Raw genomic sequence first — 57,671 nt, 5'->3', positions numbered from 1 at the left:
GCCCATCCCACCTGCATCCAAATACGTATCGAGTTGGAAGTTCTCAGGTGTTTGTGCCGCACTCTCAAGGATCTCCACGCTGGCAAATCGATGCAAGGCAAAGGTGCGGATGATGGCTTCTGGGTCGTCGGTACGGGTGGCCACTAAGTATATAATGACGCCGCGCTGGATAATCGCAATGGGATTTAGGGTGTATTCACTGGCCTGTGATTTGTTGCTGCGTGTGTAGCAGGCCTTTATCTGTAATTGATAAAATAAAGCATGGTAAATATTGTCTTTGCTGTCTAAGTCAATGTGCGGCGCAATCAATGGCTGAGTGGCAGGTTCGATACGCACTCGATCTATCCACGAATGGGTCACCTTACTGTTTTTAAGCTGTCGCCGTGCTAAATCAAACCAAGGGAACAATTCATCTAAAATAACGGGGGGCAAAAGTTGGGTGAGATTGGCCTCAACCATATTAAAAGCGACTGCTTGCGACAGATTCATATGCGGTAAGCTTTGTAAGGGCGCGTCATCGCACCAGCGCCACCCTTGGGGATTGGCGTTGTTTTTTTCGATAGGGAAGCGTTTGGCCAGCGCATTTAAGTCACGCTGTACTGTGCGTAAACTGATGTCAAAACCTGCCATGATAAGCTGCTCAAATACGTGTGTCGTGCCAACCCAGCGATTACGCTGTAGTTGGGACAGCACTTGCCATTGCCGTGCCGTCGTTGCTGCGCCATGTCGATCATCGCTGGCACTTTCTGAGGCACTACTGTCTGTCGCAGCTGGCGTATTAGCCTGCTCGTTAGGGTCCGTCTGAACGTGCAGGGAGTTGGCGTCAGTAAGAGGTACAGTCATTAAGAGATAGCCTTTATGAAGTCACAGTCAGTTTTTACCCGTTTTTGGTGGGCCATTCACAGTTTATCATCGCAGAAAAGCAGCGCAGCGTCTAGGGACGTTCGTCTGTAATCACGTATCCTCATAGACTGCTTTTATTTTATAGTGGATTGACTATCATACAAGGATTTATTTGACCTCATTGTTATCGATGTTTTGTTCGTCATCGTGCTCCCCATTACTGGTTACTTCGCTGTTATTTTTCTCATCCTGACGTTTATCTTTTCTGCTTTTGTCCTCTTTTTTTTGACGTTTGGCTTTCTGCTTCTTTTTAACTTTGTTTTTTGACTTTTTATCGTCAATATCATCTTCTCCGTTCTGATTTTCATCCCACAACATCAAACGGCTTAACACTTTGCCAAACAACGTGTCTTTGCGATAGCGACCTTTTTTGTTCATCGTGTCGATAGGCAGGCCGGTCATCAATGATAAGGCTTCACTTAGCGTATGGACGCCATAAATGTGAAAGCTGCCAGCGTTAACGGCGTCTATAATGTCGTCACGCAGCATGAGTTGTTTGACATTGGCCATCGGTATGACCACCCCTTGCTGGCCCGTCAGTTCTTGCTCGCGGCAGGCATCAAAAAACCCTGCAATTTTAGCATTGATACCGCCCACGGCTTGTACTTCACCCAGCTGGTTCATGGAGCCTGTGATGGCAAAAGATTGGTCAATAGGTACGTTTGCTAAGGCGGACAATAACGCACAGCCTTCGCTGACAGTGGCGCTATCGCCATCTATATGCGCGTAGCTTTGTTCAAAAGCAAGCGAGGCGCTAAAGTTTAAGGCATGGTGTTGACTAAATAACGCACGCAAATAGCTGGTCATAATCAGCATGCCCTTGGCGTGTAAACTGCCGCCCAAATCTACATCGCGCTCAATATCGAGTATCTCTCCGGCGCCGATATTTGGTTGAATAACAGCGGTCAGACGTGCTGGCATACCAAACTCACTATCAGCATAACTGACCACCGTGAGCGCGTTCACTTGTCCGACCGCACGGCCTTGAGTTTGGATCAGCTGTTGGCCATTTTTAAGCTCATCCCAATACAAGTCACGCAAGTATCCTGAGCGCTCATCCATATCATTGATGGCTTGCGTGACGTGTTCAGCAGTCACAATACTCTCATCGTTTAAACGCGCATGACGGTTGGATTCATGCAGGAGTTTAATCAATAAATCGCTGTGTAGGCTCAAGCGGTCTTGTTCTTCCGCTTGTAAGCTTAAATGCTCAAGCAAAGTGGCTTGCGCGTGACGATCAAATGGGTAAAGGTTGGCATAGTCTATGATGTCAGCCATTTTGGCGACCAGTGCCAATTCGTGCTCGCTGGTACGTATCACATCATCATGAAAGTCAGCGCGAACTTTGAAGACGGCATCAAACTCAGGCTCAAGCTCAAGCAGCTCATAATATAAATCCGCTTCGCCTAACAAAATAACCTTAATATCAAGGTCGATTGGCGCAGGCGATAACGATAAGCTGCCTGTTAAGGTCAGCATTTGCTCAAGGCTTGACAGCTTAATTTTGCGTGATTGTAAGGCACGCTTGAGCCCTTGCCATGCATAAGGGTGCTCGAGTAAGTGGCTGGCCTCTAACAATAGGTAGCCACCATTGGCACGATGTAGCGCGCCGGCTCGAATCATACTAACATCCGTCGTCACTGTGCCTAATTGCGTGATTTGCTCAACATGTCCCAATAAGTTTAAGTGTGTTGGCAAGTCTTCAAAGATGACAGGGGCGCCACTATCAGGCGGGTGACTGACAATGACATTGACCGCATAGCGGCTTGGCGTTGTGGCGAGCACTGCCGTCACAAACTCTTCATCATCGCCGTTGACGATACGCTCTACGTGAGTGACCATATCGGCAAACACCGCTTTGAGGTAGTCAATGACAAGTGGATGAGCGGAAAACTGCTCATAAACAGGCGCAAATAAAGGCTGTAATGCACGCCTTGCAATACTACGATGCAGCGCTTCTATGGCGTCATTGGCTTCGTCTTCTAGCTGTTCTAAAGCGATGGTCAGCTGACTTAGCCGTTTTTGCATGTGGTTTTTTTGTGCAAAGTTACTCAGTTCAGCTTCATATTCTCTATTACCGTAGTCAGTAGGACGGTCATTTGTACTAGGGCGACCCTCCTTATTACGGCCACTTGTTTCTGATTCACTGATATGGCTGTCAGAGGCTTTAGGGCTATGACCATCATGATCGTTGTTCTCTGTTGGTAGTTGGCTCGGATGGACAAACATCGCTTTATTATCAAAGGAGCGAAACGTCAACGCTAGGTCATATTGCTTGCCTTCAGCATTGAGCGCTTCATAAGCATGACTCTCTTGCTCGTGCGTGTTGTTTTTAATGGCTTCGATTTTGCTTTGGTACTGATCACTACGAAAGCGTTGACTTAAGCGTTTTTTTGCTTGTTGCCATAAACTGTTGATTTGCTGTTGCAGTAGTGCGGCTTGACCAGCAGGCAAGCGCAAAGCCAAGGGCGTACGGGGATCGGTGAAGTTATGCACATAGACCCAATCATCAGGGGTCGGTGCGTCGGCGGCAATGCGATTGAGTAAGCGGCTGATAATAGTACGCTTACCTAAGCCATTTTCACCAGCGGCAAACACGTGATAGCCACTGGCTTTGATGTCCAAAGCAGTCTGCAAGGCTTTGATTGCACGCTGTTGCCCAAAACCAACGTCTAAATCAGGCGCTGTGCGTGTGTCTGTTGGTAGCTCACTTGGCTCACTATAACGCTTTAGTTGTTCTGCGGTAATAAGGCAGCGTTGTTTAACGTCAGTAAAAACAGGGTGCGGCGTGTCTGATGCTTGCTGATTGTCTTTCAATGTAGAAATAGGTGTTGCCATATTATTAGTGTCTTTACGATTAGTGTATTTTAATACTTGAGATATAGGAGGGTGTGGCTGTCGGTCATAAGTGTTTGGTAGATCGTTTTAAAAGCGCCCTACGTTTACTGGGTTTTTATGAGGAACATTTGCCAGTTAATAAAAATAGCTTACAAGCTACCATAACGCTGTAGATAAGTATCATGAGTCAAGTATAGCGGTAAATAAACAGTAGTTTTGCAGCTATTAAACAAGATTAATGTGCTTCATGTCAGGGCAGATAGTATAAGATGTCTCACATTGACGCAATCTGCAACTATTCAATAGGCAGGCTGCATGATAAAATAGACGGTTCACATGTCAAAACTGGATAATACGTTGTATGTCAGCTTCTACTAAAACCTCTTCATCGTCTGCTAGTATGGGCAATATCCATATTGACCCGACGGGCTTTGTAAAGCTCGGCTCACAACTGCCAGCGCTCGCCAATACCTTGTCACAAGCAATAAACACGCTAAGTCTACCCTTAAGTGAGACGCAGCAGCGCATGCTATTATTGTACTTAGATCAGCTTTTGTTATGGAATAAAGCGTATAATCTGACCGCAATTACCGATCCAGAAGAAGCACTGATCAAACATGTGATTGATTGTTTAGCTATTATAACGCATTTGCCGTCAGGGTCACTGCTTGATATCGGTACTGGGGCAGGTTTGCCGGCGGTTATTATCGCGATTTGCCAGCCTGAGCGTCAGTGTACGGCACTTGATAGTAATCAGAAAAAAATCCGTTTTATTAAGCAAATCAGTAGCGAGCTGGGTTTAACTAATATGCAGCCTATTGCCTCACGTATTGAAGCACATGAGGCCAGCTACGATGTGGTCACGTCCAGAGCGTTTGCCAGCTTGATTGACTTTGTTGAAGTAGCGCAGCCACGGTTGGCGGACAAGGGTTATTTATGCGCCATGAAAGGTAAAGCGCCAAGCGACGAAGAGCTACAAGCACTTGAGGGTGATTGGTTGATAAAAACCATTAAATTGACCATACCACGCCTGCATGACAGTCGTCATTTAATTGAATTGTCGGCTAAAAATGTCTAAGCTATGAGCACCTTGTTGAGGTAGCAGTCATGCAACAGCAGTATGGTAGTGATGACAATTCAGTGCTAGGAATGACGATAGTTGACACAAAAAGAATAGAATAATAGTAACAGACCCTAATTAAATTGAGTGAGTGTATGGAAATCATAGCAATTGCGAATCAAAAAGGCGGCGTAGGCAAAACCACGACGGCAGTAAATTTGACCGCGAGCTTGGCTGCTAAGCACAAGAACGTACTGCTGATTGACTTAGACCCACAGGGCAATGCGACCAGTGGTACTGGTGTGGACAAAAACGAGCTGGGACTGACCATCGCTGATGTGCTACTTGATGGTGTGTCGCTGTCCGATGCGATTGTCAGTAGTCCTGCAGGGTTTGACGTGATCGGTGCCAATCGTGATTTGGCCGGCATGGATGTTACTTTGATGGGTAAGGCTGACAGTCACGAGTTGTTTAAAACAGCGATGGCTGATTTGGTCAATGACCAAGTAGCGACGCAAAAGCAGCCATACGATTATGTGATTATCGATTGTGCGCCAAGCTTGAACTTGCTGACGATTAATGCGTTGGTTGCGACTGATGGAGTGATTATTCCGATGCAGTGTGAATACTACGCCCTAGAGGGATTGGCAGATTTGTCGCAAACCATTGAGCGTTTGACAGAGCTTAATCCTAAGCTGTATATCCGCGGTGTGGTAAGAACGCTATTTGATGCGAGGAACACATTGGCTCGTGACGTGTCTGCTGAATTAGAAGCTCACTTTGGCGATATTATGTATAAAACTCACATTCCAAGAAATATTCGCTTGGCAGAAGCGCCTGCCCATGGCCTGCCTGTGATCGCGTATGAAAGATGGTCCAAAGGGGCGCGTGCTTATCAAAAATTAGCAGCAGAAGTGATAAAACAAAGCCGCTAATGATAGGGCGCATCAGTGAATATAATGGTGTGTAAGAGAAACTGACCAGTCAGCAGTGAACGCACCCAGTTAGGTAATAAAACAATTAATATTGTATCTTTAGTAAGCCGCATTAATCATTATTTGGCTTTTATTTTAGCGTTAGAGGATAGGTAATCATGGCGAAGAAGAGAGGGTTGGCTGCCAATCGAGGCTTGGATGCCTTGTTGGGGTCAATCAAAAAAGAAAAGCAAATTACCGCCTCTGCCTTGCAAGACGATATGGCTGCGCGTGACCATGCTTTGCCAGCTGACACGCCAACTAAACATGCGCCAGCTCATCCAGACCGTGCAAAACCTAGTGAGACGTTGATTGCCAAGCCAACGGCTCCTGACACGTCTGATACCAGTCATCGAAAAGCGCGTTTGCCGCGTACGACCAGTAAAGCCGCTGCCAACAAGTCGCGTGGTATTGGCTCGGATACGAGCGTAGAAGACCAAATCAGCTTGGTGCAAATCGATGTGACGCGTTTGCAAGCTGGCAAGTATCAACCGCGCCGTGATATGAGTGAAACGGCGCTTGCAGAGCTGGCGTCTTCTATTGAACAACATGGCGTGATGCAGCCTATTGTTATACGTCCATTGCTTGCGAATGAAGATAAAAGTGAAGCATTCGTGACTCATGAAATCATTGCGGGTGAACGTCGCTGGCGTGCAGCAAAGATGGCAGGAAAGTCCGTTATTCCAGCAATTGAGCGCGCCTTATCCGATGAGTTGGCGATTGCACTAGCGCTGATTGAAAATATCCAGCGTGAAGATCTATCAGTGATCGAACAGGCTGCCGCATTACAGCGCTTTCATACAGAGTTTGGTATGAGTCACGCTATGATCGCTGAGGTAGTTGGTAAAGCACGCACGACGGTATCGAATCTACTGCGTCTGAACCAGCTGCATGATACGGTAAAGGATCATTTGGCAAACAGCGCTCTAGATATGGGGCACGCGCGTACACTTTTAGCCCTATCATCTGACCAGCAGCCTATCATTGCCCAAAAAATCATTGATGGCGGTATGACGGTGCGCGAAGCTGAAAAGCTGGTTAAATCCATTTTGCAACCACCGCCTAAAACCAACCGCACCGAACAAGTACAATCTCGCGATGCTGAGCAGTTGACGCAACGTCTGACAGACGTGCTAGGGGCGCAGGTAAAACTGAAGCATAAAAAAGACGGTCAGGGTAGCGTTGAGATATTCTTCCATAGTCAAGATCAGCTGGCCGCTTTGATTAAGCACATAGAAGCGCAGGGTTGAGGCATTAAACCCGTTTGCAGTGACGGTTCCAATTTCAAGTGTTTTGGCAATGTCTGTTTTTATAAAAATATAAAAGAGAGTCAGTATGTGGGAGTTGGTGAAAGCGGGTGGTTGGCTCATGACGCCTATTGTGGTGTGCTCAATATTGGCGTTGGTTATCATTATCGAGCGTAGCCATACTTTACAGTTTAACAAAATTGTACCGAGCAGACTGCGCGAGCAGTTGATAACCCGCCTACGGGAAAATGGGGATATTGGCCGCACACAACTGATGAACGTGAAAGAAAAAACGGCGCTTGGTGACATTTTAGCGACTGGTTTGCTGTATCGTCAGTATGGATTAGAGTCGATGACGATGCATATGCAGAATCGTGCGAGCGTGCAAGTTCACCAATTAGAAAAAAACATCAATATGCTAGGCACCATCGGGGCCATTGCGCCGCTACTAGGTTTGCTGGGCACGGTATTGGGTATTATCTCTTCATTCTTAGCGATTACGGATGGGGCGATGCAAGATCCCACAATGCTTGCAGCTGGCGTGTCACAGGCGCTCATCACTACGGCCGCAGGGATGATTGTTGCTATCCCTGCGCTTGTTGCTTATCGTTACTTTCAGCGCCGCATTATCGATATTAATGCTCAATTTGAGACCCAAGCTGGGCTTATGATTCAAGAGCTGTACGACTATCAGTTGTTTGACAGCACGCATCTTTCTGGTTTTAATCAGGCTGATCATGGTACAGCGTTAGATGGGAGGGTGGGCTATGGGTCGTCAGTGAACCCCTCAGATCTAGACAAAGTGGCCACAGCCAATGCTTAACACAGCAATCATGTTAGTAAGCCTCGAGCCTAGGGTTATTAGGTAAATTAAAGAGAGTGATATGCGCTTTAGAAAACCGACGGTTGAACCACTTGAAATTAATTTGACCCCGATGATTGACTGCTTACTGTTTTTGATCGTGTTTTTGCTACTGGCAACCTCGTTTAATCACTTTAGTCGTTTAAACATCATTCTCCCTGAAGCTGAAGGTGTCGCACTGACCGAGCAAAAAAACAGCATCGAGGTGGCGGTACAAGAAGACGGCAGTTATTTGGTCAATGGCATCACCCTTGCCAGCAGCAATGAAGCTGAGTTAACCAGCATGCTACAGCAAGAAGCGGGTAATAACCGTGATATGCTGTTTGTTATTGCCGCGGATGCCAACGCCACGCACCAATCTGTCGTGCGGGTGATGGATGTCGCTGGTAAACTCGGGTTTTTAAACCTCAATATCAGTACGGTCGTGCCACTTGGCCAACCGTTGCCGCAATAATATATAGCAAATTTTTGCCACAAATAAACCCTATAAGACTGTGTGGTAAGCACAGCCTATTCATAATATAACTCCCAAACTGAGGCTTTTATGAGCCAAGCATATCAACCTGACTCTACAAAAACTTCTGCTAAAAAAGTGTCAGTCGCATCATCAGGCACACCCAAACATAAGACATTATTGCGGCTATTGAGCTATCTAAAACCGTACTGGTGGGCCCTGCTGCTAACCATTTTAGGCTTTGCTATTAATGCGGGAACAGAAATTTGGATTGCTAAGTTATTGCAGTACATTACTGATGCTATCAATCAGAATGATCAGAGCAAGCAAAATTTGTTTCCATTTATGATTATCGGACTGTTTTTTGTACGCGGTGTCGGTAGTTTTTTGGGTAATTATTATTCTGCTTTGGTGTCACGCAATCTGGTTTATGAGCTGCGTGTGGAAGTCTTTAATAAACTGCTGCGCTTGCCAAGCTCATTTTTTCTGGCCAATCCAGCTGGTACCATCTCGTCTAAATTGATATTTGATGTTGAGCAGGTAACGGCTGCTAGTACAGACTCAATGAAGACCTTATTACGTGATGGTTTGACAGTCGTGGCACTGATAGGTTTTTTGCTTTATAGCAATTGGCGCCTGACCTTAATTTTATTTGTCGTACTCCCTCCTATATTGTGGTTAATCCGTGTGGCCTCCAAGCGCTATCTTAGACTGTCTAAAGGCATACAAGAGACGATGGGCGACGTCAGTCACATCACTAATGAGGTTATCGGTGGCTATCAAGTGGTCAAAAACTATGGTGGGCAAGCCTACGAAGCCAAGCGTTTTGATAAAACCTCAAAAAAGAACTTGCGCCAGGGTATGAAGGTCGTCGTGACCAACAGCATCAATACGCCAGCCGTGCAGCTACTAATGGCAATAGCCATGTCGGTTGTGGTATGGCTCGCCTTGCGTCCAGCGGTGATAGACAACATCTCTGCCGGTGCCTTTATCTCCTATATCGCGGCTGCAGGCTTGCTCAGTAAGCCGGTGCGTTCGCTGACTGATGTCAACCAAAAACTGCAAAAAGGGCTTGCCGCTGGTGAATCAATATTTGCGTTATTAGATGAGCCAGAAGAACAAGATACAGGGGTGCTTAGCCCAGCTTTGACAGGTGAAATCAAACTGGATAATGTTAGCTTGGTTTATCCAGACTCTACTGTGGCCTTGCGTGACTTTACGTTAGACGTAAGAGCGGGTGAGACGGTAGCTTTGGTCGGGCGAAGTGGCGCGGGCAAATCGTCTTTGGTTAATCTGTTGACACGTACTTTATCGACCACGTCAGGTCACATTACGCTAGATGGTATACCGATTGAGGATATTACTCTCGAGTCTCTACGCGCGCAGATTGCGATGGTCAATCAGCAAGTGGTGCTGTTTAATACCACCGTATTTAACAATATCGCTTATGGTGGCTTAGCCAATAAGACACAAGCGGAAGTTGAGAGAGCCGCAAAAGATGCCTTTGCGCATGATTTTATTATGAAGATGCCAAACGGCTATCAAAGTCAAATCGGTGCAGAAGGGTTACAATTGTCTGGCGGACAGCGTCAGCGCTTATCGATTGCTCGTGCCTTATTAAAAGATGCGCCAATTTTGATCTTAGATGAAGCCACCAGCGCCCTTGATAATGAATCAGAATACTACATTCAGCAAGCGCTTGATAATGTTATGAAAGACCGTACAACGTTGGTCATTGCTCACCGTTTGACAACGATTGAGTCAGCCGATCGTATCGCTGTCTTAGATGGTGGGCAGATTGTTGAGCTCGGCACCCATGATGAGCTGATGCAGCAACAAGGCCACTATGCGCAAATGTATGAACGTGATTTTGAGTAAGTGTAGTAGATATTTTAGGACAACTTTGACGTTTACGCAGCGTTAAACCAGTAGGATAAATGGCCAACCCTAATGAGTATTGAGACGACAGTAACGCGTGCATGGCAACGTCAAGCCGCTTGGCTATGGCTGCTGCTACCTATTAGCTGGTTATATGGCCTCATTACGACGATTCGTCGTTATGCTTATAAGGTGGGGGTGTTATCCAGTTATCGTGCGCCCGTACCTGTTATGGTTATTGGCAATATTAGTGTAGGCGGTAGTGGCAAGACACCATTGATTATTGCTTTGGTAGACTACTTGCAAGATCAAGGCATTAAAGTTGGTGTTATTAGCCGCGGCTATGGCGGCGACACCAGCCAGATGCCAACGCTGGTTAGAGACACCAGTTTGCCCAATGTGGTAGGGGATGAGCCCTGTTTAATTGTCAACATGACAGGGGTGGCCATGGCGGTATGCCCCAATCGCGCGCAAGCGATTACCACCTTGTTAGAGGCTTATCCTGATTTGCAATTGATTATTGCCGATGATGGTTTACAGCACTATGCTCTGCAACGTGATATCGAATGGATTGTGGTAGATGCGGCACGGGGTTTTGGTAACAAACAGCTACTACCCACAGGGTTTTTACGTGAACCAATGTCACGGTTAGAAGGGGCAAGTGTCATTTACCATAAAAGCCTAGAGGCTGTAGCAGCTCAGACTCGTAAACGTCAAAAGGACAGTCGTCAGCCTCAAGTTAATGACCAGACAATGCATCTAAAAGCAGATGATATGCAGCTTTTATGGCAATCTGCATCATTTAATAATCCCATAAGTAGCAAACCGCCTAAAAAGGGTAGCAAGGTACATGCAGTGAGTGGTATCGGCTATCCGCAGCGCTTTTTTGATACCTTAAACTTACTTGGCTTTGAAGTTATCGGGCATCCTTATCCTGACCATTATGATTTTAGCTTGGCTGAGCTGTTACAGTATAGCGATTATCCAGTCGTTGTTACCACAAAAGACGCGGTAAAAATAAGAGCGCTTTTATTAAAATATACCGCCGAGCAAGCGCTAACGGATGAGTATATAGAACTGGTGAGTAGGTTATGGGTGTTACCCGTCACCGCCGTGCTCTCTGACAGCTGTTATGCTCGTTTGGAGCAGCAGCTAAAACAGGTAGGCATTCAAATCAAAAAAAAGTAAAGACACCAAAGCAAACAATGGATAATGCTGTAAACCATATAAAAATTGCCATAGGAATAACGCATGTTACCAGTCGACCTCACAACCGCTAAAACGCATATTGTCATTCCTGCGCGCTTTAAAAGCACACGGCTACCCGGTAAGCCATTATTGAGTATTCATGGCAAGCCCATGATTCTTTGGGTAGCTGAAAAGGCACAGGCAGCACATTTCGCGGATGATATGTGCATTGCCACGGATGATGAGCGCATTGCGCAAGTATGCACGGATGCTGGGTTTGAGGTGGTGATGACCAGTAGTGAGCACGTGTCAGGCACTGACCGTTTGGCCGAAGTCGCTGCTCTCAAAGGTTGGGCTGAGCATGATATTATCGTCAATATGCAGGGTGATGAACCACTGGTGCCGCCGTTATTATTGGAGCAAGTGAAGACGCTTTTGGTAGCAGACAGTGACAGCGTGATGGCCACTTTGTGTGAGCCTATCGACGACTATGAGACTTTTATGCGTCCATCAGTGGTCAAAGTGGTCAGTCAACATTCTGAGAGCAGACAACGTGCGTTGTACTTTAGCCGAGCACCCATTCCTTGCGAGCGTGATGTTGTATTGGCCAATGAGCGTGACAAACAACCACCAAAAAATGCTTATCGTCATTTAGGGTTGTATGCTTATCGCGTCAGTCTGTTGCAGCAGTTTGTGCATTGGCCACAAACACCGCTTGAGGTACTCGAAAGCCTAGAGCAACTACGGGTTTTAGAGAATGGTGGACATATCGCGATTGCCGCCGCTGCCTGCCAGTTACCAGCAGGTGTCGATACCCAAGAAGACTTGGATCGTTTAAATGCGATGAGCTTAGCCGATTTTCAAAACCCTGCTGAATCATAGCCATGAGTGATATGATGGAAAATAAAGGCGTAGTAGAGACCACAGACAGCATGTATTTTGCGCCGTTATTACCGTGGCAGCGAGAATTGTGGTCGCAATTGACGCAGCGGGTGCTGACGTCACAGCAGTCTTTGCCTCATGCGCTGCTCGCAGCAGGTATGCAGGGGATGGGCAAACGTGCGTTTGTATGGCGGTTCGTGGCTTGGTTACTGTGCCATGAGAGAGACCGCCATCCCACAGGTGCTTGTACAGAATGTGAGAGCTGTCAGTGGCTAAAATCAGGGACGCATCCAAGCTTGCAAGTGTTACCGATTGCTTGTATGCCAAATGGTGTGGACCATGCTGATAACACAGAAAAATTGAGTAGCAAAGCAACAGATAAAAAAAATGCCAAAGCAGTTAGCAGTAGCACACTTAAGATTAAAGTGGATGACATTCGTGCCTTGCAGCCTTTTATTTATCAAGGTGGGCAAGGGATGCGCATTTGTGTGTTAGATCATGCTGAGCAAATGACAGTTGCTGCGGCCAACGCGTTACTCAAAACGTTAGAGGAACCACAAGCACAGGTTCATTTGTTTTTAATGAGTGATGCGCCCGCCCAGTTATTGCCCACCATCAAAAGTCGTGTCCAGCAGCTGGCATTGCAAACAATTGAGTCTACGGTAGCCGTTGATTATGTGACACAAGCGCTAGGCCATACCATCAATCGTGAAGCGGTCAGTACGGCGGCAATTGAGCAGCTTATCCAACTTGCAAATGGTGCACCGCTCGCCGCGATAGCCATGGCGCAAGCACCATGGTATGACAAGCGTGCCCTGTGGCTGACCACGTGGCAGGCATTACGTAGTGGTAAGCGCAGTAGTGTGGCCGCAAGTGATTATTGGCAAAATCAGCTGGATGTCAAAGAATTTATCCAACTGTCTGAGATGATGCTGCTTGATTTGCGCCGTGTCTGTCTAGGGCTGAGCGCTCTACAAAATGATGTCAATCTAACAGCGATTTTAGACGTTTATCAACCTGCTGACAGTGGACTTGTAGCGTTTGCCAGTAGCTTACAAGAGGGCAAAACTGCGCTGCAACAAAATGTGCAAGAAAAATTTGTCTATGATAAGCTGATGCAAGAATTGGCATCCTTATAAAGAACTACATAAAGAACTACTATCGCGATTCATGATAGCTTGTTTGATGCGTCATAAAGGTGTTGGTCTATATACCATTAGTAACACATATCATATCCAATTAATGAAGGAAGCTGACTATGGCAATGCCAGGACGTGGCGGGATTTTAACCTGTCATATTGAAAATATCGACACGTTATACGCCAGCTATCTCTCCTTTGTAAACAATGGCGCCTTATTTGTGCCCTCGAACCAAGCTCAGCAATTAGGCAATGAAGTGTTTATCGCTGTTACTTTACCCAACTCTAGCGAACGTTTACCCATGAATGGCAAGGTGGTTTGGATAAGCTCTAAAACACAAGGCGGACGTCCAGCCGGTTTTGCGGTGCAGATTGGGACTGATGTGGCGGGTCAAAGAATTAAAAACGAAGTTGAAAGATTATTGGCGGGTAAAGTAGAGGGTGTGCAGTCCACTTATACCATGTAAGGTTTGTCTTATCTGTACCTATCTACAATGAAAACGACTGTATCAGGGCTAGGCTTTGTACAAATCATCGAAAAAAACCGCGTTATAAGCATATAAGGCGGTTTTTTTGTCGGCGAAATAAGCGTTGATAGAATGAGTACGGTTAATAACGGGGTGGTACATACATGTCGTCTGGTATAGGTTCGCGATAGTACTCGTCATCACGTTTGCGCTCAGGTAACTCCACCTCTTCCCGAGGCACTTCTTTGTAAGGGATTTGTTCTAGTAGGTGCGCAATACAGTTTAGCCTTGCGCGTTTTTTATTATTTCCTTCGACAACCCACCATGGGGCTTCAGGAATATGAGTCCGCTCAAACATGGTCTCTTTTGCCTTGGTGTAGTCCTCCCACCGTCGCCGAGATTGTAAATCCATCGCTGACAGCTTCCATTGTTTAAGGGGATCATGGATACGGCTCATAAAGCGCGAGTGCTGCTCATCATCGGTAATTGAAAACCAATACTTTACTAAGCGGATGCCTGAACGTACCAACATACGTTCAAATTCAGGAACCGACTGAAAAAACTCTTCATATTGCTCATCAGTACAAAAGCCCATGACGCGCTCGACACCCACACGGTTGTACCAACTACGATCAAACAGAACAATTTCTCCCGCTGCGGGCAAGTGTGCTACGTAACGCTGAAAATACCATTGTGATTGCTCGCGCTCAGTCGGTGCAGGTAGGGCGGCCACTCTACAAACGCGTGGGTTTAAACGCTGAGTGATACGTTTGATCGCACCACCTTTACCTGCAGAGTCCCGACCTTCAAATATCACGACGATACGCTCGCCGCGATCAACCACCCAATCCTGTAATTTGATAAGCTCTCGCTGTAGTCGCACCAATTCTTGGAAATACGTACGGCGATCCAACCTTTCTTGTTCGCTCATCTCGCGTCCGTCAAAACGAAAATCACGGATGTAATCATCTATTTCGTTTTCAAGCTCTTCATCATAAGTGTCAATGAGGTCTTCATGCATCTTACGACGTAGCTCGTCGTTAAAGACTTCTTTGTCCATACGTTCAATAAAGCTGTCTTGTTCAGGTGTGCTAAGCTCCTTACGCTCTTGCCGCGTTAGGGATTTTGGGTCAATGGCCGATGGGATATTACCCATAAAAAACTCCTAATAGTGTTGTTATGATTTTTATTGGTTATCCCCTTACTTTAGCATATCTCCTAGTGCGGCTATGAGTTGGCTACGTTTTATTATTGTGTTATTGAAGAGAGTTTGACTAAGTTGTTTTTTTGGGATGGAGTGAGCACACAAAAACACCCTTTAATCTATGGATTAAAGGGTGCCGTAAAATACCAAAGCTACTTGTTTGTTGACTACAGCAAATAAAGATCTATTTCTCTAATATGCAAGTCACCCCTTGACCACCAGCGGCACAGATAGAAATTAGGGCACGGCCAGAGCCTTTTTGATCCAGTAACTTAGCAGCAGTGGCTAAAATACGACCACCAGTCGCAGCGAATGGGTGGCCTGCCGCCAATGAGGAACCATTTACATTGAGTTTGCTGCGATCAATAGACCCAAGCGGTGCATCAAGCCCTAAACGCTCTTCACAGAATGTCTCGTCTTCCCAAGCCGCGAGTGTCGATAACACTTGTGAAGCAAAGGCTTCATGGATTTCATAAAAATCAAAATCTTGTAGCGTCAAACCAGCACGTTCAAGCATGCGCGGTACGGCATAGGCTGGTGCCATTAGTAGACCCTCTGTCGTTCCAGACTTACCAATAAAGTCAACGGCAGCGGTTTCTTGATGAACGATATAAGCCAGTGGCTTAAGACCGTGTTCTTTTGCCCACTCATCAGTGCCTAATAGGACACAAGAAGCGCCATCGGTTAGGGGGGTAGAGTTGGCAGCTGTCATCGTTGGATTGGCGTTCTTTTTGCCAAACACAGGTTTTAACTTACCTAACTTTTCCAACGTAGTATCTGGGCGTAAGTTATTGTCACGCGTCAGACCTTTGTATGGGGTGATTAAGTCATCAAAGAAACCTTCATCGTAGGCACGCGCAAGGTTTTGATGGCTGTTGAATGCAAGCTCATCTTGGGCTTCGCGGCTGATATTCCACTCAAGTGTGGTGATTGCTTGGTGTTCACCCATCGACAGTCCAGTACGTGGTTCACCGTTTTGCGGCGAATCTATCAAGTCTTTTGGGTTGAGGCCCATCAGTGCTTTTAAACGTTGTTTGTTGTTTTTTGCGGCACCTAATTTAATCAGTACTTTACGTAGACCATCGCCAATTGCGATAGGCGCATCAGAGGTGGTATCGACACCGCCGGTAATGGCTGAATCGATAAGTCCTAACGCAATTTTATTGGCAGAGGCAAACGTCGCTTGCAAACCAGTACCACACGCTTGCGAGATGTCATAAGTTGGCGTATGGGGATTAAGTGCTGTGTTTAGAGTGGCTTCACGAGTTAAATTGATATCACGGCTTAGCTTCATGACTGCACCTGCCACCACTTCACCCAATACTTCGTCTTGCAGGTTGTAGCGTTCAATCAGACCGTCTAAAGCGGCAGTCAGCATGTCTGTATTGCTGACATCAGCGTATGAGCCGTTTGAACGGGCAAATGGGATACGGTTACCACCTAAGATAGCCACCCGGTTTTGACCTGAGGCTGGCTTGGTTTTGCTGGCTTTTTTAGCCGTATTCGCTGATTTTTTGTTAGCTGTCTTTTCAGCTTTATCATCCTTTGCTTCTTTTTTGGTACTGGTTGACTGGTTATCCGTAGGTTTTACGTCAGCCGCTTTTGAGTTTGCAACCGTGTCAAAAACATTTGGCTCATTGGCGTCGGTAGTAGCTGAATCCGCAACCGAATCAGTCACTGAGTCTTTGGTATCTTCGTCATGAGCTTTTACAACCGTGCTTTCGACAACAGGGCTATCAGAGTGATTATTTTTATTACTCATAGTATTATCCTTAAAAAAATATGGGTAGAAGAAAAATGGGCGTTCAAATCAATAAAATAAAAAGTATGGGTTAAATCAGTGAAAACAAACAATGAGCAAATACTATCATTTATGCCGCCTTATAGATGTTTAAGATAAAGCGTTTTTTATATCCTTAATGTATGTCTTTGGCAAATTGTGTGTCACTTTTATAAGAGCAGTCACCACTTTGAGCGCACAAACACCATTTTGAGCGCACAAACACCATTTACATAGACCAATGAGTATCAAGTACTGGCATTGCATATTGGTGTTTTTAATAATATATTGTTATCGATAATTGCATTCCCCATAACTTATAGGTCTAATTTTAGCACAATCTGGTATTTTTTGACGCTAGAAAAGATTGCCAGCTTGTATACTAGCTTGTTTACAGATTGTTGTAGACATCGGCGGTTTTTGGACTTGTTTATGATGAAAGTGTATAGTTAAGATAAGTTTTAGACCCATTTATGAAATATCGATGATGATGTTGATGCGCCTATATAGCCTATCTAATAGGAGCACTGCTAGGAGCACTGCATTTTCTGTTTATTATTATTTAACCATTAGCTATAGGATTATATTATGTCAGACCGTTATGGTGATTTTGTTCAGTCTTCTATTGGCAAAAAGGTTGCCAAGAATCTAGGCTTACCTTTACCTGTGTCTCTTGATCGTTTTGAGAGTGGTGAGCGTTTGGTACGTGGGAGTGTGTTGGTTGGACGCGCTGATGGTGAGAATAAAAGTGTTAGCGAGTCAGTAGCGCGTATTTTGGCAGACGTCCATGCAGAAGTTTTCGTGAATAGTCGTGATGATATCAAAGACGCACTTGCAGATGCAGGCGTAGAAGCGAAAGCCAACACGGGTGGCGATGATAAATTCAAAGTTTTATTGTTTGATGCCAGTAATATTAGTAACGCCGATCAGCTCAAAGAAGTATATGAGTTCTTTCACAGCGTTGCTCGTCGCGTCGAAAAATCTGGTCGCGTGATCGTCATTGGCCGTCCGCCAGAACACATTACTGATATCGATACTGCTTTGGCGCAGCGTTCGCTTGAAGGTTTTGTAAAATCAGTGGGTAAAGAGTTTAAGCGTGGTGTTACCGCTCAGCTTATCTATGTTGAAGAAGGGGCTGAGCAAAACCTAGATTCGACTTTGCGCTTCTTTACGTCAGCACGTTCAGCGTATGTCTCAGGACAGGTAGTACGTATTAGCAAAGGCGAGTCAGTCGATGTGGATTGGACTCAACCACTAGGCGGCAAAACCATGCTGGTGACTGGTGCCAGTCGCGGTATCGGTGAAGCCATCGCCCGTGTATTGGCACGCGAAGGCGCTCATGTTATCTGCCTTGATGTACCGCAGCAACAAGCGGATCTGCAAAAAGTTGCTAGCGAAATCAGCGGCTCTATCTTAACCGTTGATATTACTAGTGATGACGCTGGCGCACAAATTGCAGACGCAGCGCAAAAGCGCGGTGGTTTGGACTCAGTCATTCACAATGCTGGCGTGACTCGTGATAAGACGTTGGCAAAAATGGACGAGAAAAAATGGGACATGGTTATCGATATCAACTTAAGCAGCATTGCTAAGTTAAACCGTTACTTGTTAGACAACGATATCCTAAAAGAAAACGCGCGTATCGTCTGTGTCTCATCAATCTCAGGTATTGCTGGTAACTTGGGTCAAACCAATTATGCGACTTCTAAAGCGGGTGTTATTGGTTTGGTTAATGCCACAGCAAAACAATTAGAAGACAACGCAAAAGGCATGACGATCAATGCCGTTGCCCCAGGATTCATCGAAACCCAAATGACCGAAGCCATTCCCTTTGCCATTCGTGAAGCAGGTCGTCGCATGAACTCAATGAGCCAAGGTGGTTTACCAGTAGATGTGGCTGAGACCATCGCATGGTTGGCATCGCCTGCGTCTGGCGGTTTGAATGGCAACACAGTACGCGTTTGTGGTCAAAGCTTGCTTGGTGCCTAGCCCTCACCGAACAGTAAGCGTAGACAGGGTTTAGGTATCTGGTAAATGTATGATATGTCATATTATTTCCAAATTACCTCACATATGCTTACGAAAAAATTGCTGATAAATTGTAATAAAGCTGCCCAAGGGTGGCTTTTTTATGATAAAAACACAAGGACTACAAGCTAAATGGCGCTTTGCCGTTGTAGCATTTTATGCGATTATTAGAATATAAGCTTATAACTCATTTAATGACAGGCTTTTATCAACGTATTCATAGCATCTTTAGGTGCCTCAAGAAAATTTGCTCAAGCCCCACTTAGGATTTATTTATGTCAGACAAACATTATGATGCGTTGCCAAAAGCGCATACTACCTACGCCAATATCGTAAAAAGTTTACTGCCTATCGGCAATAGTGGCAAAATTAGTAGAGAACAATTGCCGCAAGCGACTTATTATGTGGATGATCTGCACATCGATCAGGAAAATTTAAACGATTATCGTAAAATCTGCGGTTTTACGGATAACGGTAAAGTGCCTATTACCTATTTTTCGGTACTGTCCCAAACCCTGCAAATGAACATGATGGTCAAAGAGCCATTCCCGTTTGCCATGTTAGGTTTGGTGCATGTTGATAATAGTGTCACTCAGTATCGTCCTATCGGTGAGCGCGAAACGGTGGCCCTGTCAGTCACTTTTGATAATTTACGTGACCATGCCCAAGGACAACAGTTTGACTTTGTGACTACCGTCAAATCAGAGAATGAGGTGATTTGGGAGGGGACCTCAACTTATCTGTCACGCAGCAAAAAGCCTAGCAGTAGCAAAGACAAGAAAAGTGCCCCACGCCCCGTCACGGTTAAACCGCTGGTCAACGAGGAAGGGGTGCATAGTATCTTTGAGGTGCCAGAAGATATTGGCCGTCGTTATGCGTTTGTTTCAGGGGACTTTAATCTTATCCATTTACATCCACTATCAGCGCGTGCGTTTGGCTTTCCTAAGGCGATTGCTCACGGTATGTGGTCAAAGGCTAAGTGTCTTGCCATGATGGATGAGCTGCCTGACGCGTGTACAGTCGACGTCTCATTTAAGCTGCCAATCTTTTTGCCCGCTGAAGTCGAGCTGATCGCTGATCCGGTCGCACAGCTTGAAGACACAGAAGACACTTGTGTGTTTGGCTTGTATAGCTCAAAAAATGACAAGCCACATCTGGCAGGGGCTGTGACGCTACAGAGCGATAGTAAATAGCAGACGACAGTTTTTATCTTAACCGCCATCTTTAACGAACAAACTTATCATTATGACTTCACAAAAAAAAGTAACCAGCACATATCCATCTGATAGCACCGCGGTGGCTGATATAGCCGCTGCCAACGACAGCGCTAGCAACGAAGCCACTACTGACAATAGCTCTGCTGATAATGGTGTGGATCTCGCTACTGTTTTTGACGCTTATTTTCGTCCTGATGCAAACACCATAGTCTGCGGAGCGCTTGATGATGAAAAGGTGGCCAGCTTAGCGCAAGCTGGCGTTGAGCTGGTGATTAACTTGCAGCCTGATGATGAATTGAGCTTTGATGAGGCAGCCGCAGTTGAGCGTGCAGGTATGCACTATGAGCATCTGCCGATCAATGGCGCTGCCGACTTAAAACAGCTTAAAATACTGGCGTTTGATAATATATTACGCCAGTATCATGGCAAAAAAATAGCCATGCATTGTGGGTCAGGCAATAGAGTGGGTGCGGCAATTGCGCTGCGTGCAGGTTGGCTGCGTGGCCGTAAGATGGATACTGCTATGGAACGTGGGCGTAGTCATGGTTTGACGAAGCTTGAGCAAGAGGTCCATAATCGTTTGTTGGTGCCGCGCTAAGATAAGAATATGATAAAGTGTGATTAAGCAGCACTGAGTACCAAAGAGGCGACCAATAGGTGGCCTTTTTTGTGAGCACGCAATCTATGGGTATGGATCATACAAGTGTTTAACATTCAATGCTAAGGGGCGGTACGTATGACACTTATTTATTTGATAAATGGGTTGTTTGATAAAAATGATGCAGCCTGCCATGACTGATAACAATAAAGAAAACCATCAGGAAACTAATAAACAGATGACTATCAACTTACAACACCGTTTACAGCAATTATTCACAGAATTACAGCTTGATGATGCGCCGGCAGGTGGCGCGGTGGTTGTCTATCAGGCAAATAAGTGTATTGCTCAGGTGAGTGTGGGCATGGCGCGCCCAGACATGGAATGGCAACCTGACACCTTGGCGATTAATTTTTCCACCGGCAAAGGCGTGTTAGCCACACTGGTTCATGTGTTGGTATCAAAGAAAATGCTCGACTATGATGCTACTATCGCTAGCTATTGGCCAGCCTTTGCGGCGCGTGGCAAAGAGAAAGTCACCTTGCGTCGCGTTATGTCGCATCAGGCCAATTTATTTTCAATTCAGAGTATCGATGTGGACAGTGACGCGTTACTTGATTGGCGTTTGATGCTCAGTAAAGTTGCTGCGATGCCGATAGCAGCTCCTGACAACGCGACATTATATGACAGTGCTTATAGTGCGTTGGTCTATGGTTGGGTGTTAGGCGGCGTGATAGAAGCGGTCACTGAGTTGTCGTTAGCTGAGGCATTGAAGCACTATCTGACTGAGCCTTTGGGCATTGCAGACAGTTGTTATTTTGGCGTACCCAATAAAAAAGTGGCGCAAGTAGCCACACTGGTCAAAGACTTTGGGGTGTCAGATGAGGACGGATCGCAGCTGCGTAACAAGCGCCATAAACCTACCTTGAAAGTCGATTCGCAACGTACCTTACATACTTATGCAAATTTACCCAATGCGGCTTGTTGGCAGCAGCGTAGTGTCGATGCTAAAAAAGTAGAACCGTCTAATAATACGCAAGATACCCCGCCTGTATTAGACACGGCTAGTATTAATCGTTTGTATTTCAATACCAGTCAGCTTAACCTAAAAAATTATAAGGCGGCGCTCATACCTGCTGGTAAACAGCCTATTGATTATCACAGTCGTGAGACACTGCAGGCCATTATTCCCGCGGCCAATGGTGTCGCTTCCGCTCAGGCGTTGGCCGTCATCTATGCGATGTTAGCCAATGGCGGTACGTGGCAGGGGCGAGTGCTTATTGATAAAGCAACTTTTGAGCAGCTATCCACACCGCAAGTTACAGGTTTAGATGCAGTCATGCCAGCCCCCATGCAGTGGCGCTTGGGCTATCATCGGTTATTTAGTCTGTGTCAAAAAACCGATAACGAGGTAGGAGATACGCGCAAGCAAGGGTTTGGACATATGGGTTATAACGGCTCGGTGGCTTGGTGTGACCCTGCGCGGCAACTGTCATTTGCCTTTATCCATAACTTTGATGCCACCATGCTAAATGATGTCCGTCAGTTTGCCCTAACAGAAGCCGTACTTGATTTGGTAGATGAGGCGCTGGCAAAAAGCTAAAAAAATGGTTTGATACATCATTCAAGCAAGCGAATGTACAGCAAGCCTATTATTGGGTTAATCATTTTTGTTTGGCGTCATTTTAAGCAGCCTTGGGGCGCTAAGACCATGAATAAAAATTGAGGCCAAAATGACAATGGAGCAGACCACCCATAATTTGAGCGCGTCTTCCTCACCAAAAAAACCTTGATTGAGTGCGTAAGACAAATAGTATAGGGTACCAATCCCGCGAATACCTAGGGCTGAGATCGCATATTTTTCGGTATGCGGGAGTCTCAACCCTGTTAGCGCAATAAAACCGCCAAGAGGGCGTATCAATAACAAAAACGTAAAGCTGACGATATAGACTCGCCAGGTTAGCTCAACCCCAGATTGTAAGCCTTGTCCAAGGAACATGCCGAACGTGACCAGAACCAATGACATCAATAAGCCTTCTGATTGTTCAGCGAAATCATGCAGTTTTTGATGGTAAGAATGTTGACGTTCTGAGCGGCGAAAGACAAACGCTGCTACAAATACCGCGATAAAGCCATAACTATGGACAAATTCCGCTAGGCCGTAAGCCACCAATGTCAGGGCAATGACTACATAACCTTGGGAGATGGTTGTCTCTTTGCTGTATTTTGAAAATACCAGCTTGGCCATGATTTTTCCGACAAAAATCCCCACCAGTAAGCCTGCACCAATTTTCCATACTACATCATGGGTAAACCACGACCAAAGCAACTCGCTAGTAAAGTGATCGCCTTCACTAAAGGCTTCTGCTGTCTTTATCGCCAAGTAAACAAATGGAAAAGCCAACCCATCGTTCAATCCTGCTTCTGAGGTTAAAATAAAGCGCGGTGTGTCCTCGCCGCCTGTATTGGGAGGCCCGACTTGAATGCTGGATGCCAATACGGGATCAGTGGGTGCTAGGACAGCACCTAACAAGATGGCGGCGCCTAGACTTAGGCCAAACGCGTAATAACCCAATATTGCCATCGCAAAAATACCAATCGGCATGGTAATCAGCAAAAGGCGAGCGGTAGGCCGCCATAACTGCCAAGATAGTTCGGTATCAATCTTGATACCTGCACCCACTAATGAGACCAACACCACAATTTCAGTCAGTTTTTCAATCACCACACCGTTTTCAATGGGATTTAAAAAATCGAGTGTTATCCAAAAGTAGCCCACTATCGCCCCCAACGTGACTTGGAGCATGGGCAAGGAGACAGGGGTGCGCTTAAAGAGGATAGGAAATAGCGCCCCGAGCAAAAAAGCGATACCGCAGATCAATAAGAATAAATTGTAGTTTTCAATCATAGTTTTTATGCACGCTGCTATTTTGGTAAAAGACTATTCTGTGAGACGGAATATGAATGGATTCAATAACTATCTGTATGAAGGATAAAAAGAGCAGCTATCAACAAACCCTATCATGACGCCAGAAAAATTTTATTACCGCAAAAAATCGTTATCAAAACGACAGCTGTGTTGTTTTTTGGTGAAAAAAAGCCTGCATAGTGCAGGCTTAATAGGATGTTATAGAAGTATTTTATGAAATTATGATTGAAGCTAAGGCTTAACGTTCAACCTGACTGACGTCACGTACCGCGCCAGTATCGGCACTGGTGGTCATAGCCGCGTAGGCACGTAGGGCAGGCGTGACATGACGCTCACGACTGACAGGCTTCCATGCATCACGACCGCGCGCGTCCATTGCTTCTCGGCGAGCGGCCAGATCGGCATCGCTCACCAGCATATTGATGGTACGATTTGGGATGTCGATGTGAATGGTATCTCCTTCTTCAACCAAGCCAATCGCACCGCCTTCAGCCGCTTCAGGGCTGGCGTGACCAATGGATAACCCTGACGTACCGCCAGAGAAGCGCCCATCTGTGAGTAGGGCGCACTCTTTCCCCAAACCTTTTGATTTAAGGTAAGTCGTGGGATAAAGCATCTCTTGCATGCCAGGACCACCTTTCGGCCCTTCAAAGCGAATGATGACCACATCACCGGCCACGATCTTGTCGTCTAACACAGCAGCGACTGCGTCATCTTGTGATTCAAAGATGCGCGCACGACCAGTGAAGGTTAAGATACTTTCATCGACGCCTGCGGTTTTGACCACGCAGCCGCGCTCGGCGATATTCCCGTAAAGCACTGCCAAACCGCCATCTTCTGAATAGGCATGTTTAGCACTACGGATACAACCTGACTCACGATTGACATCGAGATTAGACCACTCTTTTGACTGCGAGAATGCTTGAGTCGTACGAACACCACCAGGCGCTGCAATATACAACGCTCGTGCTTCGGTATTGTCCGGATTCATGATATCCCATTTGTCGATGGCTTCTTTCATCGTGGCACTATGAATGGTTGGCAAGTCGGTAGTGAGTAGATCTGCCCGATCAAGCTCAGCGAGTAAAGCCATCACACCGCCTGCACGATGCACATCTTCCATATGGTACTTCTGCGAGGCGGGAGCAACTTTAGACAAGCAAGGCACACCGCGACTCAAACGGTCGATATCAGCCATTTTAAAATCAACTTCTGCTTCATTGGCCGCCGCCAGCAAATGCAAGATAGTATTGGTTGAGCCCCCCATGGCGATGTCTAAGCTCATGGCGTTTTCAAAAGCCGCTTTGGTAGCAATAGAACGTGGCAGCACAGAGTCGTCATTTTGTTCATAGCGACGTTTGGCCAATGAAACGATGGTGCGGCCTGCTTCTAAAAATAGCTCACGGCGCATGGCATGAGTCGCCAATAGTGAGCCGTTGCCTGGCAATGATAACCCCAGTGCTTCGGTCAAACAGTTCATTGAGTTGGCGGTAAACATACCCGAGCATGAGCCACAGGTTGGGCAGGCTGAGCTTTCAATAGCCAACACATCTTCATCACTGATGCTGTCATCAGCGGCATCCATCATCGCATCCACAAGATCAAGCTTACGAATGGCATTGCCTTTACTGTCAGTGGTGTGGACGTCGCTGCCGCCATCGTTGTTATGACTGTGGCCCACGGTACTGGCAATCACTTTACCTGCTTCCATCGGACCGCCCGAGACAAACACCACCGGAATATTTAGGCGCATTGCCGCCATTAGCATACCGGGGGTGATCTTGTCACAGTTGGAGATACACACTAGGGCATCGGCGCAGTGAGCATTGACCATATACTCCACTGAGTCCGCAATTAAGTCGCGGCTTGGTAGTGAATACAACATGCCGCTGTGGCCCATGGCAATACCATCATCGACTGCGATAGTATTAAACTCTTTTGCCACACCGCCAACCTTTTCAATCTCACGTGCGACCATCTGTCCAAGATCTTTGAGATGCACGTGACCCGGTACAAACTGGGTAAATGAGTTGGCAATAGCAATAATTGGTTTGCCAAAGTCGCCATCAGTCATGCCCGTTGCACGCCATAGAGCGCGGGCACCTGCCATATTACGACCGCCGGTAGAGGTTTTTGAGCGATAATCCATGTGATATTCCTTACAAATAGGCGAGGGTGGTGAAAATGTTCGTCCTCAGCTGTGGTACTGATAGTGTGCTTTTTATATAGGGCGAGGACTAGTGAATAATACTAGGTCTTTACCATACCATTAGATATGAGTAACTAAAAATAATTGGTGGATCGTCACGGCTTTTAACACAGTAAAAGACATGTAGGTAAGGTGCTAATCAAGGCGCTCTAATATCGCCTTATCAAACCATGGCAAGTCGACTTTGTCCGCTTCTAGCTTTGTTATGACGGCCAACGCATGGGTGGCCAACAGCAATTGATACTCGCCATTAGCGTCTATCGTCAATAACGACTCAGGTGATGGTGTTTGAGCGCTGCTATCTTGTTCGTCAATACTGATTAGTGTTTGTTTGTCGTTTTTATAGAGGACATCGATACGGCCAAAAAACTGCCAGTCTTTAAAAGCAGCGGCGATCGCATCAGCGGCCTCCTTAACATAAACCTGCTGTGTCTCTTTGCCTGTGTTCGTCCAATGTAGCCGTACCGCTAACTGCAATGCTTCACTAAACACCACTAACGAACCAATCACTTTTACATGCCATGGGCTACTTATCAGCCCTTCCTCAATACCGATCAGCTGTGCCGCATCGTTTGGTGTCATGGGAGTGTTAAAGGAAGCCAGCAATGCAGGGGTCAGCGGATGGGTTTGTTTCACGGCATCACTCAAGCTGTCATAATGATATAAAAAAGGTAGAGGCAAATCCTGCGTTACGGTTTTTTTGATGATTTTACAGTTGTGTATCTGCCAACTGATGGTTTTGTCTGTCAACGCTTCAGCTAAAATGATAGCGTTTGGGTCAATGGTTTGAGTATGCTCTTCGCTGGTAGCGTTAGGGTGTTCTGAGCCAATACCATTACTAGGCGGAGAGGTATTGGACACTGACGTTGGTGCCGTATCATTAAGCGTTGAGTAAGTGTCGTTGTTATCTGACGCGCGGGTCGAAAAAGTAGGCAAATCCATAGACATAGCGTTATTAAAATAGACTATTAATATAACATTTAAAGCGCCTGACTCGCCAATAAATTAGTGAGCGATAGCGGTGAGCCTAGACTTGTTAATTTATCGTACCAATGCTTGCCCGGCTTGTACTTAAACCCCATTTCGTCCAGTATATTATAGAGGATAGTTTCAATATACATGTATTATTCATTTCATAACCATTCAAAGGAACAAAAATGAGCCAAAACGAGCAACAAACCACTTATGATGACAACAATATTTTTGCCAAAATGCTAAATGGTGATATTCCTTATCATAAAGTCTATGAAGACGATAAAACCCTTGCTTTTATGGATATCATGCCGCAAGCAGAAGGTCATGTGCTGGTAATACCTAAACAAAAAGCCGTTGATTTAGCAGACCTTGAGCCTGACTATGCAGCGGCTGTTTTGATGACTTCTAAAAAGGTCATGCAGGCGCAGCGTCAAGTGTTTGAGCGTGAAGGTGTCATTCAAATGCAGTTAAATGGCGCGCAAGCTGGGCAAACTGTTTTTCACTATCATGTGCACCTGATACCCTCAAGTATCCATGAGCTAGGTCGCCATGCGGTGACCCAAGTAGAAAGCGCTAAACTTGCAGACATGGCAAAGCAACTTGCTGCTGCTATTACTGCTTAGTCCCTTTAACGGGGGCTATAGGCGTCGTTTTTGATTTCTTCTTAACGCTTAATTTTTAATGTGAGAAAGGGCAGCCTATGGGCTGTCTTTTTTATTTTTTGGTAACAGTCATGTAATGTTAGTTAAAGTAGTGTTACAAATACAAGGCTTATCTAGGGTTTTGGGAAAGTTTGTGATAAATATTATGACTACTTACCTAAACTTGCCCACATTTTTGCCTTTTTAAACAAATTTAATAAACAATAATTTTGTTTAAAAAGGCACAGTTATTTTTATTATCACTTTTTGAGGGAATCATTTTTTATGACTAAATTACCTCGCTCTACTATTTTGCTGCCAGTGTTTGTCCCAGCGGCCATTATTATGCTGCTGTTGGTGATTGGTACGGCCATCAATCCAGATGCTGCAGGCGCATTATTTAGCGACGTGCTCAATTTTACCACTGAAACATTTGGGTGGTTTTACATGTTGGCAGTGGCGCTCTTTTTATTGTTTATTATTGTATTAGCATTTTCACCTTATGGTGGAATTAAGCTGGGTCCTGATCATGCTGAGGCGGAGTATAAGTTTCTTGAGTGGTTTGCCATGCTATTTTCGGCCGGTTACGGGATTGCTTTATTGTTCTTTGGCGTGGCAGAGCCGGTCATGCATTTTGCGAGTCCACCCATCTCGGCACCAGAGACTATTGCGGCAGCAAAAGAGGCGATGCAAATTGCTTATTTTCATTGGGGTTTTCATATTTGGGCGATTTATGCGGTGGTAGGGTTGTCGTTGGCCTATTTCTCTTTTCGCCATGGTCTTCCTCTCTCCATGCGCTCGACGCTCTATCCGCTTATCGGTGATAAAATCCATGGCCCTATCGGTCATGCCGTTGATGTGTTTGCCATTGTAGGGACAATGTTTGGTATCGCAACCAGCCTAGGTCTCTCAGTATCGCAAATTAATGCAGGTTTAAACTATCTACTGCCAGATATGATCCCAGTCAGTACGGGGATTCAAGTGATTGCCATTGCGGTGATTACCGCTGCAGCATTGATATCAGTATTAGCGGGTATGGACAAAGGCGTAAAACGGTTATCTATTTTAAACATGGTGTTAGCGACAGCACTGATGTTATTTGTGTTTATCGTTGGCCCCACAGTCTTCATCCTCAATGCCTTTATGGAAAATACGGGCAGTTATTTAGGTAATATCGTTGAGCGTACCTTTAGTTTACAAGCCTATGAGCACAATGACTGGATTGGTAACTGGACGTTGTTTATCTTTGCGTGGACCATTGCTTGGGCCCCATTTGTCGGTTTGTTTATCGCTAAGATCAGTCGTGGGCGTACCATCCGTGAGTTTGTACTTGGTGTGATGTTGGTGCCAACCTTCTTTACTTTCTTTTGGTTTGCGGTGTTTGGTGACACTGCACTGAACATGATTATGGTCGATGGCTATAACTCACTCATTGGTGAAGTTCAAAACAACCAAGCAATCGCATTGTTTAAGTTACTAGAGAATTTGCCTTTTACCCAGATCGTATCTTCATTAACGGTTTTATTGATCATCACTTTTTTTGTGACGTCATCGGATTCAGGGTCATTGGTCATTGATGCGTTAGCAGCCGGTGGTCGTAGTGACACGCCTTGGTGGCAGCGAACATTTTGGGTGGTCACTGAAGGTGCAGTGGCTTCAGCGTTATTGCTGGCTGGTGGCTTAGAAGCCTTACAAACAGCGGCTATCGTTAGTGCTTTACCGTTTGCCATTATTATGTTGATTGCGATGTTTGGTATGTGGCGTGCGTTACGTATCGAAGGCCATCGCAACCAAAGCTTGGGCAATAACAACAAACTGCCGCCGCACCTGCTCAAATCTTCAGCGTGGCGTGATCGGATTGACTATATAACCGATCAACCTACACGTGACAAGGTATTAAGCTATATTAAACAGGTAGTCATGCCCTCAATGATAGAGGTGTCAGAGAAATTCGCTGAGACTGGTTGGAAGCCTTCGGTGAACTATGATGAGCTTAATAACCGTGCGATATTAGAGCTACAACGCGGCGATGATGTGGATTTCTGGTACGAAGTGCGCTTGTCTGAGCACGATGCGCCTGACTATTATACCGAAGACAAGGCAAGCGATTTGCCCCAAGAGCATCACCATCGTGCAGAGGTTTATCTGCGCCGTGGTGGACAAACTTATGATTTATACGGTTATCAGCCAGAGTCGGTCATTAATGACATTATTGATCAGTTCGAAAAATATCTACACTTTTTAAACGTCTCACCTGACAGTTTACCGTGGCGTATGCAAGAACATGATGAAGACATCACGTTGGAGCAGGGTAGTGTGTTTGATAAATGATGCATTCCATGATTAAAAATTAGTGCTTGTCGATGCAAGTTATTCGCGCGAATAGCTTGCAATATGTGTACGAACCCTTAGAATAACGGCTTGTTTTCATTGACTTACTTTCATTAACTGCAAGCCGTTTTCTATGCCTACCGATTCTTCAGTCTTATCTTCTTCTTCTTTGTCAGTATCTGAACATCCATTACTGCAGCCGTTAAATATCGGCGGTCTGACGATAGAAAATCGTCTTATGGTTGCGCCTATGGCAGGTGTGACAGACAATCCCTTTCGTCGATTGTGTAAGTCGTTTGGCGCAGGCCACGCGGTCAGCGAAATGATTATTGCCGATACGGCACTATATGCCCGCAAAAAGTCTCTCTATCGTGCCAATTTTGATAATGAGATCGCGCCTATTTCTGCGCAGATCGCAGGAGCGGAGCCAGACAAGCTGGCCGAAGCTGCCCGTTATCAGATTGATAATGGCGCGCAGATTATCGATATCAATATGGGCTGTCCTGCCAAAAAAGTCTGTCGTAAGCTGGCAGGATCTGCATTACTACAAGATGAAGATTTGGTCGCACGCTTGCTAGATGCCGCTGTCAATGCCGTGGATGTGCCCGTGACGTTAAAGACGCGGTTGGGGTTCGAGAATGGCCGAGAAAACATTTTGCGTGTGGCGCGCCGCGCTGAACAAGCAGGCATTGCTGCGATTGCCATTCATGGGCGCACACGTGAGGATATGTATACTGGCGAGGCGCGCTACGAGTTGATACGCGAGGTCAAAGAAAGCATCAGTATCCCAGTGATCGCCAATGGTGACATTGATAGTGCACAAAAAGCGCAGCGCGTCTACGAGTTGACAGGATGTGATGCGGTGATGATTGGACGTGCGGCGCAAGGACAGCCATGGATATTTCGTGATATCGAGCACTTCTTACGGACTGGTGAGAGCCATGCTGCTCCTAGTGTGGGTGAGATAAAAGACATTGTGCTGGCGCATCTGCAAGAGCTGTATGATTTTTATGGAGAGTACTCTGGCTGCCGGATCGCTCGTAAGCACATCGCTTGGTACACGACAGGCATTCCGAACTCTAATGCTTTTCGCCAAGCGATGTATGGTGAAGAGAGCACCGCTGGACAGTTTCGGGTGGTTGAGGACTTCTTACACGCGCATGAATAAAAATTACTCAGTGCTCACTCATTCAGAACACGCTAATTTTTTTCGACTGAATTGGGACCGGGTTTTTTAGTAGCAGATTGCTTGCTTTGCCACGGGAAGCGGCCTTCTAGTTCGACTTGTAGAGACAAGCTTAAAAAAGTGCGAATGAGAACGATAAAACCCAAGACAAGGATGCTGCGTAGTGTTGGTTCTGTCACGACAGTGGCCATGATGTCAGCAGCAATCAATACCTCTAACCCTAGTAAGATAGACTTGCCAACCGTTTGTCTTATCTCGACGTAGGTGTCATGACTGAAACCTGACGATGAACGTATGCCTCGATAAAAAGCAAAAAACAGTCCAACAAACATAATAAGCACGCCAATGACTTCGACTATTTTAGCAATTAAGTCAATATAGTGGGCCAGAGTTGGTATCAAAACGTATTCTCCTCATCAATACATCAATACATCAATAATAGGCAAAAAGCGTCATTCCACTAGAAACGCTATTGTAAAGCTATGAGCGTCTAAACATGAGCGTCTAAAATCGTCAAATTAACTGGCTGAGACCACTGTTTTATCCCCTTCATCGCATGCTTTTTTGCTATGCTATAACCGAACCTTCATAGGCATAGAACAAAAAAAAGGACTTTTTATGGCGAATCCCTCGAAAAAGACAATAACGAAAACAGTGCAAGATAAACATATTATCATCACAGGCGCCTCAAGTGGTATCGGTGAGCGTACCGCCTTTTTGCTCAGTGAATGCGGTGCTCATGTTATTTTATTGGCACGTACCGAAGACAAATTAAAAACCGTCAAAGAAAACATTGAAGCGCTTGGTGGTCGGGCCAGTTACTACCCATGTGATCTCACTGATATGGATGATATTGAAGAAACCAGTCAAAAAATTCTTGAGGATTTTGGGCACATCGATGTATTGGTCAATAACGCTGGGCGCTCAATTCGCCGCTCAGTGCATGAGTCGGTCAATCGGTTTCACGATTTTGAGCGCACCATGGAGGTTAACTACTTTGGTGCGGTCAAAATTATTCTTGGTTTTCTCCCAACGATGATTGGACGCCAAACCGGTCAAATCGTCAATATCTCCTCCATTGGCGTATTGGCAAACAGTCCACGTTTTGCGGCCTATGTCGCATCAAAATCCGCGCTAGACGCTTTTAGTCGTTGTTTGGCGGCTGAGGTCAAAGGGGATAATATTAAAGTGACCAATATCTTTATGCCATTGGTACGTACGCCGATGATTGCACCAACCAAGCTGTATCGTTACATGCCAGCCTTGATGCCTGATGAAGCGGCAATGATGGTCGCAAAAGCCATCGTCCATAAACCAAACAGTATCGCCAGTAATATGGGTAAATTTGCGTCGGCAACTTACTCATTGGTGCCAGCGTTTAACGTGGGTATACAGTCCATTGGCTATCGTATTTTTCCAAGTTCGACAGCAGCCCAAACGACGGATAGTAAACCAAACTTTGCGCAGCGCGCCTTTGCCAGAATTCTACCAGGTGAGCACCACTAGCATACAGTGAGCCAATATTTTTGCTGAGAGGGTAATAAAAAACAGATATGTCGGTATTTTTTTGTTATTACCTCTCTCACTACTTTATAAACTAGAGATGCTTTTTAAGCGCTATCCAACCTCTCGTTGAATCACTTAGCCAAATACCTGCCACAATATCCAGAACAGCCCTGCCATCACCACGGCAATAACGAGCAGTCGTTTTAACCAATAAGGTAGAAAGGGTTTTTTATAACCCAAATGATTGAGCTGGCTATCAACACCATCCTGTAAGCCTTTGAAACCTTGGCTCCCTTCAGTCGTCTTGACACGGTTTTTTATGAGTGGGCCGGAGGCGTCAGATTCTTGCTCTCTATCAAAACTGATAGCTTGATTAGGAATACCTTGTTTACTGGCGATAGTATTGAGTTTTTGTTGTTGTTTTACCTTTAATACCGTCTCATAAGCATCGATCCTATTCTTGGCTTCATCCATACTGATGTTTTGGTCTGTGGCCAATGTTTTGATGGCCATCACTAAGTTGTTTTTTTCGATCATCATGATGACCTCTTTTGGCAACTTGGTGTTGACCGCCTTTGTGCTAGGGTCGGGATTAAACATGTCTGTCCTTAATACGGCGTATTTTAAGAATGGGTAGTATGGCTCATTATAACCATTTTAAACCCGTCGTATTCAAGCAAAAAAATACCGCAATCACGATAGTGACTGCGGTATTTGAGGGGTACTTACCTTTATGAGCACAAGTACCAACCTTCGGTGGATTATAAATCTTTCCAACGTTGGATAGATTCTTTGATCACTTCTTTGGCCTCACTCACGTCACCCCAAGACTCAACCACAGTTGTGCCCGCTTTTTTCAGGTCTTTGTAGTGGCTGAAATGGAACTCTAACTGGTTGATAAGCTGTTTTGGTAGATCATCTAGGCTGTTGTAAGCATTGCCTGTATCGCGGTCGTCAGCAGGTACCACAACGATTTTGTCATCGACTTCGCCATCATCGACGAATTTCATCACACCAATGACCTTGGCTTTTAGGAAGATACCAGTGGGTAGAGGCTGTTCAGTTAAAATCAACGCGTCAAGCTCATCACCATCTTCGTCAAGCGTTTGCGGGATAAAACCGTAGTTACAAGGCTTAGCAAAAATCTGTGGATCAATACGATCAAGCTCAAATACGGCCAGTTCGCGATTCCATTCGATTTTATGGCTGCTGCCAGTTGGGATTTCGACTACCACGTTGATAACGCCGCCGTCTACGTCGCCTGCATCTAAAATTTTGTTAAAATCTGCCATAAAATACTCCAATTTTCTTTTGTTTTAGGTGTTTGAATAAGGGGTTAAGCTTGGGATGCTGCAAGGCTGTTGCTGCGTCCGATTTATGCTGAATGCGATTATAACAAGTTTGGGTTGAATTTTCTCATAATGCTTAAGTCTAAGCGTGCAAGATATTATGCAAAAAAAGACTCAAGACATTATTTTGGCGTTATCGCTCGCAACTCAATCAGTCCAGCATGACGTTTGGCGATATTATCGATGAGCTTTTGGGTGATTGTCTCATAGCTTAATGACTCGCTTATTGGCTGCACTGTTTGTGCCGCGGGCTCTTTTTGCATGGTCACAAAGTCTGATAGCCGTAACATTTGCATACCAGCATAACCGCAAGGGTTGATGGCATTAAATGCTGATAAGTCACAATTTAAATTAATCGCGATGCCATGATAGCTAAAGCCATGCTTGATCTTAAAACCTAGGGAAGCCATTTTGCCAAGCATAATCGTACTATCAAAGGATAGGTTGTTAGTGTCCGTATTGGCGTCATTATCTGCTGCAGAAGCATCAGCGTATAAGTAAACACCTGGTGCATCACGGCGTGCATGTGCGCTGATATTGTCCGTGTTGGGTAAAGACGAGCTACGCAAGCAGTCATTAATGACATCTTCAATGGCTTGCTCAGCGTGGGAGACCAAATTGCGGACACTCCACTTAAGACTGTCTAAATCAAACAACCAGTAAACCACCAATTGTCCGTGACCGTGCCATGTCACCTGACCACCGCGATCGGTCTTGATAATAGGCGTATTGGTACGTTGTAATATGTGCTCTTCTTTGCCGGCTTGCCCAAGGGTATAGACATTATTATGATCGACGATCCATAGTTCATCAGGGGTGCGCAGACCTTGTTGTTTTTTTAAATCAATACGCGCTAGGGTGCGCGAGAGCATCGCATCGAGAGTAGGAACATAATCGGCGGCTGACAGGGATTTGCTGATTAGCGTGTCATTAAGCGGTTGCGTGGCATTTTGCATGAGAGTTGTGTCTTATTCTTGTTGGGTTTAAGGGTCTTCATTACTGGTAAGCAGTGTAGCAGTTTTAAAGACAGTCACACAAAACTATCTCTTGCCCTTGTACAAATCTCTCAATACGAATAACGAAAAAAGTTAGAAATAGCACAAACTGGGCTGCATATCATCACCTTGAATAGACCCTTCACCCATACAAACGCGGCAGTCAACTTAATGTGCTGTTCATTGAACAGGCGATGCGCTACATTAAAGTATAATGAACGGAATCTGATGAATTTTGTGGTCAGGACAGGCTATTAAAGTAAGTGTTGGACTAAAAATTTAGCGTCTTTTATCCAGCGTCGCCTGTTCACACCAACGCATACAACAAGGAAGAAAAATGACAGATAATACCCAAGCCATCAATGAGCAAGCCTCAAGCGCTACTGATCTTGCGTCGCAACGTCTGCCTGACGCGCTTAGTACAGTAACAACAATCGATGAGATGAAAGCGCAGTTTTCCCGCCTACAAACATTGAGTCGTACGCAGCCAATAAATGACTGGGGCACTCGTGAGACCCAGCTGGACAACCTAGAGATCATGCTTAGCGATAACCAAGCCAGTTTTGCAAAAGCGATTAGCGAGGACTTCGGTTACCGTAGCGAATCAGAGACCCAATTTGCCGAGCTGTTTCCTAGCTTCACTGGAATCAGCCATGCCAAAAAACACGGCAAAAAGTGGATGAAAGCACAGCGTGTTTCTATTTCACCATTGTATATGCCAGCTCATAATGAAGTTCAGCCACAGCCGCTCGGTGTGGTCGGTATCATGGTGCCTTGGAACTACCCGCTGTTTTTGGCAATCGGCCCGATGATCGATGCGCTTACGGCGGGTAATCGAATCATGATCAAAATGAGTGAGGCCGCACCGCAATTTGCCCAGACGTTTGCCGATACGATTGCTCGTTATTTCTCACCAGATATGATCTGTGTGGTGCTGGGTGAGGTTGAGATTGCTGCGGCCTTTAGCGAGTTACCCTTTGACCATCTGCTTTACACAGGCTCCACTGCCGTGGGCAAAAAAGTCATGGCCGCCGCTGCTCCTAATTTAACGCCTGTGACACTTGAGCTTGGTGGTAAGTCACCAGTAATTGTACTAGATGATGCCAACTTAGAGTCAGTGGTCAATCGGGTGATGATGGGCAAAACATTAAACGCGGGTCAAACCTGTATCGCACCGGACTATGTATTGATTCAGCGGCATTATCATGAGCAATTTATCCAGCTGGCAAAAGAGTGGATGGCAAAGCACTATCCTAATATCGAAAATAACCCAGATTATTCACGCATTATCAACGCTGAGCAATTCAAGCGCGTCAAAGGCTATCTAGACGCGCTGTCAACGGATCAAATACATGCGTTGACCACGGCAGAGTCTCATATTGAAACGCGTCTGATGCCACCAGTCATAGTGAGTGAGCCTGCGCCTGATAGTGAGGTGATGCAAGAGGAGATTTTTGCCCCAATTTTACCACTCGTGCATTATGAGGTGCTTGATGACGCGATCCACTTCGTCAACTCACGTCCACGGCCATTGGCGCTATACGTTTTTGGCGATAACCACAGTGGGTTAGAAAAAATACGTCACAATACGGTCTCTGGTGGCCTGTGTATTAATGAGGTGATTATGCATGTTGCGCAGCATGATTTGCCGTTTGGTGGCGTCGGAGATTCTGGTACAGGTGCTTACCACGGCAAAGCTGGATTTGAGCGTCTAAGCCACATGAAACCTGTCTTTGTACAAGCCAAGCTAAATGGCATGAATCTGTTGTTGCCGCCTTATGGTGGGCTATTTAAAAAAGCCATGGCCCTGTTTTTGAAATAATCGTTTTAAAGTAAAACTTTTAAAATGCCCGTTTTAAAGTGGTTGGCCCAAATTAGTGGTCTGAACAGTGATAGCGCCTAGATAGCATCTACGCAAATGGGTGCTATTTTTTTTACTCAAGAAATCGATATTAACGGATGATAAGCGCTCACGGTGACTGTCTGTGCGTAGGGTAGTGTAAAAACCGTCCAGATAATTGATAAATAAGTGTTTGTGATCCCCCTTATAAATCGCTACACTTTATAAAAAGGCTAAACAACCGTAGAATGCTGTTTGAGTAATATACAAGGTTTACTCTGTAGGAATGTGAACTTACACAGAGTAGGAAGCGTATTACTAACAGTCTGTTTTTTGAACAACGTTTTTAATGTTGATACAGATAATAAATAGGACAGAGCATGCGCCAATGGATTGCGTTCAGTTTACTGTGTATGAGTGCGTTTTTACTGCCCATATCGGCATCCGCCGCTTGCGCGTCCCCCATCAAATTTGGGGCGCTAACGTGGGAGAGCGGTCAATTCATCTCTGGTGTGCTCAAGCATATCGCAGAGGACGGTTATGGCTGTACGATAGAGGAGGTGCCAGGAGCAGGGCCCGCGCTTGAGACAGCCTTGTCACAAAATGACATTCAGGTTATTGGTGAGCAGTGGGTTGGGCGCTCGCCAATCATGGAGCAGGCCATTGAAGACGACAAAGTAGCAGTCATTGGGGATACGCTCAAGGGCGGAGCGACTCAAGGTTGGTATGTCCCTAAATACGTCCTAGAAGAGAACCCTGGGCTACGCAGTTATCAAGATCTACCTAAATACGCGGATCTTTTTAAAGATCCAGAAGACCCTAGCAAGTCACGCTTTATGAACTGTCCCTCTGGTTGGACGTGCGAGATTTTTAATACTCGGTTGTTAAAAAACACAGGTCTGGACAGGGTATTTAATAACGTTCATCCTGGGACTGGTGCTGCGCTTGATGCCGAGATTGCCTCCGCTTTTGAGCAACACAAACCGCTATTGTTTTATTATTGGCAACCCACAGGATTGATGGCAAAGTATGATTTTGCCCCACTCAAGTTTCCCGATCATGATGACGCCTGTTGGCAAGATTTGTTACGGGCCGATGGCACCGCCAGCTGTGTCTCTGGGTTTCCTGTATCGCCTTTAGGTATTGCGGTATCTACGCCATTTATCGATAACAACCCTGAGTTGGTAGAGGCCTTCAAAAAAGTACAATTCACCTCTGATGAGCTCAATGGTGCTATCTTAGAGATGAGTGAAAATAAACGCAGCGGGGAGGAGCAAGCCTTAGTATTTTTGCGTGAACATCCAAACGTTTGGCAAGCGTGGCTGTCTGATGAAGCGGCGACCAACCTTGCTGATAAATTGGGTATTGGCTTAACTGGTGCCAACATCACTGCTGATACCGTGGCCTCTAGCGTTAATCAAACAGCGCTAACCTCTAAATTCCCGTCATGGTCACTTGAGACCCCGCTAAATAATACACTAGCAAGCACCGTGCAAAATTATGGTGAGGTGTTTCGTACTATCAGTACGTTCGCACTCACGTACTTATTGCTACCGATTGAGCGCCTATTAACGGTCATTCCTCCCTGGTTGATTATTGCGCTGGTCACGGTATTGGCGTGGTTTGGTGTACGCAAGATTTGGTTTGCGCTGGCATGCGGCGCAGGGCTGTTTTTAATTGGTGCATTTGGGCTTTGGGGTGCATTGATTGATACCTTAGCGCTGCTCATCGTCTCAGTATTGGTCACGGTGGTTATTGGTATACCGATTGGTATTGCTATGTCAGGTAGTAAGCTGCTTCGTCAGATTGTGACGCCTATATTGGATGTGATGCAGACCATGCCTAGCTTTGTGTATCTGATACCAGTGCTGATGCTATTTGGGATTGGTAAAGTGCCCGCATTGTTTGCCACCATTATATATGCTTTGCCGCCCCTCATTCGTCTGACAACCTTAGGTATCACGCAAGTGAATCACGAAATGGTGGAGGCAGGCCGCTCATTTGGCAGCACACATTTGCAGTTGCTCATCTGGATCAAACTGCCACAAGCGCTACCCAGTATCATGGCGGGTGTCAATCAAGCGGTGATGATGTCGCTCTCTATGGTGGTACTGGCCTCTATGATTGGCGCGCCCGGTCTGGGTGAAGATGTATTGCAGTCTATACAAACCCTCAATATTGGGCAGGGACTACAAGCAGGTACGGCTATTGTCATTGTAGCGATTATTATTGACCGTATTACTCAAGCGTTTGGGCAAGGCAAACGCGCACGGCAAAAAACCATCGATGCTGGTAGACATCCGATTGGATAGCAATTTGTCTAATCATTTGCTTCATCATGAAAGTCTGAACGACAGTCGAATGGACAATCGTGATAACGATGCCCATAACGTCAGGTAAATAGCGAGAACAACGATGAATCATATTCAGCTAGAGAACATCAGTAAAATCTATAATGCCAGTAGCTCGCAAGCACAGTCTGCGTTGACACTGTTGGCAGAAGGTATGGACAGCATCAAGGTCAAGGAACAAACGGGCTACTCAGTCGGTCTTTATGATATTAACCTCGCGGTTAAGGCAGGTGAGCTGCATTGTATTATGGGACTGTCAGGCTCTGGCAAATCGACATTGATACGTCACATTAATCGCTTGATTGATCCCACCAGTGGCAAGATATGGGTTGATACATCTATGAATGGGTCAAACTCTACCAATGACACACAGTCTATCATCAGTACGACCAGTGTGAACCAAGCGCCGATAGACACTACAAAGGTAGCAGATACTAAACTCCCATCCTCTGCTGTCAATGTATTAGAGTTTAACGACAAAGAGTTGCAACATTATCGCCAGCAGACGGTCAGTATGGTGTTTCAGCATTTTGGTCTCGTGCCACATATGACCGTCATACAAAACGTCGCTTACGGTTTGCGTGTGCGCAAAATGAGTGTAAAGGAGCGTCGTGAATTGGCCCGGCACTGGCTCAATGAGGTTGGTTTGTCAAACTTGGAGCGCAGCTATCCGGATGAGCTGTCAGGTGGGATGCAGCAGCGTGTCGGGTTGGCGCGTGCGCTGGCAACAGACAATCCAATTTTGCTGATGGATGAGGCGTTTTCTGCCCTTGATCCTCTCATTCGTGCTCAATTACAAGACCAACTGCTGGCACTGCAAGAGCGTCTGCAGAAAACCATTGTCTTTATTACCCACGACATTGACGAGGCAGTCAAAGTAGGCCAACGCATTAGTATCTTAAATGGGGGGCGTTTGGTGCAAACGGGCACGCCACAAGAATTACGTCACAATCCAGCTGATGATTATGTGGCACAATTTATGAGCGCTAAAAATTAATTCAGGCTATTTTGTGATGGGCGTACTGGCTCTAATATCTGAATAGGTTCATACTTACTGGTCATTGTTTGTGTCCAATATGGTGTCTTTTCTCCAATCTAGCTTCACATATGGGTGTGTCCCAGCATGAGCCAATGGCGTAGGGTTGCTCTATCTCGCTACTCTTACTGCGTTGTTAAAAAAGTGTAGCAACCCATTCATTACTATTAAAATAGACTCCATCTTAGATGTATACTGTTAAGGCAGCCTAATATAGACAAGGTGTTCTTTATAATAGCTTCAAGTTACAACAGCTTCAAAATATTGACAGACTTTTTAATGAACAAGCTAACTCATCATCAGGTTATAACCATTTATTTCCCCGCAGCTAAGATCTAGGTACTACCTCTGCTTTTCTTAACATATCCCTGTCTTTATTTTGTCTAACAGAGTAATAAGACCATAAGCGACTATGTCACCGCAGCTTATGATGATCGCGAGAATTCGTAAAAAGGACACACAATGCCACATAAAAAAATTCGTAAGAGTGATTACAAAAAAAGTGCCAGTGTACTCACAGCTAGCCCATCGCGTTGGTTCAAAAATGTCCGTGCCTTTGGTGTCACGACAGTACTGAGTGCGGGTATATTGGTTGCTTGTGGTCAAATGAGCAGCGCGGATAATGACGCGAGTAGTAGTACTAAAGTCGGTAAGCAAAACAGCGGGGTGACGAGCTCCCGTGACATGTTGCCGTCCGGTATGCTCCAGCAGATGCAAGCGTTGCCGCAATTGACGAAAGGCTTGGGTGACACAGGCGCAGCAGTGATAGACCCTAACAAGCCAACTTTGGTAAAGTTTTGGGCAAGCTGGTGTCCGCTGTGTTTGGGCACGCTGGAGGAAACAGAAGAATGGCGTACAGATCCTAAATTTGCTGATTTGAATGTTGTTACTGTGGTAAGCCCAGGTCATTTGAATGAAAAAGACGATAGCGAGTTTCGTCATTGGTATGCTGGCGTCCAAGCAGATTACCCACAGCTGCCTGTATTGTCGGACGCTTCGGGCGAATTGATTAATAAGCTTGGCGTGCAAGTTTATCCAAGCTGGGCAATACTTGATAAAAATGGCAATTTGGTACATTTAGTCAAAGGCAATATATCGACAGAGCAAGCCTATGCACTCGCAGAGAATGCCGATAACGGTTTTGCTGAGCTTAAAGCCGGCAGCGCCAAACCTACAAACGTGCAAGCATTAGATAACAACAATAAGATTGAGTCCATTGAGCAAAAAAATGGCGTTTACTACAATGATAAAGGTCGTGCGATTAACACGCGCTCAATCTATCTGGCGGGCGGTTGTTTTTGGGGCGTAGAAGCTTATATGGAGCGGGTCGATGGTGTCGTGGATGCCGTATCGGGCTATGCCAATGGCGATACCACCAATCCAAGCTATGAGCAGGTCATTCGCGGTTCGGGACACGCTGAAACCGTCAAGGTTACTTACGATGCAGATAAAATCGATCTTGATACAGTCTTAAAGTATTACTTTCGCGTGATTGATCCAACCAGCCTAAATAAGCAAGGCAACGATCGCGGCGTGCAGTACCGCTCTGGCGTCTATTACACCGATCAAGAAGACAAAGCTGTGATAGAGGCGGCCTTAAAGCGTGTACAAAGTCAATATGAACAAAAAATCGTGGTGGAAAACGAGCCGCTAGACAATTTTTACTTGGCTGAGATGTATCATCAAGATTATTTGGCAAAAAATCCAAATGGTTATTGCCACATTGACTTAAGTCTTGCGGATGATAAACCTGAAGGTACTGCGCGCGCTAAGCTTGCTCCTGTCTCCACAATCGCTGAAACATTAGATCCTAAACGTTATGCGGGTTTTGATAAAGGGGCGCTGAAGAATACACTGACCAAAGCTCAGTATAATATTACCCAAGATGCAGGTACTGAGCGTGCATTCAGTCACGAATATGATGATTTGTTTGCGCCTGGGATTTATGTCGATGTGGTGAGCGGAGAGCCACTCTTTTTATCAACCGATAAATACCAATCTGGTTGCGGTTGGCCAAGCTTTACTAAGCCGATTGACATGCAGGTGATTACGCAGCATGAAGATAAGGCCTTTAATATGGTGCGTACGGAGGTTCGCTCACGTGTCGCAGATTCGCATCTCGGTCATGTATTCCCTGATGGTCCCAAAGATCGTGGTGGCCTGCGTTACTGCATCAATGGCGGGGCTTTGCAGTTTATTCCAGTCGATGTAATGCCTCAGTCAGGCTATGCGCCATTAGTTAAATTGGTAAAATCGTAATGGTTCTAAAGTTTTCATATGATTGATTAAAAAGACGTTAAGAGGGCTCTTAGCGTCTTTTTTTATCATCAGTTTTTGGCGGTAATTTTTTAGAAAAAGCCATCAATCGTAGTAATTTTGCGGCAGGCAAGTAGCGAGCTGTGAAATAAACAACAAACTTCGTTATACTGAATGGTTATTGATGACTCATTATTAGTGAGTACTCTCATTTGCTTGTCCATATATGATGTCGCTTTGAGTATTGGGTGACGTTTATTTTTTATTTTTGCGTTTTTTTAAGGCCATAGTATGACCGTTACCCATGTTCCTATTATTACCTCCTTACTTGATAACGATTTGTACAAATTTACAATGTTACAAGCGATGCTGCACCAGTTTCCGCAGACGCATGGTGTCTATCGTTTCCGCTGCCGTAATAATAAAGAGGCGCTCTATCCGCTGGCTGATATCAAAGAGCCGCTTGAAAAACAACTAGACAGTTTATGCGAATTGCGTTTTTTAGAAGATGAGTTGGCGTATTTGCGTGGTTTGCGCTTTATGCGTTCAGACTTCGTTGACTACCTTGAGTTGTTTAAACTTAAGCGCCGTTTTATCACTGTCAGTACGGATAGTAAAGGCCGCTTATTTATCGATATTGAAGGCCCAATGATTCAAGCCATGTTCTTTGAGGTCTTTGTTTTGGCCATTGTCAATGAGCTCTACTTTAGTGCTCTATCAAATGAGAGTGTCATCGAAGAAGGACAGCGCAGACTGGATGAAAAAGTAGCTTTGTTGCATCACTATGCAGCCGAAAGAGCAAAAGAAGGACGGGATACGCCGCCGTTTATTGTCGCTGATTTTGGTACCCGTAGGCGCTTTAGTAAAGCGTGGCAAGCGCATGTGGTTGAGACCTTACACAACGCTGAACCAAAAATAGTGGGCGGCACGTCTAACGTTTATTTGGCAAAGCAGCTGGGGATGACGCCAATTGGCACCATGGCGCATGAGTTTATGCAAGCTTTCCAAGCGTTGGATGTGCGTTTACGTGATTCACAAAAAGCGGCGCTTGAAGCGTGGGTACACGAGTATCGCGGTGATTTAGGTATTGCGCTGACTGATGTCGTTGGGATGGATGCGTTCTTACGTGACTTTGATTTATATTTTGCCAAACTGTTTGATGGGCTGCGTCATGATAGCGGTGACCCCTATATTTGGGGCGATAAGGCGATTGCCCATTATGAAAAATTAAAGATAGATCCCAAGACAAAGGTACTGACCTTTAGTGATGGACTGAATCTTGAGAAAGCGTGGGAGTTGCATCAGTATTTTCGAGGCCGTATTAAAACCAGCTTTGGCATTGGTACCAATTTGACCAATGACATGGGTATCACGCCAATTAATATCGTGCTAAAACTGGTTGAATGCAATGGACAGCCTGTCGCTAAATTGTCTGACAGCCCAGGCAAGACCATGATCAATAATGACACGTATCTTGCCTATTTACGCCAAGTCTTTGAAGTGGATGAGCTGGAATAGATGGCTTAGCGGTCGCTATTTTCTACTTTGTTTTCTTCAGCGAAAGCGGCGTCTAATGCTTGTTGTACCGCATTAATGCGCGTCTCGCAAACGCGATAAGCAGCAATGGATTCTTCAACAGTGGTCATGAGATTGTCAATATCCGGCTCGTCTTGCTGCTGTAGTTCAGCCGCATTGGTTTTTAGAATATCATAAGCCGCCTTAAAGGTTTTTGGGGCGGCTTTTTTACGTTTGCGAGTAGGGGTGGTCATAGCGTGTCCTAATGTTCAAAATTATGGTTGAGTAAAAAATAAAGTAAATAGGGGTTAAATGTTTTGATCTAACAGTGTTATTAATAACATTTAATAGTAAATAACTTACGTGGCTTGGATATCTATGATCTGCGCCTTGGCCTTACCGTCTTTTAAGACAATATGTACCGTTTGCTGAGGGTGGAGCTGGGCGCTACTGGTGAGTATTTGTTTGTCTTTTTCATCCATAAGTATGGTATAGCCTTGCTTCAGCACACGAGAGGGTCGATGCAGCAGCACAATGTCACGCAGATGTACGCTGTCTCGCTGGGCTTGGATCAGCTGTTGCTGACTACTTTGTATAATCGTCTTTTTATAATTCTGGCTATCACTAGAAGCCATAGATAACTGTTGATAAGCCGAGGCCTGCATCTGTGTGTCCAGCTCATGGGTTAGTCTGGCAGCTTGCTTTACTTGACGTTGAGCACTTTGCTGAATACTGCGCCACGCATAGTCACTGTCTTTTTGTAGTGCGGTTAATTGGCCGGTTGTTTGCGACTGTACGCGGCTTAGTTGGCGCGCCGTTTGTTGCTCTGCCGTATTGAGTTGACGCTGGGCGGCTTGCTTAATTTGTGCTTGATACTGTAGCGTCTGAGCGATCAATTGTGCTAAATGGCTACTAATGGCGGCGATGACTTTTGACGGGGTATCAAAGCTGGTATGGGCGACTTCATCTAGGACAACTTTGTCACGTTCATGTCCAACCCCGACCCAGACAGGGATGGGCTGTTCGGCCACCAAAGCGGCAAGCTCATAGTCGTTTAGATAAGCCAAATCACCGACAGCACCACCACCGCGAATAATGACTAATAAATCTGGCAAACGCTGGTAGGTGTCTTGAAATTGCTGCTGAGCGCTGATGATGGCGTGTCGTATCTCAGCGGGTGCATGATTGCCTTGAAAAGTGGCATTATGGTAATGAAAATGACAAGCACCTGTGCGCGCTAAGCGATTCGCATCGGCTTGAAAATCTCCCAGTCCAGCGGCTTTTTCGGGTGCAATGACCAGCACATGCTCGATGTCAAAGGGAGCAGGTAGTTGCTGATTGAGGTTCAGTAGTCCTTCACCTGTCAAGCGGTCGACCATTTGCGCATATTGTCTTGCCAAATCCCCTAACGTGTAGCTGGGGTCAATATCTTCAATGGTCAGCGAAAAGCCATACTGAGCATGAAAACCTGCAGACACTTTTAGGAGTACCGTTAAGTCGCGGTCAAGTGGCATACCGGTTGCGCGCTCAAACTTCGCTAAAACGCGTGTGGCTTTAAAGCGCCAAAGGTTGCCACGGCAGCTGGCAACGACTTTCCCGTCGTCATCTTTTTCCGCTAACTCAAAGTAATAGTGGCCGCCTTTGCTAGACAGATTGCGAATCTCTGCCTTTACCCAGACGCGGTGATCAAAGGTTTGTTTGATGACCATCTCAACCGCTGACAAGTAATCACTAAGACGCAAGACAGTGTCTTCCAAATGGTCTTCTTGTTCCGCCAATTCAGCTTCCAAGGTGGCCAAGTCTTTGGCAGGCGCCAATACTTTAGCTTGGGTTGCATGTGAGAGATTGGGTTTGCGCATAGTAGTAGACCATGTGAGTAAAGCTGGGAGGTTGGTTGGGACATAAGCAGCCCTAGATGGGGTAGTTTACCTTAAAAGCACATGCACAAAAAGCGAAGCCAACAAGTTGCATGAGAATCCTTCCCACCGACTGGTTGGCGACATATAGTCAGTTAAAAATAAAATCGACTACTTGAAGCGTGCTGGTTTTCTAGTTTTTATACCATTCATTCATGTTACTGACAGCGAATTACTGACAGCGAAAACTAATGGTGTATTCGTAATCATCGCTACGTGATAAATCTGGTGAGCCAGTACCGAAAATTGAACCTACCACCGCGCCAACTTGACCAACCATACGGCCCGTGCGCTCATCTAAGATTCCGTTGTATTTGACCGTATCCTCGACGATAATCACTTGTTTACGGCCGCAGGTTTTTTGCGCGCTGTCTATGGCATTTTGTTGTGCTTTAACTTTGGTGTCTGCGATGCCAGTCGTTTCATACACAGAGTTAGCACGTTGGATGACTGGTGATGAAGGCGTACTTTGGCAAGCACTCAAGGCAAGTGCCGCCGCTAAAGTGGCTGTTAATGTGGCGGTTTTATTCATAGTATTCATAAGTGATTCCTAATTTTTGTCTATTGAACATAAAAATTGAATATCAAAGTTAAGTCGTTACTATATGCTACAAGTGCATCGCGTCAGTGAATATGGCGCTCAATCCTTTTATAAACCTAACCCATTCCTCTCTTCGGTGTCTAGGCGGTTATTGTGTTCTATCTTATCGCAACCTTACCCGTTCATCTGCCACATTGACACAGCAAATCACTTGAAATATAAACCATATCTAGGATAATTGACCTATTCATTCTTAATTAGTAAGTAACTTTATGCAATTGATTCCTGCTCCTGCTGGCGTGCTCGAAGTCGACGCGTTATGGCAACAAGACAACCCTAACGATCCGCAGACCGATACAGTGGCATTGCTTTGTCACCCCAATCCGTTGTTTGACGGTACGATGAATAATAAAGTGGTCACGACTATGTACCGTTTTGCCCGTGATAACGGTATGCATGTGGTGCGTTTTAACTTTCGCGGAGTGGGTCAGTCAACTGGTGAGCACGATTATGCTGAAGGTGAAGTCGTGGATGCAATGACCGTGCTACAATGGATTGCTGAACAAACCAATGCGCGTAAGCTATGGCTGGGTGGTTTCTCTTTTGGTGGTTACGTGACGGCACGCGTGGCTGAACAGGTGCTTGAGGCCTCTCATGTATGGGGATTGAGCGATTTTGAGATCTCTAAAATTGCGCTTATCGCCCCATCAGTCGAAAAAAACGACAGTCGTGATTTAAGCTTGCCCGCTGATAAAACCTTTGAGATTTATGGTAATGCGGATGAGGTCATTGACCCTGATAACATGCAGGAATTTGCTGAGCGATTGGGACTTGCGGTCAGCGTCGTGGATGGGGCAGGGCATTTTTTTCACGGTCGATTGTCAGAGCTGAAGGGTTTATTAGAAAAACACAGTTTTGATAGGCAGAGCTGAGGTTACGGATAAGGTTTTGTCCTGATAAGATAAGCCAATATCAGTCCATTATTTACCATTTATTTATCTAACGATGAGTCGTATTATGAGTTTATCTCCATTGCAACGTTACGAGCAAGCCGTCAGTACGGACGACTTTACTCGAGATGAGCAGCAGTTCAAGGCCATGAGCTATCTTGATGAGATTTATCATCAGCTCGTCAACCATGTGGAACAAAAAAAGGGTTTTTTTAGCTTTTTAAAGTCTAAGCCTACCGCCCCAAAAGGCTTATACATGTGGGGAGGTGTGGGCCGCGGTAAAACGTGGATGATGGATATGTTTTACGATTCTCTCACTACCCCGCGCAAGATGCGTCTGCATTTTCATCATTTTATGCAGCGGGTACATCAAGAGCTAAACAAGCTGCAAGGTGAGAGTGACCCATTAGAGAAAGTCGCTGATATCATCTATGAAGAAGCGGTCATCATTTGTTTTGATGAGTTCTTTGTCTCTAATGTCTCTGATGCCATGATCTTAGGTGATCTGTTTACCATGCTGTTCAATCGCGGTATCACTTTGGTTGCCACCTCAAACATTGAACCCTCCGGACTGTATAAAGATGGGTTGCACCGTGACCGTTTTTTGCCTGCTATTGCTGAAGTTGAGCGCCATACCACGGTAATGAATATCGATTCTGGTATTGACTATCGTTTGCGTGTCTTGCAGCAAGCGGAGTTATATGAATCGCCGTTGACAAAGGCAAACCATCACTGGCTCGCCAACCGATTTGCTAGCTTATCTAACAATCAAAAAATCAGTAATGAGCCTATTACGGTTAATGGCCGTGAAATTCGAATCAACGCTCGCACTGAAGACATTCTATTTTGTGATTTCCGCCATCTATGTATGGAGCCGCGCTCAGCTTCTGACTTTATTGAAATTGCTAAGCGGTTTAACACAGTGCTGGTCAATGCCGTACCAGCGCTAGACGATGATTTGCGTGATCCGACGCGCCGTTTTATTTACCTTGTTGATGAGTTCTATGATCGCCGCGTAAAGCTTCTGGTACGAGCAGAACAGTCGATTTTAAATCTGTATCAAGGAGAGAAGCTGGCGTTTGAGATTGAGCGTACACGCTCACGCCTGCTTGAGATGCAGTCAGAAGATTATTTGCGCATGGAACATCGGGTAGAGGATGCGGCGTAAAAGTTCGTATTAATAGAAAACCCCACCTCTCAGGTAGCGGGTGATTCATGTTGTATTCACTGTATCACATAAAAAATTTGATTTTTTGCATGAGAAAAAAGTAAGAGACAATAATAAATAAGGATAGACGATGACGGCATTTGATGAAAATGACAAAGCAAAAAATGGGAACAAGCTGCCCCTTAAAGATAGGATAACAGAGTATCCGCCATTGTCTGCTGAAGCGTTGATTGGTTGGATTAATTCAAGACGTAGTATGGGCAACTTGGACACCCCCGCACCGACACGCGACCAGATCGAAACGGCGATTGAGTGCGCAGCAACGGTACCTGACCACAAAAAGTTGTCTCCGTGGCGCTTCATCGTAACACAGGGTGATGCTCGTCATGATTTGGGTCGTGCTTTGGTCGACGCTGCTCAAGCAAAAGCGGTGCGAGAAGGAGAAGACTTGTCTGATAAAGACATCAAAAAGGCCCAGACCATGCCGTTACGGGCGCCCCTTATCATCACGGTGGTCACTAAAATACAAGCCCACAAAAAAGTCCCTCCTTTTGAACAACTGCTCAGTACTGGTGCTGCTGTACAAAATCTTATTTTAGCACTAAAGGCTCAAGGTTTTAGTACGGTATGGCGTACGGGTCTATTGTGTAATGAGCCTGCTGTCAAAGCGTATTTTGACGTCGGTCCAGATGATTATGTGACGGCTTTTGTTTATACTGGTACCAGTCCAAAAGATGAACCCACACGTAAACCGATTGATATCGAGCCATTAGTCAGATTTGAGTCATAATATGGCTGAACGCTGCCCGTTCAATAAAATGGTCGTTAAAAAGCCAGAAAATCTCAAAATTCAACCATGATAAATTCTACTAATAATAAGTCAGTCAACACGGATAAAAGAACATGACCAGCCCTAATGATAGCAATAAAGACATCGGCAATGATGACAGTGAGATGAGTAAGAGTGCTCCTGAAAAGCAAAACAGCCTGCTGGCAGGTATCATCGAACGTGCTAGCAAATCAGGTATCGGCCGTAAGAAATTGAATCCTAGTGCGGTAGAATCATCGGTGGCAAAAAACATGGCAGAGATACACAGTAGGCCTACCAAGCTGCGTTTGGCATTTTTAGGGGGTGGTAGTTTTGGTACTGCCATGGCAAACTTAGCCGCTCGTAATGGCTGTGATACCACGCTGTGGGTACGAAACAAACGTACGGTAAAAGCCATGATAAAGACCCAAACCAATAAAAAATATCTGCCAAGTTATAAGCTTGATGATCGTTTAAAGTACAGCCATGACTTAGCAGCCACGGTTAAAGACAAGGACATTGTATTTATCGCTGTACCTGGTTTGGCTTTTCGTGAGACTTTAAAAAATATCGCTCCTTTTATCAGCGGTCAGTCTATCGTGTCATTGACCAAAGGGATGGAAAAAGATACTTTTGCTTTGATGAGTGACATTATCAAAGACGAGCTGCCAGAAGTAAATTTTGGCGTGATGTCAGGTCCAAACCTGGCTATCGAAATTATGAAAAACATGCCGTCTGCGACGGTGATTGCTAGTGAGTCTGAGCCACTGCGTCATGCAGTACAAGCGGCACTACACAGTGCCTTCTTTAGAGTTTTTGCCAGCGATGATGTGAAAGGCGTAGAGCTTGGTGGTGCCCTCAAAAACATTTACGCGATAGCCATGGGGATGGCATCAGCCTATGATGTCGGTGAAAATACCAAGGCAATGATATTAACGCGTGCGCTAGCAGAGATGAGTCGTTTTGGCGTGGAAGCAGGCGCGAATCCGCTCACATTTTTAGGACTGTCTGGTGTTGGAGATTTATACGCCACCTGTAGCTCAGAGTTGAGTCGCAACTACCGTATCGGTACGATGCTTGGTCGTGGTATGAGTATCGATGCAGCAGTGAAAAAGCTGGGTCAGACCGCTGAAGGGGTGAACACCATTCAGCAGGTGCACGAAAAAGCCACCAAAGAAGGCATATATATGCCAATTACCCACGCTCTTTATGCGGTTATTTATGAAGATAAAGCTGCCCTAGGAGTCGCGCTACACTTGATGGAAGCAGGCTTCCGCAGTGATGTTGAGTTTGTCATGGCTCATGATCATAGTAATGCGGCGCTTACTGCTCACATGAAAACGTCAAATAACAGCCCTGACGATAAAAAAGACGATGCTGACCATAAATAAAGCACCTCAGACAATACTATGCTGTCATTAGCCTACAGGGCAGTAATGATCTCGATAGGGTAGTAATGATACAAAGTCACAATAAAAAATATACCAAAAAATGCACCAAAAAAGATAGGACAAGGACGGTTATGAAAATTATATTAGTACGTCATGGTCAAGCAGAAGATGAGACGCGTCCAGATAGTGCGCGTCGGTTGACAGAATTTGGGCAACAGCAAGCGGCACAAACCGCAGAATATGTGACGACTCACTATCATCCAGATCGTTTCATCGTGAGTCCTTATGAACGGGCGCAGCAAACCCTAGCAGAGTTTCAATCGCGAGCGTCTAAAGTGCCAGTAACTATACAGGACAATATTACGCCCTCTGATGAGGCTCGTAAGGCGTTAGTAGACCTTGCTAATGTAGAAGCAGAGTGCCTTGTGGTGGTTTGCCATATGTCTATTATCGCCCACCTTGCTGGACTGTTAACAGGGGAGTATCCTGAGTCGTTTTCTTTAGCAGAAGCAAGGGTGTTTGAAATGGACTTTGTGATGAGCGGGATGGCAAGTGAAATTGATCGTTTTGTTCCTGATCAGCCGTATTGAGGGTAGTCGCTCTTTTATCACCGCTTTTATTTAATTAAGGACACGCTTAGTGTTACACGTTTGGTTACGAGCGCAGCATAGCCCGCTAGCTGTCTGGCATGAAGATGTACAAAGATGGCAGTCAGTCGATGGTTGGCAACAGCTGCAAGCTATCTATGGTAGCTATAAATCCAATACGCGAAAGACGGTGTGTCTATACTTTCCTTCCAGTCATGTACTACAGGTAGATACTGAGTTGAGTGTCGCTCAGCTTAAGCAGCTGGGACACAGTGGCAAGCAATATCTGTTTGAAGAGACCTCCTTAACCCCTGTGGAGCAGTTGGCCATTCGTCAAATCAGTGATGCTGACAGTCACCAACTGTATGCACTGGCGCAAAGTGATATTGAGTCATGGCAGCAAGGTGTTAAGCTGACTGGTATGAGCATAGTGGCACTACTTCCTGACTTTTTATTACTGCCAACGCCAAACGATCCCGCCGGTCAGCAAGTAACACTTTATCAAGATACGTACACAACGCTACTGCGCCAGTCGTTGCATCAGGGCATGGCTGTCAGCTATTTGCCATTAATTTTTGAGCGCTTCTCGCGTTTGAATGAAGTTAGCGTCTTGTCGCCTATTGACGCCTCTGGTTTCTCGCTCACCCAGTCTATCAGTGACAGCTTTACTGACAGGATGGAAACTGATGATGGTAACGATTTACAGAAATTATCAACGAGCGCTGACTTTATGGCGCAAACAGAAAGGCTTATTACTGAGCACCAGTTGTTGTTAACCAAATCTCCTACGTCGACGCCAACGCCTCTTGAAAACCCTGACCGTCATGCGCTTAATTTCTTTGTTAAATCTACGGATTCACAGCTATCACCATATTTGCGTGTGGCGATCATGGTAGCACTGTCAGCGTTGGTACTACAGATGGCGACCGATGGTGTGCAATGGTATCAGTATAATCAAGCGACAGCGGCGACCAAGAACGAGATTGCTAGGCAATATCAATCTTGGTTTGCGGATGAGCCACTGAGCAGCCGTACAAAATTGCAGGTACAGTTGCAGCCTAAGCTGCGTAGCGATAGCCAAGCCACGGCCTCTCATATGGCAGCCTTGGCTCGAGTGTCGCCTTTAATCAAACAATCCTCACTGCGCGCGCAAGCATTAGTCATGCAGCCATCGACCCTTAGTTTTACGTTGATTGCGCCTGACCGCGGTAGTCTTGATAAATTTGCAAGTACACTGACTGCAGAGGGTTTACATGCCAAACTGGAGCAAGTGAATGGTAATGAGCAAGGACAATTTAGTGGTCAAGTTACTGTGAATGTCGTAGATAGTAGCGATAAGCAAGCAAATATGGCGGCATCATAATCTATTAGCCATTTATTTAGTAGCAGTAAGTTTAGAGAAGGTCAGAAGATGAAACCATTACAGCGCCGCGCAAAACGTAATATCGTCACCTCTGATAATACGACCAGCAATGGCTCCATTGTCTTATCAGGACACATGAACCGTTTCCAAAGTGTGTTATCAGCGCGCTGGCGCGCATTGTCTTCACGCGATCAATTGGCGTTGACCATATTGTCCGTATTTTTACTGTTATTTATTGGGGGCTACGGTGGCTATAGTCTCCATCAAGCGGCAAATCATAGTAAGAGTAACTATCAAGAGCAAGTCGCTGATTATTTTTGGTTGCGTGCCCAAGCGGGGAATATTGATCGCAGTGCGCTGAATGCGGCCAACGGTGATGACACGGTAATGCCACCTGCCACTACTGTTAGTGCGTTGTTAAACGATGCAGGTATCGCAAATGCTCAAGTAGTCGCGGTTGGTGATGCTGTGCAATTGAGCTTTAGTCATGCCAGTCAAGCAGTGGTTAGTGGGGCGCTTGGCAAGCTTGAACAGCAGGGCTGGCAGTTTACTCAGCTGTCTATGCAGCAAGACCTGACCAACAAATCTATTCAAGTACAAGCGACGGTTACGTCATAGACGACACTTTATACCACGTTATTAAAATAGTGATTTGGCATGAGCCTCATTGAAAAACGGCTTGTCTGGCACAATCAAACAGTTATTAGTCATTATCAGACCGAGATACTTATGATGGATCACTCTACTGATCAAAAGCCTGATGAGCGTGTAAAGCATCACACCAAAACTGCTGACCGCCGTGACCGTGATTCTATTGATACAATGGCTGACTATGAGGTTGAGGTTGCCCAACGAGGACAGAATAGTATGATGAGCGACAATAAGCGCCGTTCTTTAATCACTTATAATCACATTACGTACTTCTTGTACGTGATCAGTTATTTTACCGCTGGTTTGCTGTGGATTGTGCCGATTGTGATGAACTATGCGAAACGACATGACGCTGATGGCTCATGGTTGGCCACACATTTTGACTGGCAGATTAAGACCTTTTGGTACAGTATCGTCTGGTTTTTCTTAGGTTTTCTCATTATTACCTTTGCGTTGGGCGGTTTTGGCGTCAGTATGCTAGCTGATAGCGGAAATGTCGCCATCGGCTCAGTGCTACTGGCTGGGTTTGGCTTGCTGGTTATGATCTTCACTTTTGTCTGGCACCTTTATCGTATCATTCGCGGCTGGATAGCCTTGACTGATGGTCGTCCTGTGCCGTAATTACTGCTTATAAATCGCGGCATTTAGCTAAGTGGGAGTGCGATTTATATCAGCAGTTCAGGGTTCGTTTATACAGGCTGGCTGCTGTTTTGATGTGAAAATTTACCGCATGAAACTTTGCTCTTATTTCAGTTAAGCTGATATAATCGCAGCGCCTGATTTTATTCACATTCTCCATTCACTATTTCTTTCGAGCAGGGTCTGCCATTACTATGTCTTATGCCTTACTTCGCCCTTTTTTGTTTAAAATGGATCCTGAACACGCTCACGAGATGACCTTATCCTTATTGGATAAAGCTCATAAAGCGCGTGCTTTGGGTTTGGTATACGGTCAGTCGATGCAGCCAACAGACTGTATGGGGTTGCAGTTTTCTAATCCAGTTGGTCTAGCAGCAGGTTTGGATAAAAACGGTGACTATATTGATGCACTCGCTGAGCTGGGCTTTGGTTTTATAGAAGTGGGTACGGTCACCCCAAGGCCACAAGTCGGTAATGACAAGCCAAGATTGTTTAGAATCAAACAAGCAGATGCCATCATTAATCGTATGGGTTTTAATAATCAGGGTATTGATTATCTGATTGAAAACGTCAAACGCTGTAAATATAAGGGCAATATTGGCATTAATATCGGTAAAAATGCCGATACGCCAGTGGAACAAGCCGCGGATGATTATGTCTACTGTTTAGAGCGTGCCTATCCGCACGCCTCATATATCACCGTCAATATCTCCTCTCCAAACACCAAAAATTTACGTGATTTGCAGAGTGGGGACGCATTAACACAACTCTTGGATACGATTAAAAACCGCCATAGTCAATTGGCAACTGAATATGGTTTTTATGTGCCATTGGTACTTAAAGTTGCCCCTGATTTAGAACCGCTACAAGTAGACTATATCTCGCAGCAGTTATTGGATTTTGAGATTGATGGTTTGATTGCCACCAATACGACATTGAGCCGCGTGGGTGTCGAAGACTTGCCCGATGGTGATCAGATGGGCGGTCTATCCGGTCGACCAGTGAGCCACATTAGTACTCAGATTTTACAACAGTTCTCTGATCAGCTAGATGATAAAGTAACATTGATAGGAGTAGGCGGCATTGATAGTGGCGCTAAGGCGGTTAAAAAAATTGAAGCGGGTGCCGACATGGTGCAGCTCTATACTGGGCTTATCTACCGTGGGCCTGGACTGGTACAGTCTTGTATTCAGGCAATCGGTGGCTACTATGATGCGATGGAAAGCTAACCCGTCCGTCAAACCATTGCCATTAATTGTCACAAAATGAGTAAAAGGGCGTGGTGATAAGTTGAATAATCAATGATTAACTTTAGTATAAAACCCGAAGTAAACACTCGCTAAGAATGAATTGAGTATGAGGCGTAAACATGAGTGGTCTGGATATCGTGATTGCTGTTGTTGTCTTAATTGGCTTATGGCGCGGCTTTCAAGTAGGACTGATTAAGACAGCAGTTGGCTTGGTGGGTTGGTTTATTGCGCTGATTGCCGCTACGCGTTTGGCAGGCTCAGTCTCGCCTCAGTTATCCGGCATTGTGCAAAACCCTGTGTTGCAAATGGCCATGGCTTTTTTATTGGTGGTGATTGCCATATTGGCTGTCATGCACTTAGTGGCTTTTGTTTTCTCAGGCGTGCTTAAAACCCTTCGTTTGGGTCTCGTGGACAAGATGGCAGGTGGTGTGCTGGGTGCGGCCAAAAATGTGTTGATGGTGTTGGTTATTCTGAGTGTCAGTGCCCCGTTATTGGTGCAGCTACCACAGTGGCAAACGTCAGTACTTGCCCCTGAACTACTGCCTTATGCACCGATGGGTAAAGAGTTGGTTTCAGATGTGTTAGGGGTAGCATGGAATCAAGTCAACCAGTCATAAATATTCATACCTCTAAACTTAATATGGCACTTCTTGTCACTTTTATTTTTTGAGTCTGACTTTTATAGCATCTTCTTTGTAATTCATCCTTGATATTATTTTATTGAGCAGCAGTATGGGGTGATAAAGGACAAACACTGAATTATTAACAGATTAGTTTGCCCATCATCAAAAAAACAATATCAAAAAGACAATCATTCGTTAAATCTCTAACAAACGTCATCAGGTAGGCGGTGAGTGGTAGCTAGTGTTTTTAATAGTACTGCCAGAAATTTTACCGTCATTGTAGTACTAATGTGTAGGTCAAAATAGGATATAACTATGTGTGGAGTCATTGGGGTTGCCGCTCATGAGCCAGTCAATCAGATTCTTTATGATGGCTTGACGATGCTACAGCATCGCGGGCAAGATGCAGCTGGTATTGTCACTTTACAGGATGGACGACTCTATCTGCGTAAAGAAAACGGTATGGTACGTGACGTTTTCATGAATCGCCATATGATGAAGCTGGTCGGCAAGTTTGGTATTGGTCATGTTCGTTATCCAACGGCTGGTACCTCTAGCAGCGCCGAGGCTCAGCCTTTTTATGTCAACTCGCCTTACGGCATCACACTTGCGCACAATGGTAACTTGACCAACGCTGAGAGCTTGGCTAAGTCATTGTACATCGAAGATCGCCGCCATCTTAATACCGACTCAGATTCTGAAGTACTATTAAACGTACTGGCTCATGAAATGCAGAATCTAGACAAAACCCATCCAACAGCTGATGATATCTTTAAAGCCGTCACGGCTGTCTATAGTCGCTGTGAAGGTGCGTATGGTGTGGTTGCCTTGATTACTGGCCATGGTTTGCTTGCATTTCGTGACCCAAATGGTATTCGTCCGCTTATTTTTGGCAAACGCATGGCAGAAAACGGCGGCACCGAATATATGGTCGCGTCAGAGTCGGTGGCATTGACAGGGTCAGGGTTTAGTATCGTTCGTGATGTCAAACCAGGCGAAGCTATTTTTATTGATTTGGATCATAATCTACACACTCACCAGTGCGTAGAACAGCAAGAGTACACGCCTTGTATCTTTGAATATGTCTATTTTGCCCGTCCAGATTCAATCATGGATAACATCTCAGTGTACAAATCCCGCTTACGGATGGGTGAAAAACTGGCAGATAAAATCCTTGCAGACTGGGGCGAAGATCATGATATCGATGTGGTCATTCCTATTCCTGATACCTCGCGGACGTCAGCGATGGAGTTAGCCCTTAAGATGAATGTTAAATACCGTGAAGGTTTTATGAAAAACCGCTATATCGGTCGTACCTTCATCATGCCAGGTCAGCAACAACGTAAAAAATCGGTGCGCCAAAAGCTCAGCGCTGTACCATTAGAGTTTAAAGGCAAAAACGTGTTGTTGGTTGATGATTCTATCGTTCGTGGTACGACGTGTCATGAAATCATCCAAATGGCACGCGATGCAGGGGCTAATAAAGTCTTCTTTGCGAGTGCGGCGCCACCAGTAAAATATCCAAACGTCTATGGTATTGATATGCCAGTGCGTAGTGAGCTTATTGCCTCTGGTCATACGGTGGAAGAAGTGCGTGACATTATCGGCGCTGATCGGTTGATTTTCCAAGACTTGGACGATTTGATTGATGCCGTAAAAGATACCAAACATAGCAAAGTTGAAGGCTTTGACTGTGCAGTATTTAATGGCTGCTACATTACTGGTCAGATTAATGAAGCCTATCTTGATCATCTACAAGAACAGCGTAATGACACCGCTAAGACAGGCAAAAAAGGCGTACAAATCGTTGCGGATACCCCAGTCGATATGATGGGTGTCGAAGAGATGTAACCAATTAAACCTTCTTACGTTTTCAGAAAAAGGCTGTATTTGAACCGACCCCCATAAGTTGGACACAACTTATGGGGTATTTTTATGCGTTACGA

General features: G+C 45.4%; 48 protein-coding genes (1 of these 48 running past the window's edge). 34 read left to right on the top strand and 14 right to left on the bottom strand.

What is annotated here, in order from left to right; all coding sequences use genetic code 11:
• Together JFC06_RS04035 and JFC06_RS04030 are read right to left on the bottom strand one after the other, a co-directional pair.
• A protein-coding gene (locus JFC06_RS04035) for a helix-turn-helix transcriptional regulator (RefSeq protein ID WP_193006153.1) crosses the window boundary here: on the bottom strand, window positions 1-843 show its 5' portion. 279 nt of this gene lie to the left of the window's left edge; only the first 843 of its 1,122 coding nucleotides appear in the window; it begins with the start codon at window positions 841-843; its stop codon lies off the left edge, out of view.
• 168 nt (window positions 844-1,011) lie between these two features.
• Window positions 1,012-3,741: an ATP-binding protein gene (locus JFC06_RS04030; protein ID WP_193006152.1), complete on the bottom strand. Its 2,730-nt coding sequence runs from the start codon at window positions 3,739-3,741 to the stop codon at window positions 1,012-1,014.
• A 361-nt stretch (window positions 3,742-4,102) separates the two neighbouring features.
• Here JFC06_RS04030 and rsmG point away from each other — a divergent pair, with 361 nt between their 5' ends.
• The 10 genes from rsmG (at window position 4,103) to JFC06_RS03980 (ending at window position 13,892) form a co-directional block, all read left to right on the top strand.
• Window positions 4,103-4,819, top strand: coding sequence for a 16S rRNA (guanine(527)-N(7))-methyltransferase RsmG (rsmG, locus tag JFC06_RS04025; protein ID WP_198334061.1), 717 nt, complete (start codon window positions 4,103-4,105; stop codon window positions 4,817-4,819).
• Between the two features lie 137 nt (window positions 4,820-4,956).
• A complete protein-coding gene (locus JFC06_RS04020; RefSeq protein WP_193006150.1) occupies window positions 4,957-5,736 on the top strand; it encodes a ParA family protein in 780 nt (259 codons plus the stop codon).
• Between the two features lie 158 nt (window positions 5,737-5,894).
• A complete protein-coding gene (locus tag JFC06_RS04015; protein WP_193006149.1) occupies window positions 5,895-7,025 on the top strand; it encodes a ParB/RepB/Spo0J family partition protein in 1,131 nt (376 codons plus the stop codon).
• Window positions 7,026-7,110: 85 nt separating this feature from the next.
• Window positions 7,111-7,845 carry a MotA/TolQ/ExbB proton channel family protein gene (locus JFC06_RS04010; protein ID WP_226949485.1) on the top strand — a complete coding sequence of 245 codons (735 nt, stop codon included), beginning with the start codon at window positions 7,111-7,113 and terminating at the stop codon, window positions 7,843-7,845.
• Between the two features lie 61 nt (window positions 7,846-7,906).
• Window positions 7,907-8,338 (top strand): ExbD/TolR family protein, encoded by a 432-nt coding sequence (locus JFC06_RS04005; protein ID WP_193006148.1) that lies wholly within the window; start codon window positions 7,907-7,909, stop codon window positions 8,336-8,338.
• Window positions 8,339-8,428: 90 nt separating this feature from the next.
• Window positions 8,429-10,216, top strand: a complete 1,788-nt coding sequence (gene msbA / locus JFC06_RS04000) for a lipid A export permease/ATP-binding protein MsbA (RefSeq protein WP_193006147.1) — start codon at window positions 8,429-8,431, stop codon at window positions 10,214-10,216.
• A gap of 72 nt (window positions 10,217-10,288) precedes the next feature.
• Entirely contained in the window at window positions 10,289-11,404 is a 1,116-nt protein-coding gene (gene lpxK, locus JFC06_RS03995) for a tetraacyldisaccharide 4'-kinase (protein ID WP_193006146.1), read from the top strand.
• A 63-nt stretch (window positions 11,405-11,467) separates the two neighbouring features.
• The gene (gene kdsB / locus JFC06_RS03990) at window positions 11,468-12,286 is read left to right on the top strand and encodes a 3-deoxy-manno-octulosonate cytidylyltransferase (protein ID WP_193006145.1); all 819 of its coding nucleotides are present in this window, start codon (window positions 11,468-11,470) and stop codon (window positions 12,284-12,286) included.
• A gap of 2 nt (window positions 12,287-12,288) precedes the next feature.
• Window positions 12,289-13,425 carry a DNA polymerase III subunit delta' gene (locus JFC06_RS03985; protein WP_193006144.1) on the top strand — a complete coding sequence of 379 codons (1,137 nt, stop codon included), beginning with the start codon at window positions 12,289-12,291 and terminating at the stop codon, window positions 13,423-13,425.
• Window positions 13,426-13,544: 119 nt separating this feature from the next.
• Entirely contained in the window at window positions 13,545-13,892 is a 348-nt protein-coding gene (locus JFC06_RS03980) for a PilZ domain-containing protein (RefSeq protein WP_198334060.1), read from the top strand.
• A 142-nt stretch (window positions 13,893-14,034) separates the two neighbouring features.
• Here the strand turns inward: JFC06_RS03980 and ppk2 are convergent, their stop codons facing one another.
• Window positions 14,035-15,048 (bottom strand): polyphosphate kinase 2, encoded by a 1,014-nt coding sequence (gene ppk2 / locus JFC06_RS03975; protein WP_265088192.1) that lies wholly within the window; start codon window positions 15,046-15,048, stop codon window positions 14,035-14,037.
• A gap of 232 nt (window positions 15,049-15,280) precedes the next feature.
• Entirely contained in the window at window positions 15,281-16,858 is a 1,578-nt protein-coding gene (locus JFC06_RS03970) for an acetyl-CoA C-acetyltransferase (protein ID WP_198334059.1), read from the bottom strand.
• Window positions 16,859-17,464: 606 nt separating this feature from the next.
• Between JFC06_RS03970 and JFC06_RS03965 the strand changes: the two genes are divergently transcribed.
• The 4 genes from JFC06_RS03965 (at window position 17,465) to JFC06_RS03950 (ending at window position 22,322) form a co-directional block, all read left to right on the top strand.
• Window positions 17,465-18,865, top strand: coding sequence for a 3-oxoacyl-ACP reductase (locus JFC06_RS03965; RefSeq protein ID WP_193006141.1), 1,401 nt, complete (start codon window positions 17,465-17,467; stop codon window positions 18,863-18,865).
• A 314-nt stretch (window positions 18,866-19,179) separates the two neighbouring features.
• Window positions 19,180-20,097 carry a MaoC family dehydratase gene (locus JFC06_RS03960; RefSeq protein ID WP_198334058.1) on the top strand — a complete coding sequence of 306 codons (918 nt, stop codon included), beginning with the start codon at window positions 19,180-19,182 and terminating at the stop codon, window positions 20,095-20,097.
• A 52-nt stretch (window positions 20,098-20,149) separates the two neighbouring features.
• Window positions 20,150-20,719: a beta-lactamase hydrolase domain-containing protein gene (locus JFC06_RS03955; protein WP_198334057.1), complete on the top strand. Its 570-nt coding sequence runs from the start codon at window positions 20,150-20,152 to the stop codon at window positions 20,717-20,719.
• Between the two features lie 193 nt (window positions 20,720-20,912).
• Window positions 20,913-22,322: a serine hydrolase domain-containing protein gene (locus JFC06_RS03950; RefSeq protein ID WP_193006138.1), complete on the top strand. Its 1,410-nt coding sequence runs from the start codon at window positions 20,913-20,915 to the stop codon at window positions 22,320-22,322.
• Between the two features lie 57 nt (window positions 22,323-22,379).
• Here JFC06_RS03950 and JFC06_RS03945 read toward each other — a convergent pair whose 3' ends face one another.
• From JFC06_RS03945 to JFC06_RS03935, 3 genes are all read right to left on the bottom strand, one after another.
• Window positions 22,380-23,627: a cation:proton antiporter gene (locus tag JFC06_RS03945; protein WP_193006137.1), complete on the bottom strand. Its 1,248-nt coding sequence runs from the start codon at window positions 23,625-23,627 to the stop codon at window positions 22,380-22,382.
• A 259-nt stretch (window positions 23,628-23,886) separates the two neighbouring features.
• Window positions 23,887-25,797 carry a dihydroxy-acid dehydratase gene (ilvD, locus tag JFC06_RS03940; RefSeq protein ID WP_193006136.1) on the bottom strand — a complete coding sequence of 637 codons (1,911 nt, stop codon included), beginning with the start codon at window positions 25,795-25,797 and terminating at the stop codon, window positions 23,887-23,889.
• A 195-nt stretch (window positions 25,798-25,992) separates the two neighbouring features.
• Window positions 25,993-26,799: a hypothetical protein gene (locus JFC06_RS03935; protein WP_198334056.1), complete on the bottom strand. Its 807-nt coding sequence runs from the start codon at window positions 26,797-26,799 to the stop codon at window positions 25,993-25,995.
• 215 nt (window positions 26,800-27,014) lie between these two features.
• Between JFC06_RS03935 and JFC06_RS03930 the strand changes: the two genes are divergently transcribed.
• From JFC06_RS03930 to dusB, 3 genes are all read left to right on the top strand, one after another.
• Window positions 27,015-27,455, top strand: coding sequence for an HIT family protein (locus tag JFC06_RS03930; protein WP_193006134.1), 441 nt, complete (start codon window positions 27,015-27,017; stop codon window positions 27,453-27,455).
• A gap of 303 nt (window positions 27,456-27,758) precedes the next feature.
• Window positions 27,759-29,804 carry a BCCT family transporter gene (locus JFC06_RS03925; protein ID WP_198334055.1) on the top strand — a complete coding sequence of 682 codons (2,046 nt, stop codon included), beginning with the start codon at window positions 27,759-27,761 and terminating at the stop codon, window positions 29,802-29,804.
• 133 nt (window positions 29,805-29,937) lie between these two features.
• A complete protein-coding gene (dusB, locus tag JFC06_RS03920; RefSeq protein ID WP_198334054.1) occupies window positions 29,938-30,972 on the top strand; it encodes a tRNA dihydrouridine synthase DusB in 1,035 nt (344 codons plus the stop codon).
• Window positions 30,973-31,004: 32 nt separating this feature from the next.
• Here the strand turns inward: dusB and JFC06_RS03915 are convergent, their stop codons facing one another.
• Window positions 31,005-31,391, bottom strand: a complete 387-nt coding sequence (locus JFC06_RS03915; RefSeq protein WP_198334053.1) for a DUF1622 domain-containing protein — start codon at window positions 31,389-31,391, stop codon at window positions 31,005-31,007.
• Window positions 31,392-31,608: 217 nt separating this feature from the next.
• On the opposite strand from JFC06_RS03915, the gene JFC06_RS03910 reads away from it, so the two are divergent.
• Entirely contained in the window at window positions 31,609-32,496 is an 888-nt protein-coding gene (locus JFC06_RS03910; protein ID WP_198334052.1) for an SDR family NAD(P)-dependent oxidoreductase, read from the top strand.
• Between the two features lie 135 nt (window positions 32,497-32,631).
• On the opposite strand, the gene JFC06_RS03905 is transcribed toward JFC06_RS03910, so the two are convergent.
• From JFC06_RS03905 to lipB, 3 genes are all read right to left on the bottom strand, one after another.
• The gene (locus JFC06_RS03905; protein WP_193006086.1) at window positions 32,632-33,096 is read right to left on the bottom strand and encodes a hypothetical protein; all 465 of its coding nucleotides are present in this window, start codon (window positions 33,094-33,096) and stop codon (window positions 32,632-32,634) included.
• A gap of 161 nt (window positions 33,097-33,257) precedes the next feature.
• Window positions 33,258-33,788: an inorganic diphosphatase gene (locus JFC06_RS03900; protein WP_193006087.1), complete on the bottom strand. Its 531-nt coding sequence runs from the start codon at window positions 33,786-33,788 to the stop codon at window positions 33,258-33,260.
• A gap of 179 nt (window positions 33,789-33,967) precedes the next feature.
• Window positions 33,968-34,801 carry a lipoyl(octanoyl) transferase LipB gene (gene lipB / locus JFC06_RS03895; protein ID WP_198334051.1) on the bottom strand — a complete coding sequence of 278 codons (834 nt, stop codon included), beginning with the start codon at window positions 34,799-34,801 and terminating at the stop codon, window positions 33,968-33,970.
• A 481-nt stretch (window positions 34,802-35,282) separates the two neighbouring features.
• On the opposite strand from lipB, the gene JFC06_RS03890 reads away from it, so the two are divergent.
• The 5 genes from JFC06_RS03890 to pncB all read left to right on the top strand — a co-directional run bounded on the left by JFC06_RS03890 (window position 35,283) and on the right by pncB (window position 43,841).
• Window positions 35,283-36,662: a coniferyl aldehyde dehydrogenase gene (locus JFC06_RS03890; protein ID WP_227670193.1), complete on the top strand. Its 1,380-nt coding sequence runs from the start codon at window positions 35,283-35,285 to the stop codon at window positions 36,660-36,662.
• Between the two features lie 398 nt (window positions 36,663-37,060).
• Window positions 37,061-38,992 (top strand): glycine betaine ABC transporter substrate-binding protein, encoded by a 1,932-nt coding sequence (locus tag JFC06_RS03885; protein WP_198334049.1) that lies wholly within the window; start codon window positions 37,061-37,063, stop codon window positions 38,990-38,992.
• A gap of 103 nt (window positions 38,993-39,095) precedes the next feature.
• Window positions 39,096-40,028, top strand: a complete 933-nt coding sequence (locus JFC06_RS03880; RefSeq protein ID WP_193004850.1) for an ATP-binding cassette domain-containing protein — start codon at window positions 39,096-39,098, stop codon at window positions 40,026-40,028.
• A gap of 501 nt (window positions 40,029-40,529) precedes the next feature.
• Window positions 40,530-42,326 carry a bifunctional peptide-methionine (S)-S-oxide reductase MsrA/peptide-methionine (R)-S-oxide reductase MsrB gene (msrAB, locus tag JFC06_RS03875; RefSeq protein ID WP_198334048.1) on the top strand — a complete coding sequence of 599 codons (1,797 nt, stop codon included), beginning with the start codon at window positions 40,530-40,532 and terminating at the stop codon, window positions 42,324-42,326.
• Between the two features lie 288 nt (window positions 42,327-42,614).
• Window positions 42,615-43,841 carry a nicotinate phosphoribosyltransferase gene (gene pncB / locus JFC06_RS03870; protein WP_198334047.1) on the top strand — a complete coding sequence of 409 codons (1,227 nt, stop codon included), beginning with the start codon at window positions 42,615-42,617 and terminating at the stop codon, window positions 43,839-43,841.
• Window positions 43,842-43,846: 5 nt separating this feature from the next.
• Here the strand turns inward: pncB and xseB are convergent, their stop codons facing one another.
• The 3 genes from xseB to JFC06_RS03855 form a co-directional block, all read right to left on the bottom strand.
• The gene (gene xseB, locus JFC06_RS03865) at window positions 43,847-44,092 is read right to left on the bottom strand and encodes an exodeoxyribonuclease VII small subunit (RefSeq protein ID WP_198334046.1); all 246 of its coding nucleotides are present in this window, start codon (window positions 44,090-44,092) and stop codon (window positions 43,847-43,849) included.
• A gap of 105 nt (window positions 44,093-44,197) precedes the next feature.
• Window positions 44,198-45,697, bottom strand: a complete 1,500-nt coding sequence (gene xseA, locus JFC06_RS03860) for an exodeoxyribonuclease VII large subunit (RefSeq protein ID WP_198334045.1) — start codon at window positions 45,695-45,697, stop codon at window positions 44,198-44,200.
• Between the two features lie 229 nt (window positions 45,698-45,926).
• Window positions 45,927-46,295 (bottom strand): hypothetical protein, encoded by a 369-nt coding sequence (locus JFC06_RS03855; RefSeq protein WP_193004845.1) that lies wholly within the window; start codon window positions 46,293-46,295, stop codon window positions 45,927-45,929.
• A gap of 272 nt (window positions 46,296-46,567) precedes the next feature.
• On the opposite strand from JFC06_RS03855, the gene JFC06_RS03850 reads away from it, so the two are divergent.
• The 11 genes from JFC06_RS03850 to purF all read left to right on the top strand — a co-directional run bounded on the left by JFC06_RS03850 (window position 46,568) and on the right by purF (window position 57,576).
• Window positions 46,568-47,227, top strand: a complete 660-nt coding sequence (locus tag JFC06_RS03850) for an alpha/beta hydrolase (RefSeq protein ID WP_193004844.1) — start codon at window positions 46,568-46,570, stop codon at window positions 47,225-47,227.
• A gap of 85 nt (window positions 47,228-47,312) precedes the next feature.
• Window positions 47,313-48,413: a cell division protein ZapE gene (gene zapE, locus JFC06_RS03845; protein ID WP_198334044.1), complete on the top strand. Its 1,101-nt coding sequence runs from the start codon at window positions 47,313-47,315 to the stop codon at window positions 48,411-48,413.
• 130 nt (window positions 48,414-48,543) lie between these two features.
• The gene (locus JFC06_RS03840) at window positions 48,544-49,203 is read left to right on the top strand and encodes a nitroreductase family protein (protein WP_193004842.1); all 660 of its coding nucleotides are present in this window, start codon (window positions 48,544-48,546) and stop codon (window positions 49,201-49,203) included.
• Window positions 49,204-49,316: 113 nt separating this feature from the next.
• A complete protein-coding gene (locus tag JFC06_RS03835) occupies window positions 49,317-50,612 on the top strand; it encodes an NAD(P)H-dependent glycerol-3-phosphate dehydrogenase (RefSeq protein ID WP_193004841.1) in 1,296 nt (431 codons plus the stop codon).
• 131 nt (window positions 50,613-50,743) lie between these two features.
• A complete protein-coding gene (locus tag JFC06_RS03830) occupies window positions 50,744-51,202 on the top strand; it encodes a SixA phosphatase family protein (RefSeq protein WP_198334043.1) in 459 nt (152 codons plus the stop codon).
• 49 nt (window positions 51,203-51,251) lie between these two features.
• Window positions 51,252-52,562, top strand: coding sequence for a type II secretion system protein GspL (gene gspL, locus JFC06_RS03825; protein ID WP_198334042.1), 1,311 nt, complete (start codon window positions 51,252-51,254; stop codon window positions 52,560-52,562).
• Between the two features lie 48 nt (window positions 52,563-52,610).
• A complete protein-coding gene (gene gspM, locus JFC06_RS03820) occupies window positions 52,611-53,180 on the top strand; it encodes a type II secretion system protein GspM (protein ID WP_198334041.1) in 570 nt (189 codons plus the stop codon).
• Between the two features lie 39 nt (window positions 53,181-53,219).
• Window positions 53,220-53,834 carry a DUF4870 family protein gene (locus tag JFC06_RS03815; protein WP_227670172.1) on the top strand — a complete coding sequence of 205 codons (615 nt, stop codon included), beginning with the start codon at window positions 53,220-53,222 and terminating at the stop codon, window positions 53,832-53,834.
• 212 nt (window positions 53,835-54,046) lie between these two features.
• Window positions 54,047-55,081 carry a quinone-dependent dihydroorotate dehydrogenase gene (locus JFC06_RS03810; RefSeq protein ID WP_193004837.1) on the top strand — a complete coding sequence of 345 codons (1,035 nt, stop codon included), beginning with the start codon at window positions 54,047-54,049 and terminating at the stop codon, window positions 55,079-55,081.
• Window positions 55,082-55,221: 140 nt separating this feature from the next.
• Window positions 55,222-55,719, top strand: a complete 498-nt coding sequence (locus tag JFC06_RS03805) for a CvpA family protein (RefSeq protein WP_193004836.1) — start codon at window positions 55,222-55,224, stop codon at window positions 55,717-55,719.
• A gap of 321 nt (window positions 55,720-56,040) precedes the next feature.
• Window positions 56,041-57,576: an amidophosphoribosyltransferase gene (gene purF, locus JFC06_RS03800; protein ID WP_193004835.1), complete on the top strand. Its 1,536-nt coding sequence runs from the start codon at window positions 56,041-56,043 to the stop codon at window positions 57,574-57,576.
• Window positions 57,577-57,671 lie beyond the last annotated feature (95 nt).

The sequence above is a fragment of the Psychrobacter namhaensis genome, assembly GCF_016107545.1.
Taxonomy (GTDB): domain Bacteria; phylum Pseudomonadota; class Gammaproteobacteria; order Pseudomonadales; family Moraxellaceae; genus Psychrobacter; species Psychrobacter namhaensis.
The sequence above is the reverse complement of the archived record's forward strand: the minus strand, read 5'-3'. Positions and strand labels throughout refer to the sequence as shown.

Bases quoted from the DNA above. Each gene is read 5' to 3' on its own strand.
- rsmG (WP_198334061.1), top strand. From the start codon at position 4,103: ATGTCAGCTTCTACTAAAACCTCTTCATCGTCTGCTAGTATGGGCAAT.
- dusB (WP_198334054.1), top strand. From the start codon at position 29,938: ATGCCTACCGATTCTTCAGTCTTATCTTCTTCTTCTTTGTCAGTATCT.
- JFC06_RS04015 (WP_193006149.1), top strand. From the start codon at position 5,895: ATGGCGAAGAAGAGAGGGTTGGCTGCCAATCGAGGCTTGGATGCCTTG.
- JFC06_RS04030 (WP_193006152.1), bottom strand. From the start codon at position 3,741: ATGGCAACACCTATTTCTACATTGAAAGACAATCAGCAAGCATCAGAC.
- JFC06_RS03815 (WP_227670172.1), top strand. From the start codon at position 53,220: ATGAGCCTCATTGAAAAACGGCTTGTCTGGCACAATCAAACAGTTATT.
- lipB (WP_198334051.1), bottom strand. From the start codon at position 34,801: ATGCAAAATGCCACGCAACCGCTTAATGACACGCTAATCAGCAAATCC.
- JFC06_RS03960 (WP_198334058.1), top strand. From the start codon at position 19,180: ATGTCAGACAAACATTATGATGCGTTGCCAAAAGCGCATACTACCTAC.
- zapE (WP_198334044.1), top strand. From the start codon at position 47,313: ATGAGTTTATCTCCATTGCAACGTTACGAGCAAGCCGTCAGTACGGAC.
- JFC06_RS04020 (WP_193006150.1), top strand. From the start codon at position 4,957: ATGGAAATCATAGCAATTGCGAATCAAAAAGGCGGCGTAGGCAAAACC.
- JFC06_RS03935 (WP_198334056.1), bottom strand. From the start codon at position 26,799: ATGGATTTGCCTACTTTTTCGACCCGCGCGTCAGATAACAACGACACT.
- JFC06_RS03830 (WP_198334043.1), top strand. From the start codon at position 50,744: ATGAAAATTATATTAGTACGTCATGGTCAAGCAGAAGATGAGACGCGT.
- JFC06_RS03840 (WP_193004842.1), top strand. From the start codon at position 48,544: ATGACGGCATTTGATGAAAATGACAAAGCAAAAAATGGGAACAAGCTG.
- purF (WP_193004835.1), top strand. From the start codon at position 56,041: ATGTGTGGAGTCATTGGGGTTGCCGCTCATGAGCCAGTCAATCAGATT.
- JFC06_RS03900 (WP_193006087.1), bottom strand. From the start codon at position 33,788: ATGGCAGATTTTAACAAAATTTTAGATGCAGGCGACGTAGACGGCGGC.
- JFC06_RS03880 (WP_193004850.1), top strand. From the start codon at position 39,096: ATGAATCATATTCAGCTAGAGAACATCAGTAAAATCTATAATGCCAGT.
- JFC06_RS04005 (WP_193006148.1), top strand. From the start codon at position 7,907: ATGCGCTTTAGAAAACCGACGGTTGAACCACTTGAAATTAATTTGACC.
- kdsB (WP_193006145.1), top strand. From the start codon at position 11,468: ATGTTACCAGTCGACCTCACAACCGCTAAAACGCATATTGTCATTCCT.
- JFC06_RS03925 (WP_198334055.1), top strand. From the start codon at position 27,759: ATGACTAAATTACCTCGCTCTACTATTTTGCTGCCAGTGTTTGTCCCA.
- JFC06_RS03810 (WP_193004837.1), top strand. From the start codon at position 54,047: ATGTCTTATGCCTTACTTCGCCCTTTTTTGTTTAAAATGGATCCTGAA.
- JFC06_RS03930 (WP_193006134.1), top strand. From the start codon at position 27,015: ATGAGCCAAAACGAGCAACAAACCACTTATGATGACAACAATATTTTT.
- JFC06_RS03910 (WP_198334052.1), top strand. From the start codon at position 31,609: ATGGCGAATCCCTCGAAAAAGACAATAACGAAAACAGTGCAAGATAAA.
- JFC06_RS03980 (WP_198334060.1), top strand. From the start codon at position 13,545: ATGGCAATGCCAGGACGTGGCGGGATTTTAACCTGTCATATTGAAAAT.
- msrAB (WP_198334048.1), top strand. From the start codon at position 40,530: ATGCCACATAAAAAAATTCGTAAGAGTGATTACAAAAAAAGTGCCAGT.
- gspM (WP_198334041.1), top strand. From the start codon at position 52,611: ATGAAACCATTACAGCGCCGCGCAAAACGTAATATCGTCACCTCTGAT.
- ppk2 (WP_265088192.1), bottom strand. From the start codon at position 15,048: ATGGGTAATATCCCATCGGCCATTGACCCAAAATCCCTAACGCGGCAA.
- JFC06_RS03850 (WP_193004844.1), top strand. From the start codon at position 46,568: ATGCAATTGATTCCTGCTCCTGCTGGCGTGCTCGAAGTCGACGCGTTA.
- JFC06_RS03965 (WP_193006141.1), top strand. From the start codon at position 17,465: ATGTCAGACCGTTATGGTGATTTTGTTCAGTCTTCTATTGGCAAAAAG.
- xseB (WP_198334046.1), bottom strand. From the start codon at position 44,092: ATGACCACCCCTACTCGCAAACGTAAAAAAGCCGCCCCAAAAACCTTT.
- ilvD (WP_193006136.1), bottom strand. From the start codon at position 25,797: ATGGATTATCGCTCAAAAACCTCTACCGGCGGTCGTAATATGGCAGGT.
- JFC06_RS03950 (WP_193006138.1), top strand. From the start codon at position 20,913: ATGACTGATAACAATAAAGAAAACCATCAGGAAACTAATAAACAGATG.
- JFC06_RS03835 (WP_193004841.1), top strand. From the start codon at position 49,317: ATGACCAGCCCTAATGATAGCAATAAAGACATCGGCAATGATGACAGT.
- JFC06_RS03885 (WP_198334049.1), top strand. From the start codon at position 37,061: ATGCGCCAATGGATTGCGTTCAGTTTACTGTGTATGAGTGCGTTTTTA.
- JFC06_RS04010 (WP_226949485.1), top strand. From the start codon at position 7,111: ATGTGGGAGTTGGTGAAAGCGGGTGGTTGGCTCATGACGCCTATTGTG.
- JFC06_RS03805 (WP_193004836.1), top strand. From the start codon at position 55,222: ATGAGTGGTCTGGATATCGTGATTGCTGTTGTTGTCTTAATTGGCTTA.
- JFC06_RS03905 (WP_193006086.1), bottom strand. From the start codon at position 33,096: ATGTTTAATCCCGACCCTAGCACAAAGGCGGTCAACACCAAGTTGCCA.
- msbA (WP_193006147.1), top strand. From the start codon at position 8,429: ATGAGCCAAGCATATCAACCTGACTCTACAAAAACTTCTGCTAAAAAA.
- pncB (WP_198334047.1), top strand. From the start codon at position 42,615: ATGACCGTTACCCATGTTCCTATTATTACCTCCTTACTTGATAACGAT.
- xseA (WP_198334045.1), bottom strand. From the start codon at position 45,697: ATGCGCAAACCCAATCTCTCACATGCAACCCAAGCTAAAGTATTGGCG.
- JFC06_RS03970 (WP_198334059.1), bottom strand. From the start codon at position 16,858: ATGAGTAATAAAAATAATCACTCTGATAGCCCTGTTGTCGAAAGCACG.
- JFC06_RS03890 (WP_227670193.1), top strand. From the start codon at position 35,283: ATGAAAGCGCAGTTTTCCCGCCTACAAACATTGAGTCGTACGCAGCCA.
- JFC06_RS03855 (WP_193004845.1), bottom strand. From the start codon at position 46,295: ATGAATACTATGAATAAAACCGCCACATTAACAGCCACTTTAGCGGCG.
- JFC06_RS03955 (WP_198334057.1), top strand. From the start codon at position 20,150: ATGACTTCACAAAAAAAAGTAACCAGCACATATCCATCTGATAGCACC.
- JFC06_RS03985 (WP_193006144.1), top strand. From the start codon at position 12,289: ATGAGTGATATGATGGAAAATAAAGGCGTAGTAGAGACCACAGACAGC.
- JFC06_RS03945 (WP_193006137.1), bottom strand. From the start codon at position 23,627: ATGATTGAAAACTACAATTTATTCTTATTGATCTGCGGTATCGCTTTT.
- lpxK (WP_193006146.1), top strand. From the start codon at position 10,289: ATGAGTATTGAGACGACAGTAACGCGTGCATGGCAACGTCAAGCCGCT.